Genomic DNA, 50,647 nt, shown 5'->3' with positions numbered 1-50,647 from the left:
TACTATCCAGCTCATTCGCATATAGATGTAAAGAAGAGGCGCAACCCTTAAAAAGGAAGACTAGGCTTCAAGGAGGTAACTACGACCCCTATCTGTACAAATATCATCTCACAAGATTAGTGAGATAGAAAAGAAAATATAGTTTTTAAACTATGACTTTATTATACGAGGAGGTAGCTATTATGGCTATACATTTAAATTTTGATAACAGATTAGATATTGAAAAGTATCTTAAAAACAATTATTCTTTATCCGAAATTGCTAGAGAGCTTAATAGACATAAATCCACTATTTCTAGAGAGATTATTCTCCGATCTAATTTATCTAAAAAGAGATTAAAAATAATCATGAGTTAATTCGCCGGATTATTCCTTAAGTTAAGAGCATGGACAAGCTAGCACAAAATGAAATTCGTTTAGTATTGGCTCATGTGAACTCTTACACAAGAAAAAAGCTGAATGATCAATCCCCATTTGATGCATTCAGCACAAGATATGGATTTAAGTTGATTGATGTATTAGGGATAGAAAGAATTAACCCTAACGATATTATCTTAAATCCAAATCTTTTAAAATAATATAATTTGTTATCCAGGCATTTTATACTGCTTCTAGGGGTCTAATTTAGTCTTACAAAAAAATTTTTCTATAGTAGACCTCTAATTAGTTATGCCCAAATTTAAATTTTATAGTATAATTATAACACAAAAAAGGACTTTTAAAAGTCCTTTTTTGTTGAATTAAACTATTTTAATTTGTCTATTTTACTGATTTCTAGTAAGGGTCTAATTTAACTTTACAAAGGTCTAATTTAGTTTTACATTTGACCCAGATTTATTCCATTTCATATGTCTGGACTTTTGGCTTGTTTGCGTCAGAAAAGTTCTTTACGAAAAGTTTTATTTGCTTTATCTTCTAGAATAATAATAGAACTTCCTTTTCTTTCTCTCATTTCAATTTTTATAATGTTATCTAATATTTTCCTATCGCCTTATAAATTAATTAGTATAAAACATCTTTTAGGATAATAAATTAGGGATTCATAGTATCATTATTTGAATTTTTAGAATATAATGACTAGGCAAATAACATCTAATATGATATATTTAATTAAATAATTAACTATTAAAAGTTGAAAGGATACCTTAAGTCAAAAAATAGAGATAAATCCTACGATTATTATACATGATGATGAATTATCTCTTATAATTTTTCTTAAAAAAGCACGCATTCTTATTTATAAAAGCAACAGAGATAATATAGAAATCTCGCGTTTTTTAAAGGTTTTTAAATGGTACGGTGTTACTCAAATGCTAACTATAAAATATAAGAATGGAGGTAGTTTTATCTATTAATCAAACATTAATTCAATACCGATTTTAGCAAGTAATATTGGAGGTATTACATAAAAAGAAGGGGGTGAGCAAATGCTAGTTGTTTGTTAAGAAAATTAAGGAGGTAGTTAATGAATTTAATTGAAATCGGATATAAGGAGTTCTTTGGAACTGAAAAGATTGAACCATTAGTAGGACGAATCTCATTTGCTAATCGAAATAATTATAAGGTTATTTGTGAAGAGAGCGAATTTTCTTGTACATTAAAGGGAAGCTTAGTATATGAAATAACCAATGAATCGGAGTATCCTGTTGTTGGTGACTGGGTAAAAATTAAACCTATTGATGAAGATAAGGGATTGATTGTAAAAGTATATCCTAGAAAAAATAAAATAAGTAGGAAAGTTAGTGGAGTTAAAGTAGCAGAACAAGTTTTAGCTGCAAATCTTAATAATATTTTTATCTGCACTTCATTAAATGAAAACTTTAGTTTTAGTAGAATAGAACGTTACTTATTTGCCTTTTCGTATGAAGTTAATCCTATTATTGTGTTGACAAAAAGAGATTTAGAAGTAAATTATATGGAATATTTAAAACAGGTCAGATCTAGATTTCCTAATGTTAATTCTGAATGTGTAAGTGTAGTTGATGGTAGCATTTCAGTGTTAGAAAAGTACTTTACTGAAGGCTCAACGTCTGTTTTAGTTGGGTCATCAGGGGTAGGGAAATCTTCCCTAATTAATTCTTTGTTTCAAAAAGAGTTGCTAAAAGTTGGCGAGACAAATAAAAAAATTCATAAGGGGAGACACACTACTACGTTTAGACAACTGATTTATATTGGTGAGGGTAAAGGTTGCATTGTAGATACCCCAGGTATGAGGGAATTATCAATTTGGAATTCTGATTCAGGAGATACATCTTTTTCAGATATCGAAGAGTTATCAAATTATTGTAAATTTAGAGATTGTACACATACTGTTGAAAAAGGGTGTGCAGTCATAGAGGCATTACAAGCGGGCAAATTATCTAAAGAAAGATATAATAATTATTTAAAATTAGTTAGTGAGGAAGAGTTTATAAATAGTCAAAAAAATTATTTTACTAGAAAAAAACACAACGAAAAAATAAAGGAAAAATCCAAAAAACACTAATAAATCCCAGATTTAATAGATACAAATCTCACTCAAATTTAACATAGAACATTTTTATCTTTATCAAATAAATATCACCTTTTTGGTGATATTTATTTTTTTTGATATACTTGACTTATAAAATAAAAAGTGAGGGTTTTTTATGCCAGAGAAAAATATAACTTCATACGAGGTAGCAAATGCTTTTGAATCTGGAATCATAATTCTAGATAAGATGTTTAAAGTTGTGTACACAAATAAAAGGGCTGAAAGACTTCTTAGAAAAGATACAAATAAGTTAGAATTAGATTTATTATTGAACGAGATAGTTGTGGAGATAAAAAAGATTGACTACACAAACGAAACGGCTATTAGAAAGAAAATAGAGTATCTCGACTCTGAATACATGTTTCATATATCAAGAGTTGAAATAAAAAAAGATGTATATCTATTAGTTAATTTTAATGCGTTGGATTTGTGCAAGAGTGTAATAGGAACCATGAATACTGAAATGGAAGCATCTTCACTGTTAAAAACTATTATGGAGGCAACAAATGATTGCATAGTATACGTAAATAAAGAAGGATATATTGAGATGCTTAGCAATGCCTATGCTGAGTTTTTAAATGTAGATAGAGATGAATCCATAGGGAAACATGTAACGGAAGTCATTGAAAATACAAGGATGCATGAAGTTGCTAAACTAGGGATTGAGGAAATCGCTCAAGTTCAAGAAATAAATGGAAGGAAGATGATTGCTACTCGTATTCCAGTTTATGTAAATGGCAGAATTGTCGGTGCAGTTGGTAAAGTGTTATTTAGAGATTTAGATGAATTAGAACAACTTTATACAAAAGTCTACAAGATTGAAAAAGAATTGAACATGTATAAAAATGAATTTAAAAAGATAAATTCAGCAAAATATCAATTAGATAGTATAATTGGAGAATCAAGAGAGATTAAAGAATTAAAAGAACTTACTAAAAGGATAGCAAATACTAATTCAAATGTTTTGATATTAGGAGAAACTGGCACAGGAAAAGAACTTTTTGCAAATGCAATACATTCTTTAAGTAAGAGAAAAGAAGGACCTTTTATTAAAGTTAATTGTGGTTCAATACCTAGCGAACTTTTAGAGTCGGAATTATTTGGATATGAAGAAGGCGCTTTCACTGGTGCCAAAAAAGGTGGGAAGATAGGAAAATTCAAAGCTGCTGACGGGGGAAGCATTTTTTTAGATGAGATAGCCGATTTGCCGATGAATATGCAAGTAAAGTTACTTAGGGTGCTGCAAGAGAAAGAAATAGAAAAGATAGGGGCAAATGCTCCGGAAAAAATAGATGTCAGGATTATTTCTGCAACAAATAAAGACCTTGAAGAAATGATTAAAAAAGGTGAATTCAGATTAGATTTATATTATAGATTAAATGTAGTAAGCTTGGTGATTCCACCACTTAGAAAAAGGAAAGACGACATAGCTATTCTTTCAAACAATTTAATAGAGAAAATATCTAGTGAAGAAAGGATTAGAGTTGATGGAATAAGTAAAAATGCGATAGATCTATTAAAAAAATACGATTGGCCTGGTAATGTAAGAGAGCTTGAAAATGTTTTAGAAAGAGCTATTAATTACCTTGATGGAGAGACAATTATAAGGATCAAACATTTACCTAGTAAAATATCTGGTTTAAAAGAGGACAGAGAGCTTAAAAGTTTAAAAGAAGAGATGGAAGAATATGAGAAGGAGATAGTATCTAATGCACTGATTGCATCTAATGGAAATAAATCAAAAGCTGCAGAAATTTTAAAAATAAGCAGGACTGCTTTGTATGAGAAAATAGAAAAATATAGTTTACAATAATGTTATATATTTATCAAAGTTAGAAAATTAAAGCATAATTTACAATACCTAAAAAATGGCTCCATAGTTGTTAACTAAAGTTAACATTTTATCATAATAAATCGATATATTGTAAACAAATCATGACATTTTTTCAGTATTCATATATGCTGAAATATAAAAATTCTATAAAAACTATTATTTCACTTTAGACTACTAAAATACTTTGTTAATAAGGTTTAGTAGTCTTTTATTTTTCGCGGTGAAATATGAGTTTTTACTCTTATTTTTATGAAAACGTTGGCACAAATCTTGCAATTTAATATTTACAAAAAAGGAGGTTGTAATATGTTAGAAAATAAAGTTTGTATTGTCACAGGAGCAGCAAGTGGAATTGGTCTTGCAATAGCTAAAAAATTTGCTGAAGATGGAGCAAATGTAGTTATGGCAGATATAAATGAAGCAAAATTAATGGAGGAAGCTTCAAAATTAAATGCAAAATTCATAAAGACAGATCTTAGCAAGAGAGAAGATTGCAAAAAATTAGTAGATTTTGCAGTTGAGAACTTTAATGGTGTTGATGTGTTAGTAAATGTAGCGGGTATTCAAACTGTCTCACCTATCGAATCATTTCCAGAAGATAAATGGGATTTTATGATGAATTTAATGCTCACAGCTCCATTTTTATTGACTAAATACTCATGGCCATACATGAAAAAGAAAGGTTGGGGAAGAGTCATAAATCTAAATTCCATTCATGGTTTAGTTGCATCTGAATTTAAAGCAGCTTATGTTTCTGCAAAACATGGTTTAGGAGGGCTTACTAAAACTTGTGCATTAGAAGGCGGACCTTTTGGAATAACAGTAAATTCAATTTGTCCATCTTATGTAAGGACACCTTTAGTTGACAATCAAATAGCTGATCAAGCAATAACACATGGCATAAGTGCTGATGAAGTTATAGAGAACATCATGCTTTCAAAATGTTCTGTTAAAAAATTGATTGAACCAGAAACAGTTGCAGATGTTGCATTGTTCTTGTGTTCAAGTGCTGGAGATCATATTACAGGTTCAATGCTCACTATTGATGGTGGCTGGACAGCAAATTAAAAATATAAATTGAGGAGGTAAATTTATGCTAGGTATATTTATAGGTCTTGTGCTTCTTATGTTTTTAGCTTATAAAGGCTATTCAATTATTTGGGTAGCACCTCTTACAGCTTTAGTAGTAGCGATTTTTGGGGGAATACCTCTATTGGATTCTTATACAAACGTCTACATGACAGGGTTTGTAGGATTTACTAAATCTTGGTTCCCAGCATTCATGTTAGGAGCAGTTTTTGGTCATTTAATGGATTACACAGGTGCTGCAAGGGCAATAGCACATTGGCTTACAAAAATAATAGGTGCTAAAAGAGCTATTTTAGGCGTTGTGCTAGGATGTGCAGTATTAACTTATGGGGGAATAAGTTTATTTGTAGTTGTATTTGCAATGTATCCTTTAGCATTGGCACTTTTTAGAGAAGCAAACATTTCAAGAAAATTGATTCCTGGTTGTATAGCTTTAGGTTCGTTTACATTTACTATGACAGCTATACCAGGCACACCACAGATTCAAAATCTAATTCCTATGGAATATTTTCACACAACACCAACTGCAGCACCTATAATGGGTATTGTGGCTGCATTGTTTATGTTTGGCTTTGGATATTTATATCTTACATGGAGAGAAAAGAAGCTTAGAGCAAATGGAGAAGTTTTCACTGAACCAAAAGTAAAAAATGATGAGATGATTATTTCAGATGATGAACTTCCAAATCCATTTTTATCTATCTTACCTCTTATAAGCGTAATAGTAACTTTAAATGTATTTGATTGGGATATAATCGTTGCACTTCTTTCAGGGATAGTTTTAACTATGATATTGAATTTTAAGAAATACAAGGGGTTTACTAAGAGTATCAACAACGGAGCGAGTGGATCAATAATTGCAATTATAAACACTTCTGCAGCAGTAGGCTTTGGTTCTGTAGTTAAAGCAGTTCCAGGGTTTCAAACACTTACCGATGCTGTATTAAATATTAAGGGATCTCCTCTTATTTCTGAAGCAGTAGCTGTCAATTTATTAGCTGGAGCAACAGGATCTGCATCAGGAGGCATGGGAATAGCTTTAGCAGCATTAGGAGAAAAATACTATCAAATCGCTTTAGAAAGAGGAATTAGTCCTGAAGCTTTTCACAGAATTGCTTCACTTGCATCAGGCGGACTTGATACTCTACCACATAATGGAGCAGTATTGACGCTTTTAGCAGTTACTGGCATGACACATAAAGAATCATATATAGATATATGTGTGACATCTCTAATATTACCTATATTGTCATCTATTCCTGCGATAATATTAGCTAGTTTTGGTATTTATTAAAAGATATACAAATAATTCACATGCTATGATATACTATAAAATGGGGATGGATAAATATTTTAGAATTATGGTATTAAGGGAGGAGAAATTTTATGAAACAAGCAGTAATCGTGAGTGCTGTTAGAACTCCAATTGGATCATATGGCGGAGCTTTTAAAGATGTAAGTGCCGTAGATTTGGGAGTAGCAGTAGTAAAAGAGGCTCTTAAAAGGGCAAACGTAAACCCAGAGATGGTAGACGAGGTAATTTTTGGAAATGTACTACAAGCAGGTCTTGGACAAAATGTAGCTAGACAAGTATCTATAGGAGCTGGCATACCTGAATATGTAACTAGTTTCTCTGTAAATAAAGTATGTGGATCAGGCTTAAAAACTGTTGCGCTAGCAGCTCAAGCTATAAAAGCAGGAGATGCTGATATAATTGTTGCTGGTGGTACTGAAAATATGTCACAAGCTCCATATCTATTGAAAAATCATAGATGGGGCCAAAGAATGGGAAATGGAGAAGTTATAGACTATATGGTAGAAGATGGATTGACGGATATATTTAACCACTATCATATGGGTATCACAGCAGAAAATGTTGCTGAACAATACAATATAACTAGAGAAGATCAAGATCAATTTGCACTTACAAGCCAATTAAGAGCAGAACAAGCTATAAAGAGCGGAAGATTTAAAGATGAAATTGTTCCAATCGTAATACCACAAAGAAAAGGCGATCCTAAAGTAGTAGACACTGATGAATTTCCTAGATTTGGCACAACAATTGAAGCGTTGGCAAAATTAAGACCAGCATTTAAAAAAGATGGAACTGTTACAGCAGGGAATGCTTCAGGAATAAATGATGGTGCTGCTGCGTTGATTGTAATGAGCAAAGAAAAAGCTGATGAATTGGGATTAACTCCTATTGCAGAGATAGTAAGCTATGCATCAGCTGGTGTGGATCCATCTATAATGGGTACTGGTCCAATTCCTGCAAGTAAAAAAGCATTGGAAAAAGCAAATCTTAAGATAGATGATATTGAGCTAGTTGAGGCAAACGAAGCATTTGCAGCTCAAGCGATTGCGGTTGCAAAGGATTTGAACTTGAATATGGACATAACAAATGTAAATGGAGGAGCTATTGCTCTAGGCCATCCAATAGGAGCTTCAGGTGCGAGAATTCTTGTATCATTGTTGTATGAAATGCAAAAAAGAGACAATAAACTTGGGTTAGCAACTCTTTGCATAGGTGGCGGACAAGGTATCTCAATGATAGTTAGAAGATAATCGAAAGGTGGGAATTAGATGAATAAGTTGGTAAGCATTGATGAAGCCGTTGACATGATTAAAGATGGCATGACAATAATGGTAGGCGGTTTTCTTGGATGTGGAAACCCACATAAAATAATTGATAAACTTGTTGAAAAGAACGTAAAAGATTTGACTTTGATTTGCAACGATTCAAGTTTTCCTGATTATGGAGTAGGAAAATTAGTTGTAAATCATCAAATTAAAAAACTCATCGCATCACATGTTGGCACAAATCCTGAAACTGGCAGACAGATGAATGCTGGTGAAATGGAAGTTGTTTTAGTTCCACAAGGTACACTGGCTGAACAAGTAAGAGCTGGTGGAGCAGGACTTGGCGGAATATTGACTCCAACAGGTGTTGGCACTGTGATTGAGGAAGGTAAAGAAAAAATAACTGTTGATGGTGTTGAGTATTTACTTGAAAAACCTCTTAAAGCTGATGTAGCTTTGATTGCGGGACAAAAAGTAGATAAATTTGGAAATATCGTGTATTTTGGAGCTACGAGAAACTTCAATACTATAATGGCAACTGCTGCAGATATAGTAATTGTAGAAGCAGACGAAGTTGTAGAGGTTGGAGATTTAGATCCAAACGATGTTGTAACATCTGGTATATTTGTCGACTACATCGTTGATGGAGGTGCAAATTAATGGATAAGAATGAATTAAAAGCATTTATTGCTAAGAGAGTCGCTAAAGAGTTAAAAGACGGAGATGTTGTAAACCTCGGGATTGGGCTTCCAACGATGGTTGCAAATTATATACCTGAAGGGATGAACATATTTCTTCAATCTGAAAATGGCTTTATTGGACTTGGGCCTGCACCTGAACCAGGAAAAGAAGATATGAGGATTGTAAATGCTGGAGGGCAACCTGTAACTATACTTCCAGGAGGAGCATTTTTTGATTCAGCTACATCTTTCACAATTATAAGAGGCGGGCATGTAGATATAACTGTGCTCGGAGCTTTGCAAGTTGATGAAAAGGGAAACCTTGCTAACTGGATGATACCAGGCAAGATGGTTCCTGGAATGGGCGGAGCTATGGACTTAGTTACTGGAGCTAAAAAAGTAATCATAGCAATGGAACATACTGCAAAAGGTGCACCAAAGATTTTGAAAGAATGCACACTTCCTTTGACTGCTGCACATCAAGTTGATATGATAATCACTGAGATGGGAGTAATGGAAGTCACTGAAAAAGGGATTGTTTTAAAAGAAATAAATCCAGAATTCAGTATTGAAGATGTAAAAAACAGTACAGAAGCTGAACTAATCATAGCTGAAGACTTAAAAGAAATGGAAATATAATAAAAGGCTGCTTAAAGCAGCCTTTTATTAAAAGAATGGAGAGATAGTTATGATGCTAAAAGATATAAACCTGATAGGTATAGCAGGAGCTGGCACTATGGGCTCTGGAATAGCTCAGATATTCTCAAGATTTGGCAAAACTGTGATCGTAAATGACATTAAAGAAGAGAATTCTCTTCCTTTTTTACTCTGCAGTATTTAAATATTGACTCATGTAAAGATTAAAGTAAGCTCCTTTAGTTTCAATCAACTCTTCATGGGTTCCTTTTTCAATTATCCTACCATCTTCAATCATCATGATTATATCGGCGTCTCTTATAGTTGATAGCCTATGTGCAATGATGAATGTCGTCCTATTTTTCATCAGGGAAATCATAGCTTCTTGTATTTTTAACTCAGTTCGAGTATCTACATTTGATGTAGCTTCATCTAATATGAGTATTGAAGGGTCTTTTAAAACAGCTCTTGCAATTGCTAAAAGTTGTCTTTGCCCTTGACTTAAATTACCTCCGCCTTCACTTATATAGGTATCATAGCCATTTGGCAATCTCTTGATGAATTCATCAGCATTAGATATTTTGCAAGCTGCTATTATCTCCTCTTCTGTAGCATCGAGCTTTCCATATCTTATATTTTCTTTTATAGTTCCAGAGAAAAGATAAGTGTCTTGTAACACAACACCAAACATATTTCTTAGTGAATTTTTCTTGTATTTATTAATATTCATATCATCTATTAAGATTTCACCTTTAGTTACTTCATAAAAGTTTGTCAAGAGATTTACTATTGTAGTCTTGCCTGCACCGGTTGGACCTACCAAAGCAACTTTTGTACCTGCTTCTACCATAAAGCTTATATCCTTTAATACTTCTTTATTTTTACTGTAATTAAAATACACATTTTTAAATTCTACTTTTCCTTTGATATTATCCGCTTCTATTGCATCAAGTTCGTCTTCTCTTTCATCTTCTTCATCTAATATTTCAAATACTCTTTCTGCTCCTGCAATTCCAGATTGGAGTTGATTAAATGTTGAGGCTAACTCATTTATTGGTCTTTGGAATTGCTTGGAATAGAATATAAAGCTTGTGACTACTCCTATGGTTATGGCATTGTTTAAAACTAACAATGAACCAGATAATACTATGATCACAAAAGTCAAATTGCCTATTGCATTCATTATTGGCATTATAAAGCCAGACCAGATTTGAGCTTTTACACCTACTTCTTTTAAGTCATCATTGAACCTTTTAAACTTATTGATCATATCATCTTCTTTGTTAAACATGCGTACGACATCTATTCCGCTTATGGACTCTTCTATATGGCCGTTGAGATTGCCGAGGAATTGTTGTTGAGTTTTAAAGTACTTTTTAGTGTTGTTAGCTATTGTTCTTGTAACTAACAGTACAATAGGTACTGTTGCGAGTGTAACCAGAGCCATTATTTTATTTATATAAAACATGATGAACACTGTGCCTATTGTACTTATAAAAGTATGCATGAATTGTATCATAGTCTGAGATATGGTGTTATTTATGTTATCTATGTCATTTGTAACTCTGCTCATGAGTTCACCATGAGTAGTTCTATCAAAAAATATGACTGGCATTTTTTGAAACTTATCAAATATATCCTTTCTTATTTTATATACGACCCTTTGTGATATGCCAGCTATGATAAACTCTTGGAAATACATAAACAGCGAACTAAATACATAAAAAGCTAACACATATAGTATAAGGTTTCTAACTTCTAATAGATTTATCATGTCTTTTGAAACGGTTAATGCATCTACTATTTTTCCTGTAAAATATGGAACTAAAAGCGTTAAAAATGTGGATAATATGACTAAAAAAAGAGCTATAAATATTTTATTTTTTTCTTCTCCAAAATAATAGAATAGTCTTTTTAACGTTGAGCTACTGTCTTTTGGCTTTTCAACAGGTATGATTGAATGAGGGCCGTGGATGCCTGTTATTTTTTTTGTGTTATGCTCCAAAGTTAGACACCTCCTCTCCTAATTGAGAGATGTAGATGGATTTATATATTTCTGAATGATCTAATAAATAATCATGTGTTCCTATAGCTTCGATTTTGCCATCGTCTAATACAATTATGTTCTCTGCATCCATGACTGATGTTATCCTCTGGGCGATCAATATGGTAGTAGTAGACAAACTGTTTTTTAATCTCTCTTTTATCTTTCTTTCCGTTATTAAATCTACACTTGAGGTAGCATCATCTAATATTAATAGCTCTGGATTTTTTAATAAGGCTCTTGCTATGGATATCCTCTGTTTTTGACCTCCTGAGAGGTTTACACCGCCTTGACCTAAGTAAGTGTCATAGCCATCTTTAAAAGTTTTTATAAAGTCATCTGCCATGGCAATTTTTGAACAACTTACTATTTCATCAAAACTAGCATTTTCATTTCCCCAGCGGAGATTGTCTAAGATTGTACCGGTAAAAAGTAAATTTTTTTGCGGTACCACTGCAATTTTTTCCCTATATTTTTTTAAATCCAGATCTTTGATGTTTTTACCATAAAACTTGATTTCCCCACTATTTGGATCAAAAAATCTCAATACTAAGTTAACTATTGTCGATTTTCCAGAGCCTGTTGTCCCGATTATAGCAAGAGTAGTATTGGGCTTTAATTTGAAATTGATGTCCTCTAATACATAGTTTGTTTTCTCAAAATATTTAAAGTAGACATTTTTAAATTCAAGTAAAATCTCATCTTTTTCTATCATAAGAGGTTTTTCTGGGCTTTTCAAAGTTTCTTCAGCATTGAACACCTCATCTAGTCTATCAGATGAAGCTTTAGATCGAATGTACATATTGATTATTCTAGTGGACATAACTAAGCTAAACAAGAGTTGAGTCATGTAATTTAGCACTGCCACTATTTTCCCGACCTCAAAATCAGCATTTACGACTAAATCTGAGCCAACCCAAAGAATTATTACTATACCTAAGTTTACAAGCAATGTCACAAGGGGACTAAATATGGCAAGTCTTCTCATTCCACTTATGGATACATTTTTAAGCTCATCGTTTACACTTTCAAATCTCTGCCTTTCATAGTCATATCTGTTAAATGCTTTTACAACTCTTATCCCGGAAAGATACTCTTTTAGCCTTGAGTTTACTTTATCTAAGGATTTTTGAATTTTTAAAAATATTGGATAGGAGAATTTTAAATTTAAGATGATAGCAATCATTACGATTGGCACAATCAATAAGCTTATTAGACCAATAGTTCTATCCAATGCTAAAGCCATTATCACAGAGCCTATCCCCAAGAGTGGTGCCTTAACAAAAACTCTCATTAACCCATGAGCGAAGTTTTGTATTTGATTGACATCGTTTGTTAGTCTTGTTATAAGGGAGGCTTCTGTAAGAGAACTGATTTTACTAGCGCTCAGTCTATTTATCTTTATATACAAGTCTTCTCTTAAATCTTTACCGATGCTTTGAGAAACAATTGATGATTTTATATTTCTAATTACTGCAAAACTAGCCCCCAACAAGGTTATAATTAGCATATAAAATGAAAATTTTAAAACATAGTCTAAGTCATTGTTTTTTACTCCATTATCTATGATAAAACTCATCATAGTTGGCAATATTAAATCAATTAAAGTCTCTAATACTAGAAAAATAATGGCAATTGTGAAATCTTTTTTATATTTTTTAGCGTATTTAAATATGTAATTCATTTAAGTCACCCTTTATATAAGATATACTATATATATTAGTACTTTTAAATTGAAAATTAAAGTGTTTTTATTTTCGAAATAAATTTGAGGAGCATGAAATGTATACTATAAAAACTAAAGATAATTACAGTATAAAATTAAATATCGAAGGTAAAGGGAAAACTCTTTTGTACCTGCATGGATTTTTAGGAAGTAGTGATGATTTTCGTATAGTAAAAAGGCTGCTTAAAGATGATTTTAGGATTATTACTTATGACCAAAAGGGTTTTCTTGAGTTTAATTATAACAAATACTTAGATGTAAAGTTACTTGCAGATGATTTACATGAGGTGCTTAAAGGTATAGGGGATAAAGCAGTAGTTATAGGTCATTCAATGGGAGGAAGCGTCATATTAGAGTATCTTAAAAACTACAATGATGAGTTTGTAGAAAATTGTATTTTTATAGAGTCCTCTCCTAAAATGTTAAATGATGGGAGTTACAAAGACGGATTATTTAGAGGTAGTTATACAATCAAAGATTTAGATAGGGACTTATATTTGATAGAAAATGATTGGGAGAGTTTTCTTCTTTCGTTTATAGATAAGTTGTTTTTTAATAAGATGAGAGAAAAAGAGATTGCATTTGAAAAACTAAAACAAATTCCAAATCAAAGCATGAGTTCTCTGTGGAAATCTTTAGTGCTTAGCGATTACTTAAGTGATTTAAAAAATATCGAAAAGGAAGTCTGTGTAATAGGTGGAGAAAACTCATTATTTTACACAAGAAAATCGCAAGAGAACTTCAGCAACTCGTTTAAAAAAGCTTCATTTATTGAAATTAAAGCTGCAAATCATTTGATAATGCTTGAGAAACCGAGAGAATTAGCAAGTGTTATAAAAGAGAAAACAAACAATGGCTAATCTTAGATTAGCCATTATTTTAAACAAAGGGCATGTAAGTTCTTTTATCTTCATTTTTTATATTTGATAATACATTTTTAAGTATCGAAAACCCTAAAGGGATCTCATCTAGTTCAGGAGTGCTAAAACTAAGTCTTAGAGCATTTATATAAGAGTTTTGATCTACGGAAAACACATTTCCTGGTACGGTGGCTAATCCCAATTTCAAGCAGTCCTCATATACTTTGGTTTGAGATATATCATCGTCTAAGTTTACCCAAACACTCAAACCTCCATTTGGCTTAATATAGCTAATGCCTAAATTAGATAATTTATCCAATTCACTTGTAAATAGATCATATTTTTTCTTATAATTTTCCCTTATGTTTTCAATGTAATTTATCCAATACCCATTCCTTAAATACAGGTCAAATGCTCTTTGAAGATATCCAGATGAAGAAATATCTGTGGAGTGCTTAGCTTTGTATACATCTTTAAATATATCTTCTGGAACTGTCAAAAACCCAACTCTAATCCCTGGCATAAATATCTTTGAAAAGCTTTTTATAAATATGACCTTTTCACTTCTATCGTAGGATTTTACTGGGTAAAGAATTGAGTTGTTGAAAGTTAAATCAGTCAAGAAATCATCTTCAACTATATAGAAATCATGTTCAATTGCAAGTCTTAATAATTCTCTTTTCTTTTCTTCACTGTAGCAAATCGTCGTAGGATTTTGAAAATTAGGCATAGTATATATGAATTTTGGAGAATATCTCTTCAAATATGATTTTAAAATTTCAATATTTATACCGTCGTTTTCCATGGGGATGCCAATTATCTTTGCTCCTCTTGATTTAAAAGCTTGGTAAGCACCCGGATATGTGGGATTTTCAACAAATACTACATCCAATGGTTCGATTAAAGTCTTGGATATAATGTCTAAACCTTGCTGCCCTCCTGAAGTGATCAATATTCCATCTACTGATAAGTTGATGGAGTAATTATCCAATAAAAACTTTGAGATAGATTCTCTAAGTGGTTCATAACCTCTAATTTCTGGATAGGAAAAAGCGTTTCCTCCATCTCTATCAAGAACTTCAATTAAAGATTCCTTAAACTCTTTAATTGGGAAAAGATCAGGTGATGGAGTGACACTAGCAAAGTCTACATTTGGCTTTGAATGGGGGTATATGCCTGAAAGCATTAGCTCAAAATCCCCTTCTTCCAAATTCATCAAACCATAATTCTTTAGAGGTTTTCTGACATAGGTTCCACTTCCTTCAACTGTGTAAACTAAACCCTCTTGTTCAAGCATTTTAAATGCATTGATTACTGTCACATTGTTAACTTCCAATGTCTTTGAAAGGGATCTAATAGAAGGAAGCTTTTCACCATCAGAAAGATCATCTATTGCCATTTTTAAATTTTCATAAAGTTGTATATATAAAGGTATAGATGAATGTTTATCTAATTTAAAATCAATATTCACATTTTTCACCTCTTTGTATTGATACACTTATTATATCACTATGATCTACTGTGTCAAAGTTAATTAAAATCATCTATACTTACGTATTTTTATTGATGTATAGTTTCTAGTAACATATAATAATTACATAAAGTATAAGTTTTATAATTATAATCTTTATAGATGTATAAAAATTGCAATTAAAGGGTATAAAAAAACAACGAGGTGAGATGATGATGAAAGAAATAGATGCTAGAGGGTTGGAATGTCCGAAACCAGTAATATTGACAAAGAAAGAATTAGACAATATAGAGGAAGGAAAAGTCAAGACCACTGTTGATAATGAGGTAGCTAGAGAGAACCTCATTAAACTTGCAAAAAGTCAAAATGCCGATTTTGAAGTTGAAGAATTAGAAGGAGGACTTTTCGCAGTTACTATCGAGAAGAAAACTAGTGCAGAAACACAAAAACAGAAAAAACTGGTAGAAGTTGATGAAAACTATGTGATTGCAATACAGTCTGAACACATGGGCAGAGGGGATGAAAAATTAGGTAAAATATTGATGAAAAGTTTCATTTACACTGTAAGGGAAACTAAACCTTACCCAAAAAGTATTTTGTTTTTTAACAGTGGAGTGAAACTCACAGTTGAAGAAAGTGAAGTGCTAGATGATTTAAAGGATTTGGAAAATGAAGGAGTAGAGATAATTTCTTGTGGGACATGCTTAGATTATTTCAATTTAAAAGATAAATTGGGAGTTGGAAGTATTTCAAATATGTACACTATATATGAAAAGATGAGAAACTCAACAAATGTGGTGACAATAGGATAATGGAAAGAGAAAATATATTTTTAATTTTGACATTTGATTCTACTCATCATGCAATGCGGGCTGAAAGCATTTTAAAAGAAGAAAACATTGCTATAAAAACAATACCAACACCTAGAGATATAACTCTAAGCTGTGGTCTTGCAATAAAAGCAAGTGTTTCAGATAAAGAGATAATTATTAAAATGCACGAAGACAAAACTTTGGACTTTAAAAACCTATATGAAGTATCAACAATGGATAATAAAAGAGAGCTAAAGAAAATCATCTAGGGGGTGGCTAGGATATCTATCATAAACAATATTTTTAAAGATGATTTAGGAAATATTAACTTCCTAGGGAAAATAGGGATATCAATTCTTATCTTTTTATCAGTATATTTCATAACTAAGATCGTTAATAAAGTTATTGACAAGACTATATTAAATAGAAAATCTTTATCTACAATTGAGTCTACCAATAGGATTATCACTATGACTCAGACTATAAAGAGGATTGTAAAGTATGTCCTTTTGTTTTTTGCGTTAGTTATAAGCCTCGATATGTTTGGGGTAAATACTGCATCTTTAATCGCCACACTAGGTATTGGAGGGTTTGCTTTAACTTTTGGAGCGCAGTCTCTAGTTAAAGATATGATAACTGGGTTTTTCATATTAATTGAGAATCAATATTCAGTTGGAGATTATGTTCAAATCGGCTCGAAAGAGGGAATTGTAGAAGAACTTGGAATTAGGATAACAAAGATAAGAGATTTTACAGGAGAACTTCATATAATACCAAATGGATCAATAACAGAAGTTACCAATAAAACACGAGGCGGCATGAGAGCTTTAGTTAAGGTAGGTGTTTCTTACGAAGATGACTTAGATCATGTGTTGAGTGTTTTAAATAAAGTTGCTGATGAGTTAAAAAATGATGAAAAAGTAATTGAAGGGCCTACAGTTTTAGGAGTAACTCAACTAGGCAGTTATAGTGTAGAAATTTCAATTGTTGCAAAGACTATTCCGATGGAACAATGGGCTGTCGAACGGAATTTGAGGAAGAGAATAAAGGAAGAATTTGAAAAAGAAGGAATAGAGATACCTTATCAAAAAATTGTAGTGCTTGGAGGAGAAAAGTCATGATTTTAAAGTACGATGTCGGGGATCATGTAACCCTCAAAAAAGGGCATCCTTGCGGAGAGAACAACTGGGAGATACTTCGAACTGGGGCTGATATTAAGCTATTGTGCACAGGGTGCAATAGACAGGTATGGCTTACCAGAATAGAATTTGAGAAGAGAGTTAGAAAGATATTAGATGGGGACAAATGGGTAAGCATAGTGCATTATAAACAAGACAAAGAAAATGATTAAAAGAAGGTGACCAGTTTTGCTCGTAGCGAGGCAACCTATACTTGATAAAAGGCAGAATATATTTGCATATGAATTGCTTTATAGAGATGATGATAAAACAACTTCTTTTAATCAAGAAGTGTCGGCTCTAAGAGCATCAACAGGAGTCATTTTGGAGCTGTTTGAGTCAGGAGCAGAGAGAATCACTGAAAACAAGAGAGCTTTTGTGAATTTTGATAAAGAGCTTTTAATGTCTGATGTATTTGAAATAGTTAAACCTGACAAAATGGTCATAGAGGTACTTGAGGATGTAGAAATTGATGAAGCACTGGTAGAAAGATTATTTGATTTAAAAAAGAAAGGCTATACAATTGCTTTAGATGATTTTTTTCATTCGAGTGAGGATTATGCACTCATCAATGTATGTGACATAATCAAGTATGATTTTTTAAATACAGATATAAAAAAAATAATTATTGACTCAAATATCGCCATTAAAAAAGGAAAGACGATTTTAGCTGAAAAAGTTGAAACACAGGAAGAATTTGAAATTGCAAAGAAAATTGGATTTACATTATTTCAAGGTTATTTTTTTGAAAAACCTAAGATAGCTAGTTCGCAGAATAGCAAAGTTCGCCCAATACAATACACATCTGTCATTTCGGAGTTAAACAAGGAAGAGCCATCATTTGACAGATTAACAGATATAATTGAGAAAGACTTAAATCTATCATATAGGCTTATGAGGATGATGAGCCTTAGAAATTTGGAGATAAATAGAGAGAATATAAAAAAATCTCTTACTTACATGGGATTAAAAGGCATAGAGAGATGGATAAATATAGTGCTAGTCCAAACCCTTGGGAAAAATTGTCCGGCGGAGTTGGTTAAAATTTCTTTAATTCGAGCTAGTTTTGCAGAAAGGATTGCCCTAAATGTTCCTCGATATGAAAACTTTAGATATCAAGCATCAATAGTAGGACTTTTTAGCACCCTAGATGCAATATTAAATATGCCTTTAGATGAGGCACTCAAAGATTTAAAACTAGACGATATAGTAAAAGATGCACTTTTAGAAAACGAAGGAATATTAGCACCCATAAAAGAATTGTATCTATCTTATGAAAGAGGAGATTTCAAAAAAGCCAGTGTGTTTGCTGAAATGATGGGCCTAGATGAAAATTTGCTAAGCAAGTTATACATCGAGTCTATTGAGTGGGCAAATAGAATAATGCAAATAGTATAAGGAGGAGTGTTTTATGAACAATTTTAGTATTTATCTTCCCACAAAAATAAAATTTGGGAAAGGAACAATAAATAAATTATCCAAATTAGTTGAAGGAAACTACAAAAAAGTACTCATTCACTATGGTGGAGGCAGTATCAAGAAAAGTGGGCTTTATGACGAAGTAGTTGATGAGCTAAAAAAAGCAGGTGCACAGATTTATGAACTAGGGGGAGTAAAGCCAAACCCTAGACTATCCCTAGTTAGAGAAGGTATTGAATTGGTTAAGAAAGAGGGAATTGATCTAATCCTTGCTGTTGGTGGAGGAAGTGCAATTGACTCATCAAAAGCGATTGCCTTAGGTGCTGTAGCAGATGTTGATGTCTGGGACTTTTATTTAGGGAAAGAACGACCTAAAAGAGCATTGCCAGTAGGAGTTGTGCTCACTTATCCAGCTACTGGAAGTGAAGCAAGCATGGGAAGTGTAATCACAAACGAAGAAGAGGGATTAAAGTTATCAGTAAATGATGATATGATTAGGCCAACCTTTGCTATAATGGATCCAACATATACTTTGACTCTTCCAAAAGACTTGACATTTGCAGGTATATCAGACATATTATCTCATATTTTAGAAAGGTATTTTACAAATACACCAAATGTTGATCTAACAGATCATTTATGTGAAGCAACCATGAAAAGCGTGATTAAAAATGCGCGAATACTAAATGAAAACCTTGATGATTACAATGCTAGGGCAGAAATCATGTTGGCTGGTACAATCGCTCACAACGGGATACTTGGACTTGGAAGAGAAGAAGATTGGGCAAGCCATAACATAGGTCACCAATTAAGTGCTCTATATGGTACTACACACGGAGTGACTTTAAGTATTATATTTCCAGCTTGGATGAAGTATGTATATCTAGACAATTTAGATAGGTTCAATCAGTTTGCAATAAATGTATTTGGCATATCTGATGCAGGGAGTTCTAAAGAGATTGTTGCACTTGAAGGAATAAAAGCATACGAGGAATTTTTAAAGGAAGTAGGACTTCCAACAAGCTTTGAAGAAGCTAATCTACCAAGTGATAGGTTAGAAGAAATGGCACAGAAAGCAGTGATAAAAGGCAAATTAGGTGGACTCAAAAAATTAGATGTAGAAGATATAATTAAGATATATGAATTAGCATTGTAAAGATGACCTCTAGGGAATTCCTTAGAGGTTTTTCTTTAGACTCTCTCAATAATTGTTTATTTTTCAGTCAATTATCTGGTATAATTAAATTAGGCGGAGGTGTAATATGGAATTTGATTTTAATTATTATAAAAAAGCTGCTGATTACATATTGAATATTGTAGGGCATGAGGTTGAGATTGGGCTGATATTAGGCTCATCAATGGGCAGTGTAAAAGAAATCATAAATGTTGAAACTATCATTGATTACAAAGACATACCAAATTTCCTCATTTCAACTGCAGAAGGCCATGAGGGAAAGCTTATAATTGGAGAAGTAGAGGGCAAAAAAGTAGTTCTCATGAGCGGTAGATTTCATTATTATGAGGGTTATGACTTTGAAGAGCTTTCAATACCTATAAGAGTATTTAAGTTGTTGGGAGTAAATAAAGTCATATTGACAAATGCTGCTGGAGCTATAAATAAAAGCTTTAAGCCGGGAGATATCGTCCTTATAAAAGACCATATAAAGTTAAATGGTCCAAGTCCTTTAAGAGGAAAAAACATCGAAGAGTTTGGTCCTAGATTTTTCGATGTGACAGATATGTATACAGAAAGATTAAGAGAATTGGCAAAGACAATAGCAAAAAAAGAAAGCATAGATGTAAAAGAAGGAGTTTATTTCTTCGCCACAGGGCCACAGTTTGAAACTAAAGCAGAGATTAAAGCCATGGGAATACTTGGAGCAGATTTGGTTGGGATGTCAACTGTAACAGAAGCTTTAACAGCTGCTCATACAAACATAGAGGTACTAGCCATGTCTTTAGTCACTAACATGGCTGCGGGAATAGTAGACAAGAAAATCACTACAGAAGAAGTTGAAGAGATAGGAAAATTATCAAGAGATAAACTAAAGAAATTTATTTCCTCGATTATCGAGGCTATGTAGGAGGCTGTTATGCAAAGATTTGATGAAGGCTTAGCATTTTTATTAAGGTATGAAAACATCGCATGGTATGAAAATGGAGTTGTGAGGATACTAGACAGAAGAATCTATCCAAATGAGATATCGTTTGTAGAATGTAAAAGTCATCAAGAAGTTGCTAAAGCAATAAAGGACATGGTAACACAAAGTGCAGGCCCTTATACTGCCTGTGGCATGGGAATGGCTTTGGCAGCCTATGAAGCTAGAAATTTGGGAAAAGCTGAATTTATCAACTATCTAAATGAAGCTGCGAAAACTCTTTACACAGCAAGACCAACTACAACAAAGAGAATGAAACTCATCACAGATGGATGTATTGAGGCAGCGATAGATGCGTTAGAAAAAGGAGAAAGAGTTGACGAGAAGATTTTTCTTCACACAATCGAGCATAATAACACGAGGTATAGAAGAATTAACGATGTAGCAAAATATTTAACAGATATGTTTCCTAAAAAAGGTACTATAATGACACAATGTTTTGGTGAAACTATCGTGGGTATGATATTAAAAGAGGCTAAAGAGAAAAATCTAGACATAAAAGTGATTTGTCCTGAAACAAGGCCATATTTTCAAGGCTCACGACTTACAGCTAGCGTATGCTATGACCAAGGTTTTGACGTCACAGTAATTACAGACAATATGCCTGCATATGTGATGGAGGAAAAGAAAGTCGATTTATTTACTTCGGCAGCCGATGCTATTTGTATGGATGGGTATGTAGTCAATAAAGTTGGTACTTATCAAATTGCAATAGTAGCAAAATATTTGAAAATTCCATATTTTGTAACAGGGATACCTGACATTGGGCATGAAAGTATTTCTACTGTGACGATAGAAAAAAGAGATGGGGATTTTGTGCTTCAGGCTATGGGAGTGAAGACTGCTAAAGAAGGAGTTAAAGGGTATTATCCATCTTTTGACATAACGCCACCACACTTGGTAAGCGGTGTTGTCACAGACAGAGGTATCTTTTCACCATATGATTTAAAAAGATATTTTAGGGGGGATGAAAAAATAGAAATGATTTTATAAAAGGTATAGACAATCAATTGTTTTAAGTGTATATTATATATAGCAGTAGGAAAAGGTTTTCCGAATAAATGGAGGTGTGTTTAATGGCTTTAGAGTACGCAAATAGGATGAACTATGTTAAAGCATCAGAAATTAGAGAGTTACTTAAATTGACAGAGCAACCAGGAATTATTTCTTTTGGTGGCGGATTTCCTGCACCAGAGCTATTCCCTGTAAATGAAATGATTGAGATTAGCAAAAAGGTAATGGAAAAGAATGGAGCGCAAGCACTCCAATATGGGCCAACTGAAGGGTACAGACCTCTAAGGGAAGCAATCGCAAAGAGAATGAAAAAAGTACAAGTAGACGCAGTAGTAGAAGATATTTTAGTTACAAGTGGATCGCAACAAGGGCTAGATTTTGCTGCAAAAGTATTTATTGATCCAGGTGATTATATAATAATCGAAAAGCCAAGCTACTTAGGAGCTATTAATGCTTTTAGAGCTTACGAACCAAATTTTATTGACATCGAATTAGAAGACGATGGCATGAATATGGAACAATTAGAAAAAGCATTAAAAGAAAACAAAAAAGTTAAATTTATATATGTAATACCAGATTTTCAAAATCCTTCAGGTAAAACTTGGTCTATCGAAAAGAGAAAAAAACTTGTTGAATTAGCAAACAAATACGACATAGCTGTAGTAGAAGACAATCCATATGGAGAATTAAGATATGAAGGAGAATTATTCCCTGCAATTAAACACTTCGATACTGAAGGCAGAGTGATTTTCTTAGGAACATTTTCAAAGATATTCTGTCCAGGATTGAGACTAGGTTGGATCGATGCTCATCCAGAAGTACTTAGAAAATTCATATTGTTAAAACAAGGTGCTGATTTACAATCAAGCACAATATCTCAAATAGAAGTAGCTACATTCCTAAACGAATATGATATTGATGCACATATAGAAAAAATAAAAGTGGTTTACAAGAGAAGAAGAGATTTAATGGTAGGGATTATGAAAGAAAAATTCCCTAAAGAAGTTAAATACACTATACCAGAAGGTGGATTGTTCACTTGGGTAACATTGCCTGAGCATATAAACACAAGAGATTTAGCGGTAAAAGCATTGGAAAAACAAGTTGCATTTGTACCAGGCGGTTCATTTTATGCATATCCTGGTCATGAAAATGATATGAGATTAAACTATTCTGCAATGCCAGATGATTTAATAATTGAAGGAATGAATAGATTAGCAGATGTAATTAATGAAGCATTGAAATAACAAAGTTCAGAGGATTTCCTCTGAACTTTTATCTTTCTTTGTTAATTCAAGTATATATATTTTAGTTTTGTAAACTTTCCAAATTAATACATTCATCGAATAAATCAATGATTTCTTGTGATTCTGTATGGGATACACAAATAACAGTCTTTCCAAGATTCAATATTTCTTTAGTTATCTTAAAAGCAAGATCTTCATTTAGTCCAGAAGTATGTTCATCTAATAGAATGATGTCTTTAGGATCTATAAGACATCTAGCTATTCCAATTCTCACAGCTTCTCCACCAGAAATTTTACGTTCTTTACTCAATATATCTTCTAAAGATAAATTTAACTCTAACATTTCAATTAATTTACTAATTTTATTATTTTCGTTGACTTTACCTAATAAAATATTATTTTCTACGGAATTTTCAAAGATATGTATGTCTTGGGAAATATAAGATATAGTAGTATATATAGCAGATTTTTCCATATCTTCAATGTTTTTATTAAATATTAGAACTTTTCCTTTGTCTGGGGTCAATTCACCGGCAATTATTTTTAATAATGTGGACTTACCACTTCCGCTTTTACCTTTTATTAAATAAGTTTTATTTTTCATAAACTTATAACTTACATTATTTAAAACTTTATTATTTCCATAAGAAAATTCTATATTTTCGATTTCAACAGCCACCTCAGAAGAATCAAAAATAGGGAATTTGAAATCTTTTTGTGAAAGATCAACTTCAGTTTCTCCTATAAGTCTTTTCTTAGCAACAAGACTCGACGCATAGTTATTATAAAGGGAAATCAATGCAACAACAGGTCCTGCTAAATAATTCATTAATTGTAATAATGTAATAACTTCTCCTATGGATATTATAGACCTGCTTACAAAAATTCCTCCAGTAAATAATATTACTATTTGACTAATATTGCTTATACCTTCAGAAAACACATCATTTAATATGTTCAGAAGCTTAAACGACTCTCTTTTGTCTTCATGGTCTTTAGAAATATTTTCATGAATTGACTTGATCCAGTTTATTCCATTGTATCTTATTAACTCTTTTTTCCCAGTAAGGGTATCCTCGATAAATTTTATATAATTATCTGAAGAATTTACAAAGTTTTCTGATTTATTTTTTAATGCTTTTTGGCTAAATATAGGCACGATAAGAGGCAATGAGGAAGATATAAATGCAATTATAAAAAGTCTTATATCTATGCTTATTAAAGATATTGAAGTAAATATAAACACACTTAAAATATTAACAATATTAAATTTATTCATCAACTGTCCACTATAATAAATATCCAAGTTTTGAGAGTAGTCAACTAAATCAAATTTATCTCTGTTGTTTGTAAATTCGGAAAGGAATTTATTGTTTTTTATTTTATTCATTTCCTTATTAGAAATTTTAAAAGCAAGCTTGTAAGAAATCACTGGAAGTATTAATGTAAGTAAACCATAGATGAGCATTATTATAACGTTTTTTCTGAAAATATCAAATTGAGAATTAGTGAGATTGTCTATAAGGACTCCAAATAAAATTGCGATTCTTACTAAAACAAACGAATTTATTATGTAGAATAAATATGCAACTAATTTCATTTTATTGACCTCACTTTCATGATTTTAGAGGGTATTCCTTTGAAAGTTTGATGCTTTAATTAATTTACCCTTCCATTTGCCAATAATTAAAAAGATAGTGCTCATTGGTTAATTGCAAAATCTATTGAATTTTTAATTTTGTATTTTGCAACTACATAATTAGCAGGCAACGATATAGAAAACAAATATTAATTACAGTATAATACTTTTCGTGACTAAAATCCATAAATTTGTAAGATTAACTTTTATGGTTGGCTATGCTTATTGATTGATAAGGGTAGAATTTAGATTTTCATTTGAGTAAATTGAAGAACATTCCTGCCACTTGTGTTTTAAAACAGTTGAATAGTTGTTGGGAATATAATATGATAAACATGAAGAAAGTGTAAGCTATCTAGCAGTTGATGTGATTGGAGGTGACACCATTTATTGTTCCAACCATAAACCATAAGAAGTTTGGTTTATGTCATACCCTACGAATAGGAAAATTTTGATAGTCCCGCGTTATAAAAAAGAGCCTAGATAAATATTTATAGACTCTGTTTAATTTTTTGTAAATTGCTATCCGTAGGGACAAAATAACAAGCTAATTTTATAACAGAAGCGTTAAATGTCATTTTGTAAATTTAGTTATAAAAGCTCTTATGTTTAATTACCATAAGAGCTTTTATCTTATTCAAACTTATAAAATATTAAGTTTATTTTGGAAGTTTTATTGTGATTGTAGTACCTTTACCGACTTCGCTTTCCAATGTAATAGAACCATTGTGATATTCAACAATGTGTTTAACAATCGAAAGCCCTAGGCCAGAGCCTTCAATTTTTTTAGATCTTGACTTGTCTATTCTATAAAATCTTTCAAATATCCTGTCTTGTTCTTCTTGAGGTATCCCTATTCCAGTATCTTTTACAGAAATTAATCCATTATTTTCTTCATTTTTAACTGAAACTAAAACATTTCCATTTTCCACATTGTATTTTATAGCGTTGTCAATGAGATTATACACCAAATCTTCGATCATTCTCTTATTTGCCTTCACATGGGTTATTTCTCCATCAACTTCTAAATTTACTTTGTGAGATGCAGCTTGAGGCTTCAATTTGTGTACAACATCTTTTATGGTCTCATATAGGTCGATTTCTTCATATGTCTTTTCAACTGACTCGTCTTCTAGCTTAGAAAGGTTCAAAATGGATTCTATAAGTGTAAGTAACCTCGTACCTTCCTTTTGTATTATACCAGCAAATTTCTTAACTTCTTCTCCTTCAGCCATTCCGTTTGCAATCATTTCAGCATATCCGTTTATTGAAGTCAGAGGAGTTTTAAGCTCATGGGAAACATTTGCAGTAAATTCTCTTCTTATTTTTTCAGCTTCTTTTAAGTTGTTCATGACAAGCTCGATTTGTTTCTTTTGTCTATTTATTGTTTCGACAAATGGTTTGATTTCAGGGTAAATTTCTACATCTTCCACTTCTTCTCCTGATAAAATGCTTTCAATATTGTCAGCAGCATTTTTAATAGGTGATAGTATTATTTTAGATATCTTAGTTGATAGCATATATAAAACCACAAGTATTAAAACTAGTATCGCTACCATAGGAGGTAGACTTGCTGTAAAGATTTCGCCAAAAGTTAAGTCATAATTTCCCATATTTGTGAAATACTCATAAAACAACACATCAAGTACAAGTGTCGTGACAATCAAAGTGGCTATTACAATTATTGTTAGGTACTTAAATATTCTCTTTTCCATAACTAACCTCCGAATTTATAGCCCACGCCTCTTACTGTTTGTATACTTTCTCCTGCTTCACCTAATTTCATACGCAAAGTCCTTATATGAACATCTACAGTCCGAGTTTCTCCTTCAAAATCAAAGCCCCAGACTTCATTCATGATTTGATCTCTAGATAAAACAATATTCATGTTCTTCATTAGATAATACAGTAAATCAAACTCTTTTAGAGTTAAATATACTTCTTTATCATTTACCCTTACTTCATGCTTTTCAACATCTAAAGTTAGATTGCCACTTTTTAACACAGAATCTTTATTTAAGCCTATATATCTCCTCAATACCGCTTTCACACGGGATATGAGTTCCATTACACCGAAAGGTTTTTCAATATAATCATCTGCACCCATATCCAGTGCTTTTACTTTGTCATACTCGCTTGTCTTTGAAGTAAGCATGATTACTGGAATATCTTTTGTGGACACCATAGTCCTAATTTTCTTGAGAATTGTATACCCATCTTCGCCTGGAAGCATTATATCCAATATATATAAATCAGGAGGTTTCTGTTCAAAAACCTCTTTTCCGCTTTCAAAGCCAACTACTTCAAAACCTTCTTTTTTCAGAGCATATGTGACCAATTCTCTTATCCCTTCATCATCTTCCACTATATAAATTAAGTTCAAATAAATCAACTCCAACTAAAATGTTCGCCAGTTATAGCGTAATAAACCCATTCAGCAATATTTTGTGCATGATCTCCTATTCTTTCGAAATACTTTGCAATTAAAATAAAATCAACTGATTGTTCACTTGAATACTTTTGATCCCTTATATATTCTATAAGTTCATTCTTTACCATATCAAATAATTTATCCACTTTATCATCATAGTAAATTATCTCTACTGCTTTATCTACGTCGCGATTTACAAATGCGTTTATGGATTCTCTAACCATGTAGATAGTCGCTTCAGCCATTTGAGGTATATCAATTAATTCTTTGAAGTATTTTTCATTTGCCATTCGTATAGTTAATTCAGATATATCAGCAGCCTGATCTCCTATTCTTTCCATATCTGTTATCATTTTTAATGCTGATGATATAAGCCTTAAATCTCTTGCGACGGGCTGTTGTTGAAGGATTAATTTCAAACATAAATCTTCTATATCTCTTTCTTTGTCGTTTACTTCTTTATCACCATTTGCAACTCTGGTAGCGAGTTCTACATCTTGATTCACAAGCGCAGATACAGCCGCCTCAATTCTACTTTCTATTAAATTTCCCATTTCAATTAGTTCTTCATTTAATCTTTCGAGTTCTTGGTCAAATTTACTCCTCATAATTATCATCCCTTTTTATGATTTATACCACTATTATAATTGAAAAAAACCATACTTACCAAAATTTTTGATAAAAATGAGGTAAAATTAATGTAAAAATTGATATTATCATAGAATAACTACAAAATGCGACAACTTAATTGAAAAACACCGAAGGTGGTGGTAAAGTAAAAGTACTTTATGAAAAAAATAAAATTAGTTGTTCAAGCAATTAAAGCATCGTTTTTTCAATTAATGGTAGAATTTATATTTCAGAAAATTCTGTACATTATAAATTAATAATGAAGGTAACAAGTAATGTAAAAAAAGTTTACTCGTCAATGCTGAATTGCTTAGCTGAAACTGGCATAAGATTCTCCTTTCTGTTTTGAATTATACACAACTTTATATTATGAATATACCCAAAAAGGGAGGAATCTAGCCATTTCAATACATAAAGAGGCAGTAAATATGCGAGTTGTAGAGTTCTGCAACGAGCTAATTATTATAAATGGAAGGAGGACTGATTGTAATAGTGATTTAAAAGAGGTATAAAAAACTGTATAACTTTAAAAGAATTTAATATGGAGGAATGTTTTATGAGAAAAGTAAAATTATCAAGTATGTTTATGTCAATTTTACTGGTATTTACTACAACAATACCAGTGACTGCACAAGCTGAAATTTTACATGAAAAAGAAAATATAAAACTTTTAAGTGCTGAGATTTATATTGAAGATTATTTAGATCAAGATGATAAGGTTTATTTAGATAAGTTAACAAAAGTTTTTGATGAATTCTCATTAAATAGCTCAGGTGTTTTAAAAGTTGATAAATCATTAAGTGAAATACAAGAAAAAGCTGGGTTTACAGATGTAGAGATGGAAAGGTTTAATGAAATCCTAATATTTAGTAAAAACAATCCTGGTGTTGCTAATGAACGTAAGATAAGTGAAGCGATATCAAAAGATATTACTAAAACTGGAAATACAATAGAACCACAAGTGTTTGTTGAAGATTGGAAAATCTATTTTACACTTGAAGAAGTACAAACTTATTTCCTTGCAGCTGCTCAAATTGGACCTGCTGCAATAGTAGCAGCGTTAGCAGGTTTAGGAACAGCTATTGGGGGTCCCGTTGGAACAGCTATAGGTACGATTGTTGGATATGTAAGTGGAGCAGGATTTGCTTATCTTGTAATGAGAGCTGTAATGTTACAAAAAGGTGTTTATATTGGGCTAGAATGGGATGGACTATTCCCAGTATATGTTGATGGTACTTGGTGATGATAATGTCTATAAATAATAAAATATTTCAGCCAATTACAATCTATACAGCTCTGATGATAAGTTTTTATTTATTTATAAACTCACCATTATTTTCAAAAATAGTGTTAGTTTTAATATTTATATCTGCTTTATTTATGGCAATAAACACTTTTAAAGAAAAAAATTCATCACAGCGAGTTAAAAACACCTTATTTGAATTAATGTATTGTGTACTAGTTTATATAACAATGAAATACGGCTCTAGATATATTGGAAATGTTTATAGTTCATTATTAGTAGTTATTGAATATCTTATATATATAAATATAGTTAATCCCAAATTAATGAATAGACAAATATTTACTAGTATAAAAAAATAGGTTCACTATTGAATGTTGAGAGGTAAGCGTAAAATAACCCACACCTTTTAAAGATATGGGCTGTATTATATACTATTCTTTGTTAGGAATTTTGCAATTTAGAGGAATTGAATCTGACCAAGGAAGTAGTTGATCCAATTCTTCCATATTATTTAGGTCTATATTAGGTAATTTTTCAAATAGATATTTTAAATAATAAAATGGGTTTAGATTATTAGCCTTTCTTGGGAAAGGATCTAGATTAAAGTTTTCTATTTTTTTCTTTCATTTAAGATAAAAAAATGAAATCAAAAAAACAAACACTAAAATAAACCATGAAGTGATTCCTAAGATGGATGCCCTATTTGAAGGTCATAAACAAAATGCTGATAAATGAGATAGAATTGGAAAAGAGGTATCTAAACATGAGTAAATAATACTTAGAAGAATAAAATAAGAAAAGAAGGAATCCAAAGGAGAAATTTGGTGGAGTTTTTTATTGCATAAAATAAAGGTTTGGTGACTAGCTTGTGAATTTTTAAAAAAATATAAGTAAGGGTCAAACTTAGCCAAATCAAAAGCCTGTTTTCAATTATGAGGACAGGTTTTATTTTATTTGGTATAATATATGTAATCTTATTATAAGGAATATCTTTTATTGTTGGGTAAAGAAGGTGGTATATTTGAGTAGGATAGATGAGGTTTTTGAAACTTTAACATATCTAGAAAAGGAAAAAGGAGAAGGAGTTTCTGCTACTGACATAGCTTCTATATTAGAAACGGACAGATCTAATATTAGTAGATATTTAAACATATTGTATAGAAAAGGTAAATTAGAAAAAATAGATGGAAGAACTGTTCTCTATAAATCTAAAACAGATAGTAATAAAAAAATATATAATAGAAATGTACATTTAATAGATACAAATAATAGTTTAGATAAAATGGTTGGAGTCAATCAAAGTTTAAATGTACCAATACAAAAAGCGAAGGCTACTATAATGTATCCACCTAGGGGTTTACATACTTTACTTTTAGGTGAAACTGGTGTAGGGAAATCCATGTTTGCAGAACTAATGTATCAATTTGCTATTGAATCTAAAACCATATCAGAAGACGCACCTTTTATAAAATCAATATAAAACAACAATCACGATAAAATTTTCTACGAAAGGTAAAGGCATACCACCAAATAAGAGGAAAATAATATTAATTATATAAAGGACTAACTCAAAATAGCTGAGTAAACTCATTTTGAGTTAGTCCTTTATATTGATATTATCTTAATCTTTCTATTCTTTGATAATCTCCTAAGACAAGTTCATCTATTAGCCCACTTTCAACCATATCTTCATAAGTATACATTTCGTTAACATAATAGCCATCTTTATCTGTAGTAATGTAATTTTCTTCTATCCATAAAAACCATTTTTCAAGATCATTTTTTACTATATTTAAAGTATCGTAGTCTATTTCATTAATTACACTTACTGAATCTACAAAGAAATCATAATAATTATTTAACAAAGACATGATGCTGCCTCGACTATATACAGCTTCTTTTGGAACTTTACTCTTACTAAGTGCATTCTCATAACTGTTCAAAGCAAGTTCAAAGTTTCTTGATGCATATAATAAACGACTAATATTAAATTCATCAATATTGTAAGTATCATCGTTGGTGTATGTTCCAATATCATATACAATTTGAGTTAATGCTGCATAATGACTATACAACTCAAGAGATATATATTCTTCGGTATCTAATTTTTGATTATAATTAGCCCTAAGAAATAAAACTAATATTAGTAAGACTAAAATTATAAGTAGTATTTTTTTCCTCATTTATTCATACCCCCATCTTAGCGTGAAACTATATGTATCCATTATTGTATGATGATTAACTAAAATTTTTTCGAGATCATAATTATATTAATCAATTTTGGTCTTTTTACGAGTTTTTCATAGTTCCATTTAATACAAACCAACTACAAGCCTGTTACAAAACCATCAATAAGAAAAGAATCTTCTTCTACTTCTTCTAACACAACAAAAAAAGATGTTTCTGACTCTGGATATAAGGCTGAAGTTTTTGCAGTTTCCATTTCAACACTAACCAAAATAAAAACCTTATTTTCTTGATATTCTGAAACTACGGGTTCTTTTTCAATATTTACTGCTTTTGCCCATATCATGCCAAATACATTATCACCATGAAAATAATCTTCAATACATGATTCTGTACAATATGATTTCATTGTTTCATAATCAGAGCTTTCAAAAGCAGAGAAAAATGCTTCTGTAATATCTGCTGGCGATAGTTCCGATATATCAGAATCACTTTCTGAATTGTTACAAGCTGATAAACCAACACATAGACAAATCAAGCAAGTTGCTATTAAAAAATTTTTAAGCTTAGTCATAATACCCACAAACCTCCTTCCCTCGTTTTTATTACGATTTAATAAAATGGATATAAATATATGTATTTAAAAACTATGTTAGATTATATATACAAAATATCATTATCAAAACAAAAACACAAGCAAGATACTATCACAGGCAAAAAATTATTTGCAGTAAAATATGTGTTGTGTTATACTATGTAAGTGTTCCTTGCTCTATTATATAGATAGAGCCGATAGTCCATAAGGAGGTGAAAAAATGAGAAAGTATGAAATGATGTTAATCTTTTACCCTAATTATGAAGAAGAGAAAAGAAATACCGTCATGGATAGGCTAAAAAGTATCGTTGAAACAGATGGTAAAGTTGAAACTATTGATGAATGGGGTTTAAGAAAGCTTGCATACCTTATCGATGATTATGCTGAAGGGTACTATGTATTAGTAAACTTTGAAGCTGGTCCAGATATTGCTAAGGAATTAGACAGGGTTTCTAAGATTTCAGAAGGTATTATGAGACATATGATAACTAAAATTGAAGAGTAAACCAAGGGATGGTGAAATACATGAATAATGTTGTATTGATTGGTAGGCTTACAAAAGATCCAGAGTTGAGATATATACCTAATACTGGTACTGCTGTTTCCACATTTACATTAGCTGTTGACAAAGGACTTTCGAGAGAGAAAAAGAGCGAAATGGAATTAAAAAATCAGCCAACTGCAGATTTTATAAATATAGTCGTATGGGGAAAAGTTGCTGAAAACTGTGCGAATTTCCTTACAAAAGGTAAACTAGTAGGTGTTTCAGGAAGAATTCAAACTAGAAACTACGAAGCAAAAGATGGAACAAGAAGATATATTACTGAAGTAGTTGCAAATAGTGTTGAATTTTTAGAGTGGGGAGATAATGCAAATAAACAAAGCACTCCTTCAAATGATGATGACGACTTTTTTAATGGAATTGATGGATTTCATCCTACCGACAATGACGACATCCCATTTTAGTCAAAGGAGGGGAAAAGATGCAAAGAAGATATAAACCAAGAAAAAAAGTTTGCGCTTTTTGTGCTGATAAATCATCACATATAGACTATAAAGATGTTAACAAACTTAAAAAATATGTCACTGAAAGAGGTAAGATATTACCTAGAAGAGTTTCAGGAAACTGTGCAAAGCATCAAAGAGAACTTACAATTGCCATCAAAAGGGCAAGACAAGTTGCTTTGTTGCCATACACTCAAGACTAAGAGAGGGCGAGCCTCTCTTTTTTTATAATTGAATTATGCTTTTATTTATTCTACTAATATAATATAATCAATAAGTAGTACATATAATTTTGAGGTGAATATTTTGAACAACGAGACACAGAAAAAAATAAATATAGAACTGATTTTAGAGATCATAATTATTCTACTTATTGCTATGCTTTCGAGATTTGCATTTGGGAATTTGATTTTTTTAATACCTGCAGTTGCTTGTGTTTTTTCTATTAAATACAGTTTTAAAGAATCAATTATATCTCTTATAATAGCTTTACTAGTGTTAATTTTAATTGATAGATTTTATGGATTGATGATATTAATTCAAATACTACCTATGTCCATAGTGTTTAGCTATGCCATAAAACTTAGAAAAAAACCTAAAGATGTAATTCTAATATCTTCACTCGTGCTTTTTTTGTGCCTTTTGATTTCTTTAAATGCACTTACTGCGGGAAGTGAGTTGGATTTTACTCATCAATTAAAACAGTTTTTAGATAATCAATTGGCAACACAGATAGATATTTTAGAAAGCATGAACTTAGAGCAAGAAGTTATAGAAAATTTTAAAATCACTCAAGAGAATGTTTACAATTACATACTACAGATACTTCCTAGCATATTGATTGTATATGCACTCGCCATTGGGTATATAAACTATAATATAGCAAAATACACCTTGAGAAAATTGGGGATAGGGATTCGAGAAATTGCTCCTTTTAGTAGATTTAGCGTGCCTTCAAACTTTGGCATAGGAGTGTTCAGTGTATTTATTCTCATGCTCATCCTTAGAAACATAGATGGTGTAACATACGATGTTTTATTGATCAACTTGACTGCGGTATTGGGACTAATTTTTATATTGCAAGGACTTAGTGTGGTAGATTTTTTCTTAAAGAAGAGAAAGACGAAGACTTTTTTAAGAGCTATTTTAATAGTTTTGATCGTTTTATTAGCACCGTTGTTGACGCCAATTACTATTCTAGGCTGCATCGACATGATATTTGATTTGAGAAAACTAAAAAGGCCTAGAAAGTCATAGGAGGTATTTTATGAAAGACAAACTGTTCTCTTGGAAAGATTTATACATTTACATCATTATATCCTTGGCTTTTATGATAATCATGTTGTTTTATCAGCCAATAATAAGCTTTATCATGGCTTTATTCATTGGGTATATGGTGTATTATAGTTTTAAATTGATCGAAGATACAAACCTCTTGTTTAAAAGAGCTATTGAAGAATTATCGAACACTTTTGATTCAGCTACAAAACATGCGATATTTAATATGCCATTTCCTATGATATTTATAGACGAATTGGGGAAAGTCACATGGTACAATACACCTTTTTTAAATCTATCACAGGAAGAGGATTTACTTAACAGACCTCTTACTGACTTGGTACCTCTTTTTAATATAAATTTACTAAAGAGCGCAAAGGAAAATGAACCAATAGACATAGAATTTAAAAATAGATATTATAAAGTGTTTCCAAATTTTTTGGAAAACAAGAGACAAAATGACAAAGAAAACCTCACAATACTGTACTGGGTAGATAATACTGATTTTATCGAATTATCGAGAGCGTATAGAAATGAAAGACCGATTATAATTTTAGCTTTCATTGATAATTATGATGATATAAAAAGTTCAACTCCTGATACACATAGACCAATCTTAATGGCTGAAATCGATAGAATGGTAAATGAGTATTTTAATCAGCACAATGCACTTGTGAGAAAATACGAAAGCGATAAATACATGATTGTCATAAATCAAGTGGATTTCGAGAAAATAAAACAAAGCAGGTTTGCACTTTTAGATCAATTAAGAGAATTGAAAATGGGAAATGCAATCCCTATAACTCTAAGTATTGGAGCTAGTCAAAAACAGGAGGGTTTACTTGATTCTTATAAAGATGCTAGAGCATCTATCGATGTGGCTTTGGGTAGAGGTGGAGATCAGGCAGTAGTAAATACAGGAAGTGGATTTGAGTTCTTTGGTGGAAAATCTAAAGCTGTGGAGAAGAGAAACAAAGTAAAAGCAAGAGTAATGGCGGATGCTTTAAAACAACTCATAACTCAAAGCGACAAAGTATTTATAATGAGTCATAAAAATCCTGACATGGACGCACTGGGTTCTGCTTTTGGCACTTTAAGGGGTGTAGTTGAAAATAAAAAAGAAGGTTATATAATATTTAATGAAGATAATCCTTCTATAAAGAATATGATTAGTTTGATGCAAACTGAAAGTCCTGAACTCATGGAAAGATTAATATCTACACAAAACGCTTTAGAAATGATCGGAGAAAATGATTTGTTGATAAGTGTGGATAATCACAAACCTAGTTTGGCAGAATCGATAGAAATGATAGATTCTATGTCAAAGATTGTAGTGATAGATCATCACAGGAGAGGCGCAGAGTTCATGGATGATTCTATGTTAGTTTATATCGAACCGTATGCATCAAGTGCATCAGAGCTTGTTACTGAGATAATCTCATACATGGGGTATGAGAACAAAATCACTAAATTTGAAGCAGAGGCACTTCTCGCAGGAATCACAGTAGACACTAAAAACTTTACTTTCCAAACAGGAGTTAGAACTTTTGAGGCTGCTTCTATACTCAAAAGAGCGGGAGCAGATACTTTAGTGGTCAAACAACTTTTTAGAGATGATTTCAATACATTTATAAACAAAGCAGAAGTCATAAGGTCTGCTAAGTTAGTCCATGACTCGATCGCCATTGGAAGACTTGAAAAAACTATGGACGATTCAATATTGATAGCTGCACAAGCAGCAAATGAGCTTTTAAATATAAACAATGTTGAAGCTTCATTTGTATTGTCTAAACTAAAAGACAGCATTCATATTTCGGGCAGAAGCCTAGGGAATATAAGTGTTCAACTTATACTAGAAAAACTTGGTGGAGGAGGGCACTTGACAAGTGCAGGCACTCAACTCCATAATGTATCAATCGAAGAAGCGGAAAAAATCCTAATAGAAACTATAGACAAATACTTACAAGAGGGTGATGAGAAATGAAAGTAATTTTATTAAAAGATGTAAAAGGGTTAGGTAAAGAAGGAGATTTAGTTAATTCAAAAGATGGATATGCTAGAAATTTTCTCTTTCCTAAAAATTTAGCTGTTGAAGCAAATGAAGAAAATTTAAAGAAATGGGAAGAAAGAAAAAAGGATGAGGCAAAAAAGATTCAACAAGAAATTGAATCTGCAAATGAAATGAAAGAAAGATTAGAAAATCTAACTGTCACATTGAAAGTTAAGACAGGAAGCCAAGGGAGGCTATTTGGCTCAATCACAGCATTGGACATAGCAAACAACTTAAAAGAACAACATGGCATAGACATAGATAAGAGAAAAATTGAATTAAAGGAAAACATAAAATCATTAGGCGAATTTGAAGCAGAAGTAAAGCTATATCAAGATATTGTAGCTAAGCTTAAGATAAATGCAGTTGCACTGTAGAGGTGGTAAAATTTGGACACAACATTAGGAAGAATTCCTCCAAATAACACTGAAGCTGAGGAATCAGTTATAGGAGCTATGCTCTTAGACAAAGAGGCGGTAAATACTGCACTAGAGATATTAAAGCCTGAAGACTTTTATAAAGAAGTAAATCAAGAGATTTTTAAAGCAATTATTTCACTATACAATAGAAACGAACCAGTAGACTTAGTGACTTTGTCTGAAGAACTTAGGAAGAGACAAACTCTAGAAAGTGTTGGGGGGATTTCTTACCTCGCAGATTTATCTATTTCTGTTGTTTCAGCTGCAAATACAAAGTATTATTGTGAAATAGTAAAAGAAAAATCAATCCTTAGAAGACTTATTAAATCAAGTGATGAGATAATGAGTCTTGCTTACCAAGACAATAAAGAAGTCAATCTCATATTGGAGAAGGCAGAAAAAGACATATTTGACATTACTCAAGGGGTACACAACAAAGGGTTTTACCCTATAAATGAAGTGCTTTTGAGGAGTTTTTCTCAGATTGAAGAGAGAGCAGCTAAAAAAGGCGAATTAACAGGACTTACTACAGGATTTACAGATATTGATTTGAAGCTATCAGGACTTCAAAAATCAGATTTGATTTTGCTTGCAGCTAGACCATCTATGGGAAAAACTGCCTTGGGAATAAATATTGCAACAAATGCAGCTATAAAAGGTGGAGCGAATGTAGCTATATTTTCGCTAGAGATGTCTAAAGAACAACTTGCCCAAAGAATAATCAGTTCTACAGCTCATGTAGATTTGCAGAAAATAATAAGTGGAAATTTATCAGAAGATGAGTGGATCCAAGTAGTAAACTCTATGGCTCCACTTTCTAAGATGAACATATTTATTGATGATACTGCAGGTATATCGCTAATGGAAATGAAAGCTAAATGCAGGAGAATGAAAGTAGAGAAAGGCATTGACCTAATTGTAATAGATTATTTGCAATTAGTTGAAACTGATTCTAAATCTGAGAATAGGCAACAAGAAATTTCAGCTATATCAAGAGGATTAAAAGCAATTGCAAAAGAGATGGAATGCCCAGTACTTGCTTTATCTCAGCTCTCAAGAGCACCTGAATTAAGATCTGATCATAGGCCTATACTTTCAGACTTGAGAGAATCTGGAGCAATCGAACAAGATGCAGATGTAGTATTATTCTTATATAGAGATGACTATTACAATGAAGACTCGGAAAAGAAAAATATCGGGGAAATAATCATAGCAAAACACAGAAATGGACCTACAGGAAAAGTAGAACTAGCATTTAAGAAAGAGTATACGAAGTTTTTAAATCTAGAAAGGTACATGGATGGCCAATAAAAGCATTAATTATTTGTGACTTATTAAAGGCTTCGGGGGGAACTTCGAAGCTTTTTTGGAGGTTAATATGAAGCTTAAAGGCAAAAGAATAACCATTGAAGATTTAAAGCTAGAAGATGTATATGAGATGGTCAATTGGGGAAAACATGAAAATGTGCTATTAGCTGATTACAATTTCCCTTTCAGAACCGATTCAGATATTAAGAAATGGTACAATATAAAGACAAAGCCTCTTAGAAATCACTATTATAGTGTGAGAAATGAAAATGGAATTTTAATAGGGTATTTCGGAATAAAGGACAAGAAATACATATTTAGAAGTGCATATCTTGGGATAGTGTTTGATCCTAATTTTTTAGACATGGGGTATGGCACGGAAACATTCATGACATTTTTACCATATTATTTTGGGAAGATGAAAATGCTAACACTATACTTAGAAGTGGCAGAATTTAATGACAGAGCATATCATCTATATCAAAAGATAGGCTTTCAAAAAATAGCATATTATCTAGATGTTTTCCCTGAGCAGAGTTTAGATATAAGAAATCCATATTTCGTGGAAAAAAGAGATGCTTTTGTGATAGAAGATGGTATAATATATCAACAGATATTCAGGATGAAATTGACTAGACATAAGTTTTTTAGTCTATTTAAGGATGGGGAGAAAGATGGATTTTACGCTTGAAACAACTGATATGGACTTAGGGGATACTCCTATAGAAAATATATTTTTAAATGATTTTATGCCCATGGCAAATGGGACATATGTAAAAGTTTACCTGTTGGGATATAAATACGCTCATGATAGAGATTTAAACATAGAGGTAAATAATAAAACTATTGCAAAGCATTTAGACATTCCGCTAGAAGATGTACTAAGAGCTTGGGATTTTTGGGAGAGTAAGGGTATTATTAAAAAAGAAGGCGAGGGAGTAAACCATAAAGTCACATTTCTAAATTTAAAACAGCTATATATTAAAAACAACTTTAAGAAGAATAAGGAAGAAAAAGAAGAAAATGTATTAGAAAAAGAAGTCATTGAAGCTAATCAAATACCATCAATAAACAATATGTTTACAAATATAGATTATTTGATGCATAGGGGTCTTCAACCAACAGAAAAAATGGAAATAATAAGATGGATAAAGGAATACAATATGAATCCAGATGTCATTGAGAAAGCTTTTAACTATTCTTGTGAAATAAAGGGAAAGAGAAGTATAAAGTACGTTGAGGGTATCATTAGAAATTGGTATGACTTGGGACTTACAAATATCGATTCAGTAATTGATTATTTTAAAAACGAAGATGAAAAATACTATAGATATCAAAAGGTCATGAAAGCATTGGGGCTGTCACATAAAGGAGTTAATGTAGGCGATTTTAAACTAATAAACAAATGGTTTGATGAATATGGATATTCGTTAGAAGTTGTGTTAAAAGGGTGTGAAAAAGCAAGTAATGTGATGTATCCTACTGTAAAATACATAGACGGAGTGATCACCGATTGGCATAAGAAAGGGTTTAAAACAGTAGAAGATATTGATCAGTTTGATAAAAAAGAAGTAAAAGAAAAAGTGAAGGTGAACTCTGCCAATAAAAACAAAAAAACTCAAAATAGATTTCACAATTTTGAACAGAGGAGCAATAACTACACTAAAGAAGAGTTAGAAGAGATATTTAAGAAAAAAAGAGAGAACTATCAAAAAAATACAAAAGGTGATGTAAATGGCTAATCCCCTGTTTAAAGAGATAGAAGAGGAATTTGAAAGAAAGAGAGATAAAAACAAGAGGTCGCTCATAACAAGGCAAAACAAAATCTACAAAATGATACCTAAAGTAAAAGAAATAGACGACAAAATAAAACTGACATCATTAAAAATGGCAAAAGAAATTCTATCAAATCCTGATGATAATGAAAAAATAGTTCAAAAAACAAAGGAAGAAATTGATAAGCTAAAGATGGAAAAAGCCTATATATTAAGTGAGGCAAATATCCCAATAGATTATTTGGAATTAAAATACGACTGTGATAAATGCAAAGACACAGGATATCTTGAAGATGGGAACAAATGTCATTGTTTAATGCAATCCCTCATAAACAGAGCATATAAGATGTCCAATTTGGAAACTATATTAGAAAAAGAGAATTTTAAGAACTTTGACATAAATGTATTTAGCAATGAACCATTTGAAGATGAAAAGCTCACTCCTAGGGAGAATATGCTTGATATATTGAGCATTGCAGAGAGTTTTGTAGCGGATTTTGATAAACCAAATGCACCTAACTTGCTATTTTATGGCACGACAGGACTGGGGAAAACATATCTTTGCAGTTGTATTGCTAAAGCGCTATTAGACAAGAATAAAATAGTAATATATCAAACGGCCTTCACAATACTGGAACTATTGAGCAATAGGAGATTTAGGGCTGAAATGAGTGAAATGAGCGAGTTTGAGTATAATCTTCTATTTGAATGCGATCTCCTTATAATAGACGATTTAGGGACAGAGATAACAAATACTTTTACAAATGCTGAGATTTTCAATATAGTAAACACTAGAATATTGAAAAATAAAAAGACTATAATATCGACAAATTTGACACCAAATGAACTTTCATCGGTTTATACAGATAGAGTTTTTTCAAGAATATCAGATAAATTTTTACCACTTAAATTTTATGGAAAAGATTTAAGATGGGAATAATTGAAAGGGGAAAGAAATGGCGAATAAAGGTTCTTCAGTACAAAATTATTTTGTTAAAGTTTTAAATGGAATGGCGCAAGGACTTTTTGCTTCACTTCTAATAGGACTGATAATAAAACAAATAGGAACATATACAGGTATCGAACAACTTGTTGTATTTGGCAATATTGCACAAAAGCTTATGGGGCCTGCGATTGGAGTAGGAGTAGCATACAGCATAGGTGCACCTCCACTTGGGATATTTGCAGCAGCTGTTACAGGAGCCATTGGTGCAAATACAGTAATTTTTGATGGAGCTACTACAATTATTCAAACTGGAGAACCTGTAGGAGCATTTGTTGCAGCATTAGTTGGTGCAGAAGTTTCAAAATTAGTAGGAGGGAAAACTAAATTTGATATAATACTGATACCGCTTACATCAATAGTTGTAGGTGGAATGACTGGTTATTACATAAGCCCATATATAGCAGCTATGATGAATGGACTGGGAGAATTTATAAATAATCTTACGGAGCTTCATCCAATCCCAATGGGAATAACTATTTCAGTTGTAATGGGGATTATACTCACACTTCCAATAAGTTCAGCAGCACTTGCGATGTCACTGAATTTATCTGGATTAGCTGCAGGAGCAGCAACTGTAGGATGTGCTGCGAATATGATCGGCTTTGCGGTAGCATCTTATAGGGAAAATAAAATGGGTGGACTAGTCGCTCAAGGGCTTGGAACATCAATGCTCCAAATTCCTAATATCATAAAAAATCCGCGTATCTGGATACCAGCAATTGTAGCATCTGCAGTATTAGGACCTATTTCCACGGCTGTTTTGAAACTTGAAAGTAGTGCGATAGGAGCTGGGATGGGGACGAGCGGCTTAGTTGGACAAATAGCAATGATAGAAACTATGGGTGCTTCTACTTATGTAATTACTTCCATAATTCTCATGCATTTTATACTCCCCGGCATAATAGCTTTTGCAGTGTCTGAGTGGATGAGAAAAAAAGGATGGATTAAAAGGGGAGACATGCAACTTTAGAGGAGGAAAAATATGGACAAAAGACCCATTGGGGTAATAGACTCTGGGATTGGCGGTTTAACAGTAATTGATTCCATACAAAAAATACTGCCAAGTGAAGACATCATTTATTTTGGAGACAATATAAATGTACCTTATGGAAATAGACAAGAAGAAGAGATTTATGAATTGACAATGAAGATGTTGAAATTCCTAGAAAAGAAGAATGTAAAATTGGTAGCTATCGCTTGCAACACGATTTCAGCGATATCAAAAGAATTTGAAGGGAAGTTAAATTACCCAATAATAGATATAGTAGAACCTACGATTGATCATATAATAAAAAGCGGTATAGGGAAAATTGCAATATTTGGAACAGAATTTACTATCAATAAAAAAGTTTATGAAAAAAAGCTAAAAGAAAGATCTCAAAACATGGAGATTTTTAGCATAAAAAGTAGGGAGCTAGCTAAACTTATTGATCAAGGTAAATTCGATTCTTTTGAAACTGTAGAGTGCTTAAAAGATAGGATAAATGCAATAAAAGAATCTGGAGACATTTACAATGTTGTCTTAGCATGTACACATTATCCTATAATTGAGGATCTATTTTATAAGATTGATTCTAATTTAAACTATATTAATCCTGCTATACATGAAGCTGTTGCAGTAAAGCATTACTTAAAAGACAATGATATGTTAAATACAGAAGGTAAAGGAAACATTAGCATTTATACAACCGGAGATGTTGAGATATACAAGAAAGTGCTTAAAAAACTAAATTTGAAGAAAGCTAAGAAGATAAAAGTCACATATTTATAATATGATTGTGATGTTGGGGACCTATTTATCAAGGAAGAAGTGATTCCAATGGGTTACAAATTATATGGGAAATGATGTTTTCGGCTACAACAGAGATCAATCAGCATCTACAATTCATGAAGGAGACATGGAGATCGCTTCAATTATAATTAACTTATCATACAACAAATAATGGAATTAATAAGATTATTTAAATAGACTAAGGAGGAACCCTAAGTGAATATTGAAGTTGAAGCTATCATAGCTCCATTCCTCGACAAAGATAAAAAGGTAACAAAAATTCCAAGGAAGAGAAAAAAATTGATTTGTGTGTTGATGTATTTATCAGATAAATTTGATCCACATATAGAATATAAAGAAAGTGAAGTTAATGAAATTTTAAATAACTGGCACACATTTAATGACTATGCGACTTTAAGAAGATTGCTTTATGATATGGGGTTTTTAAATAGAGATAAATCAGGTAGTGTATACAAACTTAGTGAAGAAGCACTAAGTTTAAACGATTTTGATTTATGGATAAAGGGAAACCATTAAGGAGTTGCCAAGTGAAGTAACATATGCATACCTTGAACCGTTTATTGAAATTGAAAAATATTATAACATAATTGATCATTAAATAAGTAAAACTTCATCACAAATAATTCACTGGCAATGTGGAATTTTTACATTTTCCTTGACAATGCCAGTCCTCATGGTATAATTAAATTTAATATAATACAGATAGTGATGAAGGGATATAATGAGTAAGAAAACCTCAAAGAGAGTCAATGGCTGGTGTAAATTGACAGGTGGAATTATTTATTTCCGACCCTGAACTAATTTCTATTCGAGTGAGCTTTTAGCTAACTAGGGTGGCAACGCGGGTAACTCTCGTCCCTAAGATTTGGGATTGAGAGTTTATTTTTTTATACGAGGGGTGATAGAATGTTAGATATTAAAAGAATTAGAATGGATGCAGAAAATGTAAAACAAGCATTGGGGAAAAGAGGTGGAGATTACCCGATAGATAAAGTTTTGGATTTAGATGAAAAAAGAAGACAGACTCTAGTTGAGCTTGAAAACTTAAAGAGTGAGCAAAACAGAGTATCTAGAGAAATTCCAAAACTAAGAAAAGAAGGTAAAGACACCACAAAAATTTTAGAGGAAATGAAAGAGATAGCTGAAAAAACAAAAGAGCTAGATCAAATTGTAAAGGAAGTAGATGAAGATATTAGGGAATTGCTATTAAACATCCCTAACACACCACATGAATCAGTGGTAGTAGGAGGTTCCGACGCAGACAACGTCGAAATGAGAAGAGTAGGAGAAGTGAAAAACTTTGATTTCGAACCAAAGGCTCATTGGGATATTGGAACAGAGCTTGGAATACTTGATTTTGAAAGGGCTACTAAAATTGCTGGAACAAGGTTTAGTGTATTTAGAGGTGATGGAGCAAGACTGGAGAGAGCGATCACAAACTTCATGTTAGATCTACACACTAAAAATCACGGGTATACAGAAATGGCAACACCATATATGGTAAACAGGGATTGCATGATTGGAACAGGACAATTGCCTAAATTTGAAGAAGATATGTTCTATGTGCCAAGTAAAGACTTCTTTTTAGTGCCTACTGCGGAAGTCCCTTTGACAAATCTTTTAAGAAATGAAATAGTAGATGAAGAGGATTTGCCAATGTATTTAACTGCATATACTCCTTGCTTTAGATTGGAAGCTGGCTCTGCAGGTAGAGATACAAGAGGTCTTATAAGAAATCACCAATTTGACAAAGTGGAAATGGTTAAATTTGCACTTCCTGAAAATTCATATGATGAATTAGAAACTTTGACAAGAGATGCTGAAGATGTACTCAAATTGTTAAAGATTCCATACAGAGTAGTCATGCTATGCTCAGGAGATTTGGGTTTTTCATCAGCTAAAACTTATGACATAGAAGTGTGGATGCCAAGCTACAACAGATATGTTGAAATTTCAAGCTGCAGTAACTTTGAAGATTATCAAGCAAGAAGAGCAAATATAAGGTTTAGAAGGAAAGACGATAAGAAAGTCGAATATGTACACACATTAAATGGTTCTGGACTTGCAGTGGGAAGGACATTTGCAGCAATTTTGGAAAATTATCAACAAGCAGATGGTACTGTCGTAGTTCCTGAAGTTTTAAGAAAATACATGGATGGAAAAGAAGTAATCGACGGCAAATAAAATTAAATAGATTTAATATTTCAGAAAGCTCAGGTTGTTCACCTGAGCTTTTTGAATTTATATAAAAATAAAATTGCAAATAAATCAATAATGCGAAAATAATAATAGCAATTAAAGGTACTTTATTGTATAATATTTTCATATAAATGCATAAAAGCAAAATAAAAAATTCAAAAGGAGTGATACTATGAAGAAGAATTTATCTTTACTATTAGCTATGATATTGATAGTAAGCCTAGTTGGCGGATGCAGCTCTGGTGGAGATGACACAAACGGTGATGCTGGATCAAAACCTGAGAACATATTTATATCTATTGCAACAGGAGGAACAGGTGGAACATATTACCCTTTGGGAGGAGCTATCGCGAAGATATTTAATGAAAATGTCGAAGGAGTCACTGCAAATGCTCAGTCTACAGGTGCTAGTGTAGAGAATATAAATTTACTATCTCAAGGGGAAGCTGAAGTTGGATTTGTACAAAATGATGTTACTTATTATGCATGGACTGGGACTGAAACTTTTCAAGACAAAGAGAAAGTGACAAACATAAGAGGAATGGCAATGCTATATCCTGAAGTAATTCAGATAATTGCCACTAAAGATTCCGGAATAAAATCAGTAGAAGATTTAAAAGGAAAGAAAGTTGCAGTTGGAGCACCTGGATCAGGAACTGAAGTGAATGCTAGACAAATCCTAGCAGAATATGGGATTACATATGATGACTTAGGTAAAGCAGATTACTTGTCTTTCAATGAAGCTAGTGATCAATTAAAGAATGAGCAAATCGATGCAGCATTTGTAACGGCAGCTATTCCAACATCAGCAGTGACTGAAGTCACTCAAACAGCTGATATTGTTCTGGTATCTTTGGATAAAGACAAAATTGAATCATTAAAAGAGAAATATCCTTTCTACACTGAAGTTACTATACCAAAGGACAGTTATAGAAATCAAACTGAAGATGTAGTTGCAGCTGCTGTAATGGCAATGCTGATTGTCCCTGAAGATTTAGATGAGGATTTAGTTTACAATATGACCAAGTCAATTTTTGAAAATAGACAAGTTATAATAGATACACATGACAAAGGAAACGACATAAAACTTGAAACTGCTCTAGAAGGCATGCCAATTGATTTACACCCAGGTGCTGAAAAATACTATGTTGAACAGGGAATTAAGTAATGATGATTTTAAGAAGGGCTCTTCAAATAGAGGAGCTTTTCTAGTAATAATTTTATTATTAGTAATATTTATGATACTCTCTTATCCTTTGGATTTATTAGTTGTGAGCGATTATAAAAGTGGGGAAATTTTAAAAGAATGGATTTTAAAAGAAGATAGTTTCGAAATTTCTTATACTCATTCTGTAGAACTTACAGAAGTTGAGGAACACTATGAGATTGATGGAGAATATATAGTCTTAAATGAAACAATTTTTAGATCATATGGAGCAGGTTTACCTGCAACAACAAAATATGACTTCGAAAAAACAAAAGATGGCTTTAGAATTTATAATATTGACGAAAAATTTAAAGAACTGATTTATAGGACTGGAGCTGTTAGAGCAGATCACAGGGTGATTTTAAATAATAAGGAATATAAATTTTCAGATTTTTCAACTCCAATGCAGGCTATCAAATTCAGTTCAAGAAAAATTAGCTTCATAAGATATTTGACAAGGGGGTTATAAAATTGGGGAATAAAGATAGTTCTCACATTGATGAAAACCTAGACGTAGATATATTATTAGAATCATATGATAAAGAGACTTCTAAGCTTAGAAAACTAGGGGGAAATATTAAGAACATAACAAGAGCTATTGCTATAGCAATGTCCTTATTCCACCTCTACACAGCAGGATTTGGAACACTCTTATCGTATAAACAAAGATCTCTTCACATAATGTTTGCATTTGTATTGGGGTTTTTACTTTATCCATCTAGCAAAAAATCAAATAAAGAAAAACCTTCTTTGCTGGATTATATTTATATAATATTGACAGTTGTAGTTTTCGGTTATATATTTGTTTTTTCTGATACTATTGCGGCAAAAGGTGGAAGTGCAACAAATATTGACTTAGTATTAGGACTACTAGCTATTCTAATTACATTAGAGATTACAAGAAGAGCAGTAGGACCTGAACTTCCAATAGTTGCTATTTTATTTCTGATTTATGCGTATTTTGGTCCATATATGCCTGGACTGTTAGCTCATAGGGGGTTTTCAATAGAGAGAATAATCTCTCACATGTACTTAGGTCTAGAGGGAATTATGGGAATACCATTGGGAGTTTCTGCTACTTTTGTATTTATGTTCATATTATTTGGTGCAATACTTGATAAAACAGGAGTAGGTAAGTTTTTTATAGATTTAGCTTATGGATTGACAGGCAGCTTTAAAAGTGGGCCTGCAATGACTGCAGTAGTCGCAAGTGGCTTTATGGGGTCGATATCAGGAAGTTCAGTTGCAAATACAGTAACCACAGGAGCTTTTACAATTCCGCTGATGAAAAAAACAGGATATAAACCATATTTCGCAGGGGCTGTAGAAGCTGCTGCATCTACTGGAGGACAGATTATGCCGCCGGTAATGGGTGCAGCTGCATTTATAATGGCGGAGTTTACAGGAATTCCATATTCAAAGATAATAATTGCTGCTGCTATTCCTGCCATACTCTATTATTTTGCAGTGGGTACTATGGTGCATCTTGAAGCATCAAAGCTAGGGCTTAAAGGATTGCCAAGAGAAATGTTACCAAGCATAAGAAAACTACTTATTAGCAAAGGGTATTTACTGGTTCCGTTAATTTCAGTTATAGTATTTTTAGTTTCAGGCAATACTCCAACATTAGCTGCTTTTAAAGCTATTATTATAAGTATAGCTGTAGCCATAATAGTTGCTATAGTTAAAAAAGATAAATCATTTACTTTCAAAGATTTTTTAGATGCACTTGAAGCTGGAGCCAAGGGAGCTATAACAGTAGCATGCGCATGTGCATGTGCGGGAATGATAGTTGGAGTTGTAACCCTAACGGGTTTAGGCTTAAGAATAGCAGAAATAATAGTAACTCTAGCAAATGGAAATTTACTTCTCACATTATTTTTTACAATGATAGCATCAATTATTTTGGGTATGGGGCTACCTACAACGGCAAAATATATTGTATTAGCAACTATGGCAGTACCTGCACTTGTTACCCTTGATGTAAACCTAATGGCAGCTCATCTGTTTATTTTATATTTTGGGGTAGTAGCAGATATAACTCCACCTGTTGCATTAGCCGCATATGCAGGAGCAGGGATAGCGGGAGCAAATTCAATGAAAACAGGGTTACAGGCTGTGAAATTGGCACTTGCCGCCTTTATAGTACCATATATTTTTGCGATAGATCCTCACCTGATACTCGTAGAAAATGTAGTAGGAGGAGAAGTACAATTTATATCGGTATTTCAAGCTCTGCCAGTAGCGTTAAGTGCTATGATAGGCATAGTTTGTTTAGCAGCAGCAGTTGAAGGGCATTTAATCAAAAACACTAATATAATAGAAAGAATTGCATTATTAGCAGCAGCTTTGTTGCTGTTAAAACCAGGAATTTTAACTGATTCTTTTGGAATAATTGTACTTGTTGTGATATATTTTTTACAAAGAAATAAACTAAAAAATCCCCCTGCTTTTGAATAAAGACTGTGGCTTGCCACAGTCTTTTTAAATATCAACTTTAAATAATATAGGCTTATGAGCTAATTCAACAGATTGGTTTTCGATGATTATTTTAGAACCGTCGTATAGATTTTCATATTCTCCATCATCAATTTTTGGTATATCAAAATAACCTTCAGAATGAGATTCTAATTTTAATTTACCAGTTTTTCCCTCTACATTGAATACCCCAAATAACCACTCACCATTTAACACATAAGTCCCAAGAATTACACCTTTTTTGTCAATATTATGCAATTTATATCTACCGTTTGCAAAAATCGGCAATTTCTTGAGTTCAGCAAATTTTTTAAGCTTTAAATGGAAATCTGACTTTAATCCACTCCAATCAACAGGATCTTTGTCAAATAAAGATGGAAGTTTTTTATCCTTTGCTTCTTGACCAGCATATATAAGAGTGGACCCTTTTTCAAAGAACAAAAATGCGCTCCATTGTAAAAGCAAATCTTCTGGCAACATTGAAGCTATTCTCGGCCTGTCGTGATTTTCAAGGTATCTTAATTTAACATAATTTTCAGGATAGATGTACTCTTGTATCCTTTTTTTCTCTAAATAATCCTCAAGAGTTGCTTCTCCATTTAGGTATTTTAAAAATTCTCCATGTGTATCATAGTCATAGCATATATCAAATGCTTGATACATTTCGCAATCAGATGCAGCATATATGCCTTGATTTCTTACATATTCTAAGAATGAACCCTCAATCGTTTCTGCAAGCATTATTATATCAGGATTTATCTCTTTTAACTTTTCTCTTGCTTCAAGCCAAAACTCAATTGGCACCATACTTGCGACATCACATCTAAATCCATCAACTCCAAGGCTTGCCCAATATTTTAAAGCTTCAATTTGTTTGTCCCAAAGCTTTCTATTCGCATAATCTAAATCTATGATGTCAGACCAGTCAGCTACTTTGTTTCCCAGCGAACCATCGCTTTTTCTATAGTAAAAATCTGGATTTTCGGTTAAATAAATTGAATCATGAGAAGTATGATTGTAAACAACATCGATCATAACTTTTAAATTTAACTGATGAGCTCTGTTGAGTAAGTTGGTAAAATCATTTAATGTACCATAATCTTCATTTATCTGCATATAGTCATAAATCGAGTATGGGGAACCTAGGCTACCCTTTCTATTTACTTTACCTACTGGATGTATTGGCATAAGCCAAACTATATCCATGCTCAAGCTTTTAATCCTTTCTAAATCGTTAGTTACTGAATTAAAATCACCCTTTTCAGAGTGATTTCTCACATATACTTCATAGATTGTCATATTTCTAAGTGAAATATCTGTATCTTTTGCCATGGCTAAGCTCCTTTCAAATCATATGATATTAATTTATAATTATAGCATAAATCATATAAATATTATATGATAAGAATATGAAAAGAAAGGGTGGGAATATGAATCAAAAAGAGAGAATGCTAAATCAACTTCCATATAAATCAAATTTTGATGGGTTATTGGAGGACAGACTCAAAAACAAGAGAAAAATTTATGATTATAATCACACATACCCAGATGAATTAGAGAAACTACATGAAATGATCAAAGATATAGTCATAACAAAGGGTAGGATTCACATAGAACCTCCATTTTATTGTGACTATGGTTATAACATAGAAATCGGTGATGGATTTTATGCAAATCACAATTTAGTTATACTCGATGTAGGGAAAGTCACCATAGGAAAAAACTGTCTATTTGCAACAAATGTTTCGATTCTCACAGCAGGGCATCCAATTCATCCAGATACAAGAAATTCAGGATATGAATATGGCATACCCATAAAAATTGGGGACAATGTCTGGCTAGGCGGTTCAGTAGTTGTTTTGCCTGGAGTGACAATCGGGAACAATGTCGTAATTGGCGCAGGCAGTGTGGTTACAAAAGATATCCCAGATGATGTAGTAGCTATAGGGAATCCTTGTAAAGTTATTAGAAGTATCACAGAAGAAGATAGAAAATACTATTTTAAAGACAGAATATTCGATGTAGAAGATTACTTAGTGTAAAATAATTGTTGGACAAAGAACATAAAAATATAGAGAATAATTCTCCTTTTGATATAATGTAATTGGAAAACCACAATAAAGAAAGGAGAATATTCTCTAT

52 protein-coding genes are annotated in these 50,647 nt (G+C 32.2%); 41 read left to right on the top strand and 11 right to left on the bottom strand.

Features of this window, described 5'->3' with window-relative positions; all coding sequences use genetic code 11:
* Window positions 1-182 precede the first annotated feature (182 nt).
* The 10 genes from E4100_RS08465 to E4100_RS08420 all read left to right on the top strand — a co-directional run bounded on the left by E4100_RS08465 (window position 183) and on the right by E4100_RS08420 (window position 9,535).
* Window positions 183-356, top strand: a complete 174-nt coding sequence (locus tag E4100_RS08465) for a helix-turn-helix domain-containing protein (protein WP_167792108.1) — start codon at window positions 183-185, stop codon at window positions 354-356.
* A 29-nt stretch (window positions 357-385) separates the two neighbouring features.
* Window positions 386-577: a hypothetical protein gene (locus tag E4100_RS08460; protein ID WP_135271612.1), complete on the top strand. Its 192-nt coding sequence runs from the start codon at window positions 386-388 to the stop codon at window positions 575-577.
* 887 nt (window positions 578-1,464) lie between these two features.
* Window positions 1,465-2,484, top strand: coding sequence for a ribosome small subunit-dependent GTPase A (gene rsgA / locus E4100_RS08455; protein WP_135271611.1), 1,020 nt, complete (start codon window positions 1,465-1,467; stop codon window positions 2,482-2,484).
* 142 nt (window positions 2,485-2,626) lie between these two features.
* Window positions 2,627-4,324 (top strand): sigma-54 interaction domain-containing protein, encoded by a 1,698-nt coding sequence (locus E4100_RS08450; RefSeq protein WP_135271610.1) that lies wholly within the window; start codon window positions 2,627-2,629, stop codon window positions 4,322-4,324.
* A gap of 327 nt (window positions 4,325-4,651) precedes the next feature.
* Window positions 4,652-5,413, top strand: coding sequence for a 3-hydroxybutyrate dehydrogenase (locus tag E4100_RS08445; RefSeq protein ID WP_135271609.1), 762 nt, complete (start codon window positions 4,652-4,654; stop codon window positions 5,411-5,413).
* Window positions 5,414-5,438: 25 nt separating this feature from the next.
* The gene (locus E4100_RS08440) at window positions 5,439-6,728 is read left to right on the top strand and encodes a GntP family permease (protein WP_135271608.1); all 1,290 of its coding nucleotides are present in this window, start codon (window positions 5,439-5,441) and stop codon (window positions 6,726-6,728) included.
* 92 nt (window positions 6,729-6,820) lie between these two features.
* Window positions 6,821-7,999 (top strand): acetyl-CoA C-acetyltransferase, encoded by a 1,179-nt coding sequence (locus E4100_RS08435; RefSeq protein ID WP_135271607.1) that lies wholly within the window; start codon window positions 6,821-6,823, stop codon window positions 7,997-7,999.
* 18 nt (window positions 8,000-8,017) lie between these two features.
* Entirely contained in the window at window positions 8,018-8,674 is a 657-nt protein-coding gene (atoD, locus tag E4100_RS08430; protein ID WP_135271606.1) for an acetate CoA-transferase subunit alpha, read from the top strand.
* The gene (locus E4100_RS08425; RefSeq protein ID WP_135271605.1) at window positions 8,674-9,333 is read left to right on the top strand and encodes a CoA transferase subunit B; all 660 of its coding nucleotides are present in this window, start codon (window positions 8,674-8,676) and stop codon (window positions 9,331-9,333) included. Before atoD ends, E4100_RS08425 begins: the two co-directional genes overlap by 1 nt.
* Window positions 9,334-9,382: 49 nt before the next feature.
* Window positions 9,383-9,535, top strand: a complete 153-nt coding sequence (locus E4100_RS08420) for a 3-hydroxyacyl-CoA dehydrogenase NAD-binding domain-containing protein (protein WP_135271604.1) — start codon at window positions 9,383-9,385, stop codon at window positions 9,533-9,535.
* Here the strand turns inward: E4100_RS08420 and E4100_RS08415 are convergent.
* Entirely contained in the window at window positions 9,518-11,335 is a 1,818-nt protein-coding gene (locus E4100_RS08415) for an ABC transporter ATP-binding protein (RefSeq protein WP_135271603.1), read from the bottom strand. The two genes, E4100_RS08420 and E4100_RS08415, sit on opposite strands and share 18 nt — an antisense overlap.
* Window positions 11,325-13,058 carry an ABC transporter ATP-binding protein gene (locus E4100_RS08410; protein WP_135271602.1) on the bottom strand — a complete coding sequence of 578 codons (1,734 nt, stop codon included), beginning with the start codon at window positions 13,056-13,058 and terminating at the stop codon, window positions 11,325-11,327. Before E4100_RS08410 ends, E4100_RS08415 begins: the two co-directional genes overlap by 11 nt.
* Before the next feature lie 98 nt (window positions 13,059-13,156).
* Between E4100_RS08410 and E4100_RS08405 the strand changes: the two genes are divergently transcribed.
* Window positions 13,157-13,960 carry an alpha/beta fold hydrolase gene (locus E4100_RS08405; protein ID WP_135271601.1) on the top strand — a complete coding sequence of 268 codons (804 nt, stop codon included), beginning with the start codon at window positions 13,157-13,159 and terminating at the stop codon, window positions 13,958-13,960.
* Between the two features lie 19 nt (window positions 13,961-13,979).
* Here the strand turns inward: E4100_RS08405 and pdxR are convergent, their stop codons facing one another.
* Window positions 13,980-15,431 carry a MocR-like pyridoxine biosynthesis transcription factor PdxR gene (gene pdxR, locus E4100_RS08400; RefSeq protein ID WP_245196384.1) on the bottom strand — a complete coding sequence of 484 codons (1,452 nt, stop codon included), beginning with the start codon at window positions 15,429-15,431 and terminating at the stop codon, window positions 13,980-13,982.
* Between the two features lie 215 nt (window positions 15,432-15,646).
* Here pdxR and yedF point away from each other — a divergent pair, with 215 nt between their 5' ends.
* The 9 genes from yedF to E4100_RS08355 all read left to right on the top strand — a co-directional run bounded on the left by yedF (window position 15,647) and on the right by E4100_RS08355 (window position 23,260).
* The gene (yedF, locus tag E4100_RS08395) at window positions 15,647-16,243 is read left to right on the top strand and encodes a sulfurtransferase-like selenium metabolism protein YedF (RefSeq protein WP_209315325.1); all 597 of its coding nucleotides are present in this window, start codon (window positions 15,647-15,649) and stop codon (window positions 16,241-16,243) included.
* Window positions 16,243-16,512 (top strand): putative Se/S carrier protein, encoded by a 270-nt coding sequence (locus E4100_RS08390; RefSeq protein ID WP_135271599.1) that lies wholly within the window; start codon window positions 16,243-16,245, stop codon window positions 16,510-16,512. The genes yedF and E4100_RS08390 overlap by 1 nt, the downstream gene beginning before the upstream one ends.
* 3 nt (window positions 16,513-16,515) lie before the next feature.
* Window positions 16,516-17,364, top strand: coding sequence for a mechanosensitive ion channel family protein (locus E4100_RS08385; protein WP_135271598.1), 849 nt, complete (start codon window positions 16,516-16,518; stop codon window positions 17,362-17,364).
* Entirely contained in the window at window positions 17,361-17,594 is a 234-nt protein-coding gene (locus E4100_RS08380) for a DUF951 domain-containing protein (protein WP_425596615.1), read from the top strand. The genes E4100_RS08385 and E4100_RS08380 overlap by 4 nt, the downstream gene beginning before the upstream one ends.
* 16 nt (window positions 17,595-17,610) lie before the next feature.
* Window positions 17,611-18,819 (top strand): EAL and HDOD domain-containing protein, encoded by a 1,209-nt coding sequence (locus tag E4100_RS08375; protein ID WP_135271597.1) that lies wholly within the window; start codon window positions 17,611-17,613, stop codon window positions 18,817-18,819.
* A 13-nt stretch (window positions 18,820-18,832) separates the two neighbouring features.
* On the top strand, window positions 18,833-19,996 hold the full coding sequence (locus tag E4100_RS08370) for an iron-containing alcohol dehydrogenase (protein WP_135271596.1): 1,164 nt from the start codon (window positions 18,833-18,835) through the stop codon (window positions 19,994-19,996).
* Between the two features lie 106 nt (window positions 19,997-20,102).
* Entirely contained in the window at window positions 20,103-20,924 is an 822-nt protein-coding gene (locus E4100_RS08365) for a purine-nucleoside phosphorylase (protein ID WP_135271595.1), read from the top strand.
* Between the two features lie 9 nt (window positions 20,925-20,933).
* Complete coding sequence (locus E4100_RS08360) at window positions 20,934-21,992, top strand: S-methyl-5-thioribose-1-phosphate isomerase (protein WP_135271594.1); 1,059 nt, start codon at window positions 20,934-20,936, stop codon at window positions 21,990-21,992.
* Between the two features lie 83 nt (window positions 21,993-22,075).
* Window positions 22,076-23,260, top strand: coding sequence for an aminotransferase-like domain-containing protein (locus tag E4100_RS08355; RefSeq protein ID WP_135271593.1), 1,185 nt, complete (start codon window positions 22,076-22,078; stop codon window positions 23,258-23,260).
* A gap of 61 nt (window positions 23,261-23,321) precedes the next feature.
* On the opposite strand, the gene E4100_RS08350 is transcribed toward E4100_RS08355, so the two are convergent.
* The 4 genes from E4100_RS08350 to phoU form a co-directional block, all read right to left on the bottom strand.
* Complete coding sequence (locus E4100_RS08350; RefSeq protein WP_135271592.1) at window positions 23,322-24,860, bottom strand: ATP-binding cassette domain-containing protein; 1,539 nt, start codon at window positions 24,858-24,860, stop codon at window positions 23,322-23,324.
* 698 nt (window positions 24,861-25,558) lie between these two features.
* Window positions 25,559-26,614: a sensor histidine kinase gene (locus E4100_RS08345; protein ID WP_135271591.1), complete on the bottom strand. Its 1,056-nt coding sequence runs from the start codon at window positions 26,612-26,614 to the stop codon at window positions 25,559-25,561.
* Window positions 26,615-26,616: 2 nt separating this feature from the next.
* The gene (locus E4100_RS08340) at window positions 26,617-27,282 is read right to left on the bottom strand and encodes a response regulator transcription factor (RefSeq protein ID WP_135271590.1); all 666 of its coding nucleotides are present in this window, start codon (window positions 27,280-27,282) and stop codon (window positions 26,617-26,619) included.
* A 5-nt stretch (window positions 27,283-27,287) separates the two neighbouring features.
* On the bottom strand, window positions 27,288-27,938 hold the full coding sequence (gene phoU, locus E4100_RS08335) for a phosphate signaling complex protein PhoU (RefSeq protein ID WP_135271589.1): 651 nt from the start codon (window positions 27,936-27,938) through the stop codon (window positions 27,288-27,290).
* A 578-nt stretch (window positions 27,939-28,516) separates the two neighbouring features.
* Between phoU and E4100_RS08330 the strand changes: the two genes are divergently transcribed.
* Both E4100_RS08330 and E4100_RS08325 read left to right on the top strand, forming a co-directional pair.
* Complete coding sequence (locus E4100_RS08330) at window positions 28,517-29,203, top strand: hypothetical protein (RefSeq protein ID WP_135271588.1); 687 nt, start codon at window positions 28,517-28,519, stop codon at window positions 29,201-29,203.
* A gap of 5 nt (window positions 29,204-29,208) precedes the next feature.
* Window positions 29,209-29,565, top strand: a complete 357-nt coding sequence (locus E4100_RS08325; RefSeq protein WP_135271587.1) for a hypothetical protein — start codon at window positions 29,209-29,211, stop codon at window positions 29,563-29,565.
* Between the two features lie 72 nt (window positions 29,566-29,637).
* On the opposite strand, the gene E4100_RS09610 is transcribed toward E4100_RS08325, so the two are convergent.
* Entirely contained in the window at window positions 29,638-29,820 is a 183-nt protein-coding gene (locus E4100_RS09610; protein WP_209315326.1) for a transposase domain-containing protein, read from the bottom strand.
* 407 nt (window positions 29,821-30,227) lie between these two features.
* On the opposite strand from E4100_RS09610, the gene E4100_RS09485 reads away from it, so the two are divergent.
* Window positions 30,228-30,686, top strand: a complete 459-nt coding sequence (locus E4100_RS09485; RefSeq protein ID WP_135271586.1) for a sigma 54-interacting transcriptional regulator — start codon at window positions 30,228-30,230, stop codon at window positions 30,684-30,686.
* A 136-nt stretch (window positions 30,687-30,822) separates the two neighbouring features.
* Here the strand turns inward: E4100_RS09485 and E4100_RS08310 are convergent, their stop codons facing one another.
* Complete coding sequence (locus E4100_RS08310; RefSeq protein ID WP_135271585.1) at window positions 30,823-31,389, bottom strand: hypothetical protein; 567 nt, start codon at window positions 31,387-31,389, stop codon at window positions 30,823-30,825.
* A gap of 143 nt (window positions 31,390-31,532) precedes the next feature.
* Complete coding sequence (locus tag E4100_RS08305; protein ID WP_135271584.1) at window positions 31,533-31,967, bottom strand: hypothetical protein; 435 nt, start codon at window positions 31,965-31,967, stop codon at window positions 31,533-31,535.
* A gap of 241 nt (window positions 31,968-32,208) precedes the next feature.
* Here E4100_RS08305 and rpsF point away from each other — a divergent pair, with 241 nt between their 5' ends.
* The 17 genes from rpsF to E4100_RS08220 all read left to right on the top strand — a co-directional run bounded on the left by rpsF (window position 32,209) and on the right by E4100_RS08220 (window position 48,487).
* Window positions 32,209-32,493, top strand: a complete 285-nt coding sequence (gene rpsF / locus E4100_RS08300; protein WP_135271583.1) for a 30S ribosomal protein S6 — start codon at window positions 32,209-32,211, stop codon at window positions 32,491-32,493.
* 20 nt (window positions 32,494-32,513) lie between these two features.
* Entirely contained in the window at window positions 32,514-32,954 is a 441-nt protein-coding gene (locus tag E4100_RS08295) for a single-stranded DNA-binding protein (RefSeq protein ID WP_135271582.1), read from the top strand.
* Window positions 32,955-32,971: 17 nt separating this feature from the next.
* Window positions 32,972-33,196, top strand: coding sequence for a 30S ribosomal protein S18 (gene rpsR / locus E4100_RS08290; protein ID WP_135271581.1), 225 nt, complete (start codon window positions 32,972-32,974; stop codon window positions 33,194-33,196).
* Between the two features lie 103 nt (window positions 33,197-33,299).
* Window positions 33,300-34,250, top strand: a complete 951-nt coding sequence (locus E4100_RS08285) for a DUF2232 domain-containing protein (protein WP_135271580.1) — start codon at window positions 33,300-33,302, stop codon at window positions 34,248-34,250.
* A gap of 10 nt (window positions 34,251-34,260) precedes the next feature.
* Window positions 34,261-36,255 (top strand): DHH family phosphoesterase, encoded by a 1,995-nt coding sequence (locus E4100_RS08280; RefSeq protein ID WP_135271579.1) that lies wholly within the window; start codon window positions 34,261-34,263, stop codon window positions 36,253-36,255.
* On the top strand, window positions 36,252-36,698 hold the full coding sequence (gene rplI / locus E4100_RS08275; RefSeq protein WP_135271578.1) for a 50S ribosomal protein L9: 447 nt from the start codon (window positions 36,252-36,254) through the stop codon (window positions 36,696-36,698). Before E4100_RS08280 ends, rplI begins: the two co-directional genes overlap by 4 nt.
* 12 nt (window positions 36,699-36,710) lie before the next feature.
* Window positions 36,711-38,051 (top strand): replicative DNA helicase, encoded by a 1,341-nt coding sequence (gene dnaB, locus E4100_RS08270; protein WP_135271577.1) that lies wholly within the window; start codon window positions 36,711-36,713, stop codon window positions 38,049-38,051.
* A gap of 67 nt (window positions 38,052-38,118) precedes the next feature.
* Window positions 38,119-38,739, top strand: a complete 621-nt coding sequence (locus E4100_RS08265; RefSeq protein ID WP_135271576.1) for a GNAT family N-acetyltransferase — start codon at window positions 38,119-38,121, stop codon at window positions 38,737-38,739.
* Window positions 38,723-39,790 carry a DnaD domain protein gene (locus tag E4100_RS08260; protein WP_135271575.1) on the top strand — a complete coding sequence of 356 codons (1,068 nt, stop codon included), beginning with the start codon at window positions 38,723-38,725 and terminating at the stop codon, window positions 39,788-39,790. The genes E4100_RS08265 and E4100_RS08260 overlap by 17 nt, the downstream gene beginning before the upstream one ends.
* Entirely contained in the window at window positions 39,783-40,763 is a 981-nt protein-coding gene (locus tag E4100_RS08255; RefSeq protein WP_135271574.1) for an ATP-binding protein, read from the top strand. Before E4100_RS08260 ends, E4100_RS08255 begins: the two co-directional genes overlap by 8 nt.
* 16 nt (window positions 40,764-40,779) lie before the next feature.
* Window positions 40,780-41,799 (top strand): PTS sugar transporter subunit IIC, encoded by a 1,020-nt coding sequence (locus E4100_RS08250; protein WP_135271573.1) that lies wholly within the window; start codon window positions 40,780-40,782, stop codon window positions 41,797-41,799.
* A 12-nt stretch (window positions 41,800-41,811) separates the two neighbouring features.
* Window positions 41,812-42,600 carry a glutamate racemase gene (murI, locus tag E4100_RS08245; protein WP_135271572.1) on the top strand — a complete coding sequence of 263 codons (789 nt, stop codon included), beginning with the start codon at window positions 41,812-41,814 and terminating at the stop codon, window positions 42,598-42,600.
* A 216-nt stretch (window positions 42,601-42,816) separates the two neighbouring features.
* On the top strand, window positions 42,817-43,137 hold the full coding sequence (locus tag E4100_RS08240; RefSeq protein WP_135271571.1) for a DUF2087 domain-containing protein: 321 nt from the start codon (window positions 42,817-42,819) through the stop codon (window positions 43,135-43,137).
* A gap of 390 nt (window positions 43,138-43,527) precedes the next feature.
* The gene (gene serS / locus E4100_RS08235) at window positions 43,528-44,805 is read left to right on the top strand and encodes a serine--tRNA ligase (protein ID WP_135271570.1); all 1,278 of its coding nucleotides are present in this window, start codon (window positions 43,528-43,530) and stop codon (window positions 44,803-44,805) included.
* 187 nt (window positions 44,806-44,992) lie between these two features.
* Entirely contained in the window at window positions 44,993-45,988 is a 996-nt protein-coding gene (locus tag E4100_RS08230; protein ID WP_135271569.1) for a TAXI family TRAP transporter solute-binding subunit, read from the top strand.
* Window positions 45,966-46,496 carry a DUF1850 domain-containing protein gene (locus E4100_RS08225; protein WP_135271568.1) on the top strand — a complete coding sequence of 177 codons (531 nt, stop codon included), beginning with the start codon at window positions 45,966-45,968 and terminating at the stop codon, window positions 46,494-46,496. The genes E4100_RS08230 and E4100_RS08225 overlap by 23 nt, the downstream gene beginning before the upstream one ends.
* 2 nt (window positions 46,497-46,498) lie before the next feature.
* A complete protein-coding gene (locus E4100_RS08220) occupies window positions 46,499-48,487 on the top strand; it encodes a TRAP transporter permease (protein WP_245196383.1) in 1,989 nt (662 codons plus the stop codon).
* Window positions 48,488-48,511: 24 nt separating this feature from the next.
* On the opposite strand, the gene E4100_RS08215 is transcribed toward E4100_RS08220, so the two are convergent.
* Window positions 48,512-49,837, bottom strand: coding sequence for an alpha-amylase family glycosyl hydrolase (locus E4100_RS08215; protein ID WP_135271566.1), 1,326 nt, complete (start codon window positions 49,835-49,837; stop codon window positions 48,512-48,514).
* Between the two features lie 98 nt (window positions 49,838-49,935).
* Between E4100_RS08215 and E4100_RS08210 the strand changes: the two genes are divergently transcribed.
* Entirely contained in the window at window positions 49,936-50,547 is a 612-nt protein-coding gene (locus E4100_RS08210) for a sugar O-acetyltransferase (RefSeq protein WP_135271565.1), read from the top strand.
* The last annotated feature ends 100 nt before the right edge of the window (window positions 50,548-50,647 follow it).

The sequence above is a fragment of the Soehngenia longivitae genome (assembly GCF_004684055.1).
In the GTDB taxonomy this organism is placed as follows: domain Bacteria; phylum Bacillota; class Clostridia; order Tissierellales; family Tissierellaceae; genus Soehngenia; species Soehngenia longivitae.
This window is presented reverse-complemented; position numbering and strand designations above follow the sequence as displayed.

Coding starts and splice junctions, on each gene's coding strand:
- E4100_RS08445 (WP_135271609.1), top strand. CDS start 4,652: ATGTTAGAAAATAAAGTTTGTATTGTCACAGGAGCAGCAAGTGGAATT.
- E4100_RS08325 (WP_135271587.1), top strand. CDS start 29,209: ATGTCTATAAATAATAAAATATTTCAGCCAATTACAATCTATACAGCT.
- yedF (WP_209315325.1), top strand. CDS start 15,647: ATGAAAGAAATAGATGCTAGAGGGTTGGAATGTCCGAAACCAGTAATA.
- rsgA (WP_135271611.1), top strand. CDS start 1,465: ATGAATTTAATTGAAATCGGATATAAGGAGTTCTTTGGAACTGAAAAG.
- phoU (WP_135271589.1), bottom strand. CDS start 27,938: ATGAGGAGTAAATTTGACCAAGAACTCGAAAGATTAAATGAAGAACTA.
- E4100_RS08460 (WP_135271612.1), top strand. CDS start 386: ATGGACAAGCTAGCACAAAATGAAATTCGTTTAGTATTGGCTCATGTG.
- E4100_RS08420 (WP_135271604.1), top strand. CDS start 9,383: ATGATGCTAAAAGATATAAACCTGATAGGTATAGCAGGAGCTGGCACT.
- E4100_RS08210 (WP_135271565.1), top strand. CDS start 49,936: ATGAATCAAAAAGAGAGAATGCTAAATCAACTTCCATATAAATCAAAT.
- E4100_RS08435 (WP_135271607.1), top strand. CDS start 6,821: ATGAAACAAGCAGTAATCGTGAGTGCTGTTAGAACTCCAATTGGATCA.
- serS (WP_135271570.1), top strand. CDS start 43,528: ATGTTAGATATTAAAAGAATTAGAATGGATGCAGAAAATGTAAAACAA.
- E4100_RS08425 (WP_135271605.1), top strand. CDS start 8,674: ATGGATAAGAATGAATTAAAAGCATTTATTGCTAAGAGAGTCGCTAAA.
- E4100_RS08440 (WP_135271608.1), top strand. CDS start 5,439: ATGCTAGGTATATTTATAGGTCTTGTGCTTCTTATGTTTTTAGCTTAT.
- murI (WP_135271572.1), top strand. CDS start 41,812: ATGGACAAAAGACCCATTGGGGTAATAGACTCTGGGATTGGCGGTTTA.
- E4100_RS08380 (WP_425596615.1), top strand. CDS start 17,361: ATGATTTTAAAGTACGATGTCGGGGATCATGTAACCCTCAAAAAAGGG.
- E4100_RS08370 (WP_135271596.1), top strand. CDS start 18,833: ATGAACAATTTTAGTATTTATCTTCCCACAAAAATAAAATTTGGGAAA.
- E4100_RS08280 (WP_135271579.1), top strand. CDS start 34,261: ATGAAAGACAAACTGTTCTCTTGGAAAGATTTATACATTTACATCATT.
- E4100_RS08350 (WP_135271592.1), bottom strand. CDS start 24,860: ATGAAATTAGTTGCATATTTATTCTACATAATAAATTCGTTTGTTTTA.
- E4100_RS08330 (WP_135271588.1), top strand. CDS start 28,517: ATGAGAAAAGTAAAATTATCAAGTATGTTTATGTCAATTTTACTGGTA.
- E4100_RS08265 (WP_135271576.1), top strand. CDS start 38,119: ATGAAGCTTAAAGGCAAAAGAATAACCATTGAAGATTTAAAGCTAGAA.
- rplI (WP_135271578.1), top strand. CDS start 36,252: ATGAAAGTAATTTTATTAAAAGATGTAAAAGGGTTAGGTAAAGAAGGA.
- E4100_RS08465 (WP_167792108.1), top strand. CDS start 183: ATGGCTATACATTTAAATTTTGATAACAGATTAGATATTGAAAAGTAT.
- E4100_RS08345 (WP_135271591.1), bottom strand. CDS start 26,614: ATGGAAAAGAGAATATTTAAGTACCTAACAATAATTGTAATAGCCACT.
- E4100_RS08390 (WP_135271599.1), top strand. CDS start 16,243: ATGGAAAGAGAAAATATATTTTTAATTTTGACATTTGATTCTACTCAT.
- E4100_RS08310 (WP_135271585.1), bottom strand. CDS start 31,389: ATGAGGAAAAAAATACTACTTATAATTTTAGTCTTACTAATATTAGTT.
- E4100_RS08405 (WP_135271601.1), top strand. CDS start 13,157: ATGTATACTATAAAAACTAAAGATAATTACAGTATAAAATTAAATATC.
- E4100_RS08225 (WP_135271568.1), top strand. CDS start 45,966: ATGTTGAACAGGGAATTAAGTAATGATGATTTTAAGAAGGGCTCTTCA.
- atoD (WP_135271606.1), top strand. CDS start 8,018: ATGAATAAGTTGGTAAGCATTGATGAAGCCGTTGACATGATTAAAGAT.
- E4100_RS08355 (WP_135271593.1), top strand. CDS start 22,076: ATGGCTTTAGAGTACGCAAATAGGATGAACTATGTTAAAGCATCAGAA.
- rpsR (WP_135271581.1), top strand. CDS start 32,972: ATGCAAAGAAGATATAAACCAAGAAAAAAAGTTTGCGCTTTTTGTGCT.
- E4100_RS08260 (WP_135271575.1), top strand. CDS start 38,723: ATGGATTTTACGCTTGAAACAACTGATATGGACTTAGGGGATACTCCT.
- E4100_RS08215 (WP_135271566.1), bottom strand. CDS start 49,837: ATGGCAAAAGATACAGATATTTCACTTAGAAATATGACAATCTATGAA.
- E4100_RS08230 (WP_135271569.1), top strand. CDS start 44,993: ATGAAGAAGAATTTATCTTTACTATTAGCTATGATATTGATAGTAAGC.
- E4100_RS08450 (WP_135271610.1), top strand. CDS start 2,627: ATGCCAGAGAAAAATATAACTTCATACGAGGTAGCAAATGCTTTTGAA.
- E4100_RS08255 (WP_135271574.1), top strand. CDS start 39,783: ATGGCTAATCCCCTGTTTAAAGAGATAGAAGAGGAATTTGAAAGAAAG.
- E4100_RS08365 (WP_135271595.1), top strand. CDS start 20,103: ATGGAATTTGATTTTAATTATTATAAAAAAGCTGCTGATTACATATTG.
- E4100_RS08295 (WP_135271582.1), top strand. CDS start 32,514: ATGAATAATGTTGTATTGATTGGTAGGCTTACAAAAGATCCAGAGTTG.
- E4100_RS08250 (WP_135271573.1), top strand. CDS start 40,780: ATGGCGAATAAAGGTTCTTCAGTACAAAATTATTTTGTTAAAGTTTTA.
- E4100_RS08360 (WP_135271594.1), top strand. CDS start 20,934: ATGCAAAGATTTGATGAAGGCTTAGCATTTTTATTAAGGTATGAAAAC.
- rpsF (WP_135271583.1), top strand. CDS start 32,209: ATGAGAAAGTATGAAATGATGTTAATCTTTTACCCTAATTATGAAGAA.
- E4100_RS08305 (WP_135271584.1), bottom strand. CDS start 31,967: ATGACTAAGCTTAAAAATTTTTTAATAGCAACTTGCTTGATTTGTCTA.
- E4100_RS08410 (WP_135271602.1), bottom strand. CDS start 13,058: ATGAATTACATATTTAAATACGCTAAAAAATATAAAAAAGATTTCACA.